Below are 54717 nucleotides of genomic sequence, written 5' to 3'. Positions count from 1 at the left end.
GCCTGGGGCGGCACCGTGTTCCTGGACCGCGACCGACTGCGGGCCCTCCCGGACACGGTGGCGGCGGTGGCCGAGGTGCTGCGCTCCGGGCAACCGGTGATCGTCTTCCCGGAGGGCTCGACCTGGTGCGGTCGGGAGAGTGGCCGGTTCCGGCCCGCGCTGTTCCAGGCCGCAGTGGAGGCGGGCACCTTCGTCCAGCCGGTGACGATCCGCTACCGGCTGGCGGACGGGCGACCGACCAGCGCGCCCGCCTTCATCGGGGACGACGGGCTGCTCACCTCGCTCGCCCGGGTGGTCGCGGTGCGCGGACTGGTCGCGGACGTCACCTTCCTGCCGCCGATCCCGCCGCCCGGGCCGCAGCCCACCCGGGCGGGGGCCCGCCGAGAGCTGGCCCGCGCAGCGCAGGCGGCGGTGGAGCGCAGCCGCTGAGGCTCCGGTACGACGTGGTGCGCCGCTCAGGCGGCCCGGGCCCCGGCCAGTTCCTCCGGCTGCGGTCGGCCGGGGCCGGTCGGGGCGAGCGAACGGACCCGGCCGAGCAGGACGGCGACCAGGACGGCGGTGACGGCCAGCGCGCCCGCTCCGCACAGCACGGCGAGGTGGATGCCGTCGATGAAGGCGTCGTCCACCGCCGCCTGAACCGGCCCGGGCAGCGCCGCCGCCGTACCGCCGGTGCCGTGCACCGCGCCGGCCGGGGCGTCCGCGATCGAGCCGACGGCCTCCGGCGGGACGCCGAGCCGGTGCAGGGTCGAGGTCAGCGAGTCCGTCATCCGGTTGGTCAGGACCGCGCCCAGCACGGCGATGCCGAGTACACCGCCGAGTTCGCGCAGGGTGTTGATGGTCGCCGAGGCCATCCCGGTCTGTGCCGGGGCGACCCGCTGCATCACCGCGATCGAGACCGGGGTGAAGGTCAGCCCCATCCCGAGGCCCATGGCGAACAGCGTCCACAGGTAGGCCGGGTAGTGCGCGTGGTCGCCGTACAGCGACAGCCCGCCGAGGCCCACCGCGCACAGCGCGACTCCGAGCACCAGTGGCAGCCGCGGGCCGTACCCGGCGGTCAGCCGGCCGGAGAGCGGCGCGGCGACCACCAGCATCGCGGTCATCGGCAGCCCGGCGTAGCCGGCCGCGGCCGGGGACCAGCCGAGCACGCCCTGCATCAGCAGCGGCAGGAAGAACAGCGCGCCGAACATCCCGAAGCTGACCATGAAGCCGCTGAGCAGTGCGCCGCCGAGCGCCCCGTCTCGGAACAGGCGCAGCTCCAGCATCGGTTCGGCGAGGCGCAGTTCGAGCACCAGGAAGGCCAGCAGCAGGACGGCAGCCGCAGCGCCGCAGCCGAGCACCCGGGCGTCCGTCCAACCCCGGGACGGGCCCTCGATCAGCGCGTAGACCAGCAAGGCCAGGCCGACCGCGGACAGGGTGAGGCCTGCGAGGTCGATCCGACGCGGGCGCGGGGCGATGTCCGGCAGGACGCGGGCGGCGAGCATGAGCCCGGCCACGCCGATCGGCACGTTGATCCAGAACACGCTCGCCCAGCCGAGGTGTTCGACCATCGGACCGCCGGCCACCGGGCCGATCGACAGGCCGAGCGCGGAGACCCCGGACCAGGTGCCGATCGCCTTGGCGCGCTCGCGCTCGTCGGTGAAGACGTGGCGCAGCAGGGCGAGGCTGCCGGGGGTGAGCAGCGCGGCGCCGACGCCTTGGAGCATCCGGGCGCCGACCAGCACGCCGATCGACCCGGCGAGGGCGGCCACGGCGGAGCCGGCCGTGAACAGGGCGAGGCCGAGGCGGAACACCCGGGTGCGGCCGTAGCGGTCGCCGAGCGCGCCGCCGGTCAGCACCAGGGCCGCGTAGACGAGGCTGTAACCCTCGGCGACCCACTGCAGACCGCTGATCCCGGCGTCCAGGTCCTGCCCGATCCGGGGCAGGGCGTTGTTGACGATGACGTTGTCCAGCATGGACATGAACATGGTGACGCAGAGCGTGAGCAGCGCGAGCCGTTGGCGGCGGGCGCTCGACTCCTCCATAGAATCCCTCCCGATCTCAAGTCCCCTAACGGCGTTAGGGGCGGTTTGGCAGCCACAGCGTGCCCCTAACGGTGTTAGATTGCAAGCAGGATTTTCACGACACCGCTGGGAGGCGTCCGCACAGCCATGCCGGAGAACGACAGCGCCACGCCGGGGCACAACACCGGGACACCCGCCCTGACCAGGGAAGCCCTCGCCCAGGCGGCGCTTCGCGTACTGGAACGGGACGGCCTGGCCGGACTGTCGATGCGCAAGGTCGCCGCCGAGGTCGGTGTCAAGGCCGCCTCGCTCTACTGGCACGTCCGCAACAAGGAGGAGCTGCTCGACCTGCTCAACGATGCGATCATGGCCTCGGCCGAACCCCCGCCGCGCGAGGGCGACTGGCGGGTGCAGATGCGCGGGTACTGCTGGCGCTACCGCCGAGTGCTGCACGACAACCGCGACGCCGCCAAGGTCGTCGCCGGCCGCCTCGCCCCGGGGCCGCACCTCTTCGGACTGCTCGACGACCAGCTGGACCGCTTGCGCGAGGCCGGATTCTCCGACGCGCACGCCGCCCTGACCACCTACCTGCTGAGCTCCTTCGTCCAGGGCTTCGTCCTGCAGGAGCAGTCGCCGATGTCGGCCGCCCAGGCCGACGGCGCCAGCCGCCTGGACGTCGTCACCGAGGTCCGGGAGCGCTTCCGCGCCCTGCCCGTCGAGGACTTCCCCAACCTGGTGGCACTGGCGGGCGACCTCACCGAGCCGAACCTCGACGCCCGCTTCGAGTTCTGCGTGGAGCGCATCCTCGACGGACTGGCGGCCCTACTGCCGCCGGAGCAGCGGTGACCGGGCATCTGCCAGCAGGTAGGCTCGCTCGGCACCCCGTCCGAACGTCCACGGAGGAGTTACCGATGCCCGAGCCGTATGCCCACGACGAGCCGTACGCACAGGGCCTGTTGGACGTCGGCGACGGGCAGCGGATCCACTGGAACACCTCCGGCAACCCGGCGGGCAAGCCGGCCGTCGTGGTGCACGGCGGACCGGGCTCCGGCCACCATCCCGGCTCCCGGCGGTACTTCGACCCCGAGCGCTACCGCGTCGTCCAGTACGACCAGCGCGGTTGCGGACGCAGCCTGCCGCACGCCGCCGACCCGTCGACCGGGCTGGAGCACAACACCACCGCGCACCTGGTCGCCGACCTGGAGCGGCTGCGCGAGCACCTGGGCGTCGACACGTGGCTACTGTATGGCGGTTCGTGGGGCTCCACCCTGATCCTGGCGTACGCGCAAGCCCACCCTGAGCGGGTCTCCGCGATCGTGATCTGCGGGGTGACCATGACCCGCCCCGAGGAGACCGAGTGGCTCTACCAGGGCGTCGGCCGCTTCCTGCCGGGCCCCTGGGAGGAGTTCCGTGACTTCCTGCCCGCCGCCGACCGTGACGGCGACGTGTTCGACCTGCTCGCCGCCTACAGCCGGCTGCTCAACAGCCCGCAGGAGAGCACCCGTCGGGCCGCCGCCCAGGCCTGGGCCACCTGGGAGGACGCGGTCATCGCACACGAGGCGCTGGGCAAGCCGAACGCCTACACCGACCGCCCGTCAGATGCCCTGATGGCCTTCACCCGCATCACGGCGCACTACTTCTCGCACCGGGCCTTCCTGACGAACGGCCAACTGCTGCGCGACGCCGGACGGCTTGCCGGCATCCCTGGCGAACTGATCCACGGACGGCTCGATCTCGGCGGGCCGCTGCACACCGCCTGGCAGCTGGCCAAGGCCTGGCCGGACGCCAACCTGACGGTCGTCGACGAAGCCGGACACACTGGCAGCCCGCGGATGGCGGAGGCGGTCCTCACGGCCGTCGAACGCTTCGCCTGAGAGCGAATGCCCCTGGGGCTACCGGTCCGGTTGGGCATCCTGACGGGCACCGCCGTGCTGGTGGTCGGCTACATCTCCTTCCTGTTCGTCTGCTTCGCCGGCTACGCCTTCCTCTACGGCCGCCACCGACCGCGCCGGGGCGTGGACTTCGCAGTGGTCCTCGGCTCCGGACTGATCGGCTGCGAGCGCGTCCCGCCACTGCTGGCCAGCCAGCTCCCCCGGGGCCGCGCGGTGTACGAGAAGCAGGCCGCGCGCGGCAACCCGCCGGTGCTGATCACCTCGGGCGGCCAGGGGCCGGACGAGAAGCTGCCGGAGTCCCATGCGATGGCGAACTACCTGGTCGAGCGCGGCTTCCCGGAGGGGCACATAGAGCGGGAGGACCCCTCGCGCACCATCGAGGAGAACCTGCTCTTCAGCAAGGCCATCATGGAGCGGGCCAAGCCCGACTACCACTGCGTCGTGGCAACAACTTGCACGCCTTCCGGGCGGCTCTGATCGCTCGCAAGACGGGCGCCAACGGGCATGTGTTCGACTCGCCCACCGCCCGGTACTACTGGCCGAGCGCGACCATCCGCGAGTTCGCGGCGGTGTCCTCTCGCACAAGCTGATCAGCTTCGGGATCTACGGCCTCCTTGCGCTCTGCGGGGTGCTGGCGGCGCTCTGAGCGCCTCAGGTGTCGGGGCCCTCGGCGCTCGACGGGCTCCGGCTCGACGGGCCTGAGCCTGGGCTGGGCTGGGCTATTCGGTTCGGGCCCCGGTCGTTGCGGCAGTCGCCGCGGCGGTCGGGGCCCAACGGCTCAGCGGAGGGCTCGCCGGCCGGTCAGGCCGCCGGGCGGGGTGCCAGGATCGCGCAGGTGGTAGTGGCGTGGGCGTAGAGCTTGCCGCTCTCCGCGCCGACCACCCTGGCCTCCGCAGTCGCAATCGTCCGGCCCAGGTGGAGCGCCACGCCCTCGCAGCGCAGCAGCCCCGAGCCGGCGAACAGCGGGCGCAGCATGTGGACGTTCAACTGCGTGGTGGTGTAGCCGATCCCGGCCGGCAGCTTGCTCAGTACGGCGCAGCCGAGCGCCGAGTCGAGCAGGGCCGCCAGGTATCCGCCGTGCACGGTGTTCATCGGGTTGAACAGATGATCGCCCAGTTCCCCTTCGAACACCGCCGTGCCCGGCTTCACCTCGACCAGATGGAAACCCATGGTGCTGCAGATCGAGGGCTCAGGGATTCGCCCGGCGATCCACTCCACCAGGAACTCCTCCCCGCTCAGATGCGGATACTCGGAGATCGGCGGGCCGGCTGTCCAGCTGTGGGTACGGGTGCGCAGCTCCTGACCGACGACGGGGGGCTGCTGCTCTCCGCCAGCAGGCTGATGATTCGTCATGAGATCAACCTGCCCTGTTCGAAGCCCCGACTCAAGTCCTGTCCGACGCAAGGCCGTCGACCTCCGGTTTCGCTCCTCGCTCAATCCCTCCCCTCCACCCCTCCTGCCCACAGCCCCGCGAACAGGTCGGTCTCGACCCCGGCCGACTCGCTCCCGGCCGCTGCGGCTCCGCCCGTCCCGGCTCCGCCGACGAAGCTCCGAGCCAGGTGGTAGTCCTCCGTCGGCCAGACCTCACTCTCGACGTCCCGGGGGTGAGCCATGAACGCGACGCCCGGCTCGACCTGGGTGGCGTGCGCCAGCATCGCCGCGTCCCGTATGGCGAACTGCTCGGAGCACGTGATTCGGGTGGTGGTCACGAGAGCGGGCGGGGTGTCGGGCCAGCCGGCGAGCAGTTCGCCCATGGCCGACGGGACTCCGCGTTCCGTCATGGCCTCGTGGAGGGTCTGGAACCAGGCTCGGGAGAGCGCCAGGTGGTAGTAGAGCTTGGCGGCCTGCCAGGGCTCGCCCGCCTCGGGGCAGCGCTTCGGGTTGGCGGCGGCCTCGAAGGCTTCGACGGTGACCTGGTGGGTCATCACATGGTCCGGGTGCGGGTACCCGCCGGTCTCGTCGTAGGTGATCACCACATGCGGGCGGAACTCCCGGATCAGGGCGACCAGTGGGGCCGCGGCGACCTCCACCGGCTGGGCGGCGAAGCAACCCTCCGGCAGCGGCTCGTCCGGGCCCGGCATCCCCGAGTCGACGAAGCCGAGGAACTGCTGCCGCACGCCGAGGATTTCACGGGCCGCAGCCATCTCCTCGCGCCGGATCCGGGCGAGGTCGTCCCGGACCTCGGGCCGGTCCATCGCAGGGTTGAGCACCGAGCCGCGCTCGCCGCCGGTACAGGTGGCGACCAGGACGTCCACGCCCTCGGCGACGTACCGGGCGAGGGTGGCCGCGCCCTTGCTGGACTCGTCGTCGGGGTGCGCGTGCACGGCGAGTAGGCGCAGGCCGCCGGGGTGCTTGGTGAACATGAGTACCTTCGTGGTCGATAGCACCCGATGGGAGCTTGGGCGCTGATGAGAGCCGACGGGATCGGCGGGAACTGGTCGATGATCACTGGCCGACGGCCGGTCAGTCTGCCTTACGGGCGGCACCCGGGTAGAGCAGGGCCGGTGCGATAGCGAGCGCCGACAGCGCCAGCACCCACCAGAAGGTCGCGCCGAAGGCCGCACCCGGGTGCCCGGGGTGCCCGGCCTGCGCCTGCTGGAGGGCCAGCGTCAGCACCGCCGTACCGAGCGCCCCGCCGAGCCGGTTGAGCACGTTGACCGCGCCGGCGGCCGCCGGCGCCTGGGCCTTGTCAACGCTCCCGTACACCGCCGCCATACCGGGGATCAGGATGATCCCCATACCCGCCCCGCGCAGGGCCAGCGAGCCGACGAGCAGCCAGTCGGCCGGGCCGGAGCCCGCACCCAGTTGGGTGAAGGCAAGGGTGCCGAGCAGCGAGCAGCCGATGCCGAGCAGGGTCAGCGGGCGTGGCGCGAGGCGGTCGGCTATTCGGCCGGCCAGCAGCGAGGTGACCGCCGTGCCGAGTGCCTGCGGGGAGAGCAGCAACCCGGCCTCCACCGCCCCGGCGTGCTCGACCTGCTGGTAGTAGAGCGGGACCAGGAACATCGAGCTGTACAGCGCGGCGCCCTGCAGGAAGCTGTTCGCCGTCGCCACCGCGAAGCCGCGCCGAACGAACAACCTCAGGTCGATCAGCGGTGTTCGGACTCCGTGACGCCCCACCCGCAGCGCGTGCCGGCCGTAGGCCACCAGCAGCACCGCACCCACCGCGACCGCCACCGGGCCGACCGCACCGCCCTCGCCGATCGTGGGGAGCCCGTAGACCAGCCCCGTCAGACCCGGCGACAGCAGCACCAGACCGGTGACGTCCAGCCGGGGCTTCGGAAGTTCGGACGGAGCCTCAGCCGGGAGCCACCGGGCCGCCAGCAGCAGGGTGAGCAGCCCGACCGGCACGTTCAGCAGGAACATCCAGCGCCAGTCCAGGTGCTCAAGCACCAGCCCGCCGAGGATCGGCCCGAGGACCGGGGCCAGGCTGCTCGGGAGAAGCATGGTGCCCATCACCCGCGCGAGCCGGGACCGCCCGGCCGCCTGCACCATGATCGTCTGCCCTAGTGGCTGAATCATCGCGCCGCCGATGCCCTGCAGCACCCGGAAGGCGATCAGGCTGGCCGTCGACCAGGCCAGGCCGCACAGCGCGGATCCCAGCACGAACAGGACGACCGAGCCGAGCCAGGCCCGCCGGGCTCCGAACCGGCTGGCGGCCCAGCCGGAGAGCGGCATGGTCAGCGATATCGCCAGGAGGTACCCCGTGGCCACCCACTGGACCGCGGCCATCGAGCTGTGCAGATCACGGGCGACGGAGTCGATGCCGACGTTGACGATCGTGGTGTCGAGCAGAGCCAGGATCGGGCCCAGCGCGAGCACCGCGCCCATCTTCAACAGGCCCGGCGGCAACGGCTCCGGCCACTGCGCCCCAGCCGCCCCGCGCCTGCCCTCCGCCATGCCCTTTGTCCCGCCCCTTGCCGTGACCTGTGTGGTGACCGACGTGGTCATGAGCCCTCCCCTGGGTCGCCCCTCCGTCAACCCATCCGGCCGACGGGAAGAACTTAGGGCGAACCCAGAGATTAGGTCAAGCCTAATTTCTGGGCTCGACCCAGCGAACTGCGCTAGGCTCCCACCATGACCGACACCGGGACCACGCCGAACCTGCGCGAGCTCAACAAGCGCCGCACCCGCGAGGCGATCTCGCACGCCGCGACCAGGCTCTTCCTCGAGCAGGGCTTCGACCGGACGACCATCGCCGAGGTCGCGACCGCCGCGGGCGTCGCCAAGATGACCGTCACCAACCACTTCCCGCGCAAGGAGGACCTCTTCTTCGACCTGCACGAGGAGCTCGTCCTCCGACTCGCCCGCACCGTCGCCGGGCGCGCCCCCAGCGAGTCCGCCCTCGCCGCGCTGCGCCGCGACTGCCTGGCCGCGCTCGACCGGCACGACCCGCGGCTCGGCTTCTCCGGCCAGGACTTCGCCCGCACGATCACCGAAAGCCCGGCCCTGGGTGCCCGGCTGCGCGAGCTGAACGAGCAGGGCGAGGCCGCGCTCGCCGCGGCACTGGCCGAGGCCGTACACGCGATACCCGTCGACTTCGAGAGTCGGGTCGCCGCCGCCCTGCTCGCCGCCGTCGACCGGGCGGTGTTCACCGAGGTGTTCCGCCGCACCCTGGCCGGCGAGGAACACGCCGCCATCGCCGTCGCCGTACGCCCCTGGGCCGCCCGCGCCTTCGACCGATTGGAGGGCGCCCTCGGCAGCTACGCCGTCCGTGCAGACTAGGCCCCCACGCCGTTCACCGGGAGGTCGCGACGCGGCGATGAAGACCCCGCACCAACACCGCACTTGACGAAAGGTTGACCTGTTCACGGCAGAAGGTTGACGGCCGCCGCCCCTATGGTCGGCCCATGCCCTCACAGCCCATCAGGCCCACCGCCCTGCCGGTCCTGCCTTATCGCAAGCCCACTCGCGGCCGGGACTACTGGGTCCTGGACAACGTCCTGCCCGACCCGGACGCCGTCCGTGAGCGCGTCCTGGCCCGCGGTGACTGGACCGAGGGCTACCCGTACCGCCCCGAGACCTGGCCGGGCGTGCGCACCATGCCGGGCCTGGAGCCCGACGAGCTGGCGCGGGTCGAGGGCCTGGTCCGCAAGGCCACCGGAGTCTCCCGGCTGTGGGTGCAGAGCACCCCTGGCGGCGGCACGCTCAACCACAACTGCGTCCAGGTCGTCGGCGCCGGGGAGTCGGAGTCCCGCCCGCACACCGACTCCCGCGCGCTCTGCCACTACGCCGCCGTGCTCTACCTCAGCCCGGACGCGCCCAAGGACGCCGGCACCAGCTTCTACCGCCAGCAATTCCCCGGCGGCCGCCTCGGCGGGAACCTGGTCGACGCCCCGCACAACAACCTGGTCGAGGCGCTCGGCACCCGCCATGTGCCCGCCGACCACTTCACCGAGGACGTCCGCGTTCCCAACCGCTACAACCAGCTGCTCCTCTACCACGCCAACCTGATCCACAGCGCCACGAGTTACTACGGCAACGAGCTGGCGGACCGCCGTATGACCGCGGTGTTCTTCTGGATGGCCTGACGGACGGCCTGACGGACGGCCTGACAGATGAACCTGGCGGGTGGCCTGTCGGGCGACCCGACGGAGGCCCGGTCAGGCGCCCGCTGCCCCGACGTGCGCCAGGCTCGCCCGCGTCAGCGCCGCCGCCAGCCGGGCCAGCTCCTCCGGCGCGACCAGCGCCGCCAAGCCCTCCGGACTCCCCGGCAGGCCGAGCACCTGCGCCTCCCCCAGCGCTCGTTCGTCGAAGTACGGCCGCAGGGAGGGCCAGACCGCTTGGACCTCGCGCCGGAAGATCTCGGACCCGACCGGCCCGATCCGCGGGAACTCCCGTAGCAGTTCGCCGATCCGCCCGGCCTCGCCCCCGGCTTCCTCGCGGAGCCGCCGGAGATCCCCGTGCCAGCGGTCGAGCAGCAACTCCGCACCCCGCCCCAGCGCCGTGGCGGTGCTCTCGTCGTACCGCACGTAGTGGGCCCGGCCGAGAGCCTCGATCAGCGTGCGCCGCCGGGCACCGAGCATCGCCACAGGCGTCCGCAGGCCAGCAGCCGACAGCTCCCGCGCCGCCGCCGTGGCCGTTCCGGCACTGATCCGCACCGAGCACAGCACGGTCAGCACCAGCAGCCGGTACAGCCGCGAGGGCTCGTCGCGCAGGGTGATCCCGGCTTCCTCCGCATAGGTGCGGCCGTACCGGGCGAGCAGCTCCGGGACACCGAGCGTCATCGCCGCCACCTCCTCCCCTCCACGCTGGCCCGGGTTGAGGCCGCGCGCACCTGGGGACGCTCGCCGCATGAACCCCGACGCCGTGCCCCCGACCGAGACGGTCCGCCCCGAGTGGGCCGCGATCGACCAGCTGTCCACCCTCGGCCTGCTCCGCCTGATGAACGCCGAGGACCGGACCGTCCCCACCGCCGTCGCCGGGGAGTTGACGCGGATCGCCGCCGTGGTGGACGCCGTGGCCGCCCGGATGGCGCGCGGCGGACGGCTGGTCTACGCCGGGGCGGGGACGGCCGGGCGGCTCGGGGTGCTGGACGCCGCCGAGTGCCCACCCACCTTCGGCACCGATCCGGCCCTGGTCATCGGCCTGATCGCGGGCGGCCGGACGGCCGTGACGAAGGCCGCAGAGGGCGCCGAGGACCGTAGCGACCTCGCCGAGGCCGACGTGACCGCGCTCGATCTCGCCCCCGTCGACACCCTGGTCGGCGTCTCCGCCTCGGGCCGTACGCCCTACCCGCTGACGGCGGTCCGCACCGCTCGGGCGGCCGGGGCGCTGACCGTCGGGCTAGCCTGCAACCGGGGCTCAGCGCTGGTGGCCGCAGCCGAGCTGGGGATCGAGGTGGAGGTCGGCCCCGAGGTACTGGCCGGGTCCACCCGGCTGAAGGCGGGAACGGCGCAGAAGCTGGTGCTCAACCTGCTGTCCACCGCCGTGATGGTGCGCCTCGGCCGGACGTACGGAAATCTGATGGTCGACCTCCGGGCCACCAACGCCAAGCTGCGCGAGCGCGCCCGACGGATCGTCGCCGAGGCCACCGGCGCCGACCAGGACGCGGTCCGTCAGGCTCTGACGGCAACCGACGGCCGGACCAAGGACGCGATCCTGGTCCTGCTCGCCGACGTAGACGCGCCCACCGCTGCCCGACTGCTCACTTCCTCGGACGGACGGTTGCGCGGCGCCCTGAACCTGGCGCGCAGCTAGTGTCCTACGCCGGAGATTCGTCGGCAGGATCGAGCGAGGGCGTTGCGGATCTTCTTCGGGGTCTCCTCCAACCCGGCCGGGGTTCGTCCACCAGCCCGTCCAGCCCTCGGCGAGGAACCGGCGACGCCACTTGCGGACCGTGTCCGCGGTAATGCCCAACTCCCCTGCCACGCCGATGATCGACGGCACATCCGGGCCGTCGCAGGCAAGCACGATCCGGGCCCGCAGAGCCAACGCCTGGGCGGACGATGCTCTGCGGGTCCACCGCGTCAGCGCGGCCCGCTCCTCGTCGGACAGCAGCAACGGTTCCACCTCCGGGCCTCGACGGCGCACCGGGAGATCAGGAGAAGAGCTCACACGCAACCAACGACGGATCTCCGGCGCAGGACGCCAGCCGATGCCCGGCACCGGGCACATCCTCATGAGAACCCGCGCGGGCACCCTCAGCCGCACCCGACGCCTCACGCGCGATCTCGGCCCGGAACCCCTCGATCAGCACTCGCAGCCCGTACTCGAAGTCGGCGTCGTGGTCGGTCATCCGCAGTACGTCCACCGCCTCGCTCAGCAGCGGCAGTTCGCGCAGCGCCTCGTCCGGGAATGGCGGCCGGGCGCGCTCTGCGGCGTCCTGCCGCCAGGCCTGCTCCTCGGTGACCCAGCCCATGATGTACCGGTCGACGGTCAGCAGCAGCCTCAGCGCGGTGCGCGGGCACAGTCCGGCCCGGCACAGGGCGCTCAACTGGGCCTCGACCGCCGGAAGTTCGTCTTCGGTTGGCAGGGTGCCGGCGTGCACCCGGGCGCCGTCGCGGTAGGCGAGCAGGGCGTTACGCTTGGCCCGGGCGTCGGCGGCGATCCACTCGGGCCAGTGCTCCGGGTCCGGCTCACGGTCGGGCGGGAGCGCCTCGGCGAGCATCGCCTCCGCCATCAGGTCGAGCAGTTCCCGCTTGTTCTTGAAGTGCCAGTACAGCGCCGGTGACTGCACGCCGAGCTCCCGGGCGAGCCGCCGGGTGCTGAGCCCGTCGATGCCCTCCTCGTTGAGCACGCGCAGCGCGGTGCGCACCACCTCGTCGCGTTGCAGTGCCATCCGATCGGCCTCCCGGTTATCCGCTTGCGAGACCCACCTTATCGCCGCTAAGTTCCGAGCCGGGCTTTATCAGTGATAAGGAGGATCCGGCGATCACACTCAGTGACAGGTCCGTGCGCCATCACCAAGGACGCCGTCACGAGAACGACGGCCACGAAGGGACCAGCCCCTCATGACCTCAGGAACGGACCGCTCCTGGTCCCGACTGCTGCCGAACACCGCCCCTTGGCGGTCCTCCCGGGACTTCCGGCTGACCTGGACCTCCGGCACGGTCACCCTGCTCGGCTCGATCTTCACCATGACCGCGATCCCACTGCAGATCGCCCACCTCACCGACTCCCCGCTCGCCGTGGGCGCGGTCGGCGCGGTCGAACTCGCGCCCACCATCCTGTTCGGCCTCTACGGCGGCGTGCTCGCCGACCGCGCCGACCGCCGCACCGTCGCCCTGGTCACCGAGGTCGCGCTGGCCGCACTCAGCGCCCTGCTGCTGGCCAACGCGCTCCTCGGCACACCCGCCGTCTGGCCGCTCTACCTCGCCGCCGCACTGGCGGCGGCCATCCAGGGCCTGCAGCAGCCCTCGGTCGAGGCGATGACCCCCCGACTGGTGCCGCACGATCAGCTGGTGGCGGCCGGGGCGCTGCTCTCGCTGCGCTGGAGCATCGGCGGTGTGGCCGGCCCGGCCGCCGCCGGGCTGCTGGTCGCGACCGCCGGGGTTCCGGCGGCCTACCTGGTCGACCTCGCAACCTTCCTGCTGTCGCTCGCCCTGCTCGCCCAGGTCCGGCCGATCCCCTCAGAGCGCGACGCCGAGGCGCCCCGGCTGCGCGAGTTCACCGAGGGCGCCCGCTACGCGGCGCGCCGGCCCGATCTGATCGGCACCTACCTGGCCGACCTCGCGGCCACCGTCTTCGCCCTACCCACCGCACTGTTCCCGTTCCTGGCCGAGGAATTGGACGCGGTCTGGGCGCTCGGCCTGCTCTACTCGGCGTCCGCGGCCGGCAGCCTGATCGCGGCTGTCACCGGCGGCTGGACCGAGCGGGTGCACCGGCACGGGCGGCTGGTCCTGCTCTCCGCTTCCCTGGTCGGCGCGGCCACCGCCGCGGCCGCCTTCGCCCCGGGCCTGTGGGCCGTACTGCTCTGCCTGATCGTCGCGGGCGGCGGCCACTGGATCGGCGACACCTTCCGCAGCGCCATCTGGAACCAGTCCATTCCGGACGAACTCCGAGGCCGCGCCGCCGGCCTGGAGATGCTGATCGGCTCCGCCGGACCCGCCCTGGGCGACCTGCGAGCCGGCGGCCTCGCCGCCCGCCAGGGCATCCGGGCCGCGCTGCGCACCGGCGGCCTGCTCTGCCTGGGCAGCGGCGCCGTCCTGTCGGCTGCGCTCCCCGCGCTCTGGCGCTACGACCAGCGCGAGCACCAGCGGCACCAGCAGCAGCCAGCCCCGGAGCCCAGCGCGTGACCGCCGATTCAGCCCACCGGGAGCAGGAAGCGGTGCCGCGCGACCAACCCGCCGAGCCGGCGCGGATCGCCGGTACCGCACCGGGCGGCACGGTCAACGTCCACCAAGGCGGCGATCCGGTACGCCCTCCCCCGGACATCGCGCCCCGCCGACCAGCCCCGTCACCCCGCTACCGGCGCCCGGGCCGCGCAGGCCACCCGGGCCCGATTCGGCCGACAAGCCGCCTGACGCGAATGCGCCCCTCCCGCCCCACCGCCGTTGACCATCCACCCCGCCCGGCGCTTGGCTCACCCCGAGCCGACCGCCGGGGAGTTCGATGCAACCAGTCCTCGACGCAACCAGTCCACAACGCGACCAGTCCTCGACGCCGCCCGGCGTCGCCGTCGACGCGGCCGGCCGTTCCCAGGGGAGGGACCAGATGACCCGCACACGCACCACCGCCCGCCCGTCGCGGCGCCCGCTGCGCGCCGCCTGCGCACTCGGCGCGGCCGCCGCCCTCGCGCTCACCACCACGCAGGCCGCCCAGGCAGACCCGCACCGGAAGTCCGACACCGAGCGGGTGTCCGCCGGCCTCGGCCAGGCGCAGCCCGACGGCGCCTCACTCGCCGCCGGTCTGAGCGCCGACGGCCGGTACGCCGTCCTCACCTCGAACGCCACCAACCTGGTGCCCGGCGACACCAACGGCAAGTCCGACGTCTTCGTCCGCGACCTGCGGACCGGCAGCACCGAGCGGGTCAACACCGGCCCGGACGGCGCCCAGGCCAACGGGGCCTCCTTCGAGGCCACCATCAGCGGCAACGGTCGCTACGTCGCCTTCAGCTCCGACGCCACCAACCTGGTGCCCGGCGCCAACCTCGGCTTCGACGACGTCTACGTCCACGACCGCTGGACCGGCGAGACCACCCTGGTCTCCGTCGGCGAGGAGCCGGGCAAGCCGCAGCCCGACAAGTTCTCCGGCCATCCGTCGCTCAGCTGGGACGGCCGCTACCTCGCCTTCCAGTCCAACCGAACCGACCTGGCCCCGGACACGGTCACCTGGCAGGGTGCCAACATCTACGTCCACGACCTGTGGACCGGCGAGAACCGCCTGGTCAGCATAGGTGCGGACGGCAAGGAGGCGAACGGTTCCTCCGCCGCCCCCGTGATCAGCGCCGACGGCGGCAGCGTCGCCTTCATCTCCAAGGCGACCAACATCACCGGCCCGGACAAGTCCGGGGCCCTCTCCCCGGACGCCGCCGCCAAGCTCACCGCCGAGGCCGCCCAGGAGTCCGACGAGCAGTTCGTCCGCGACGCCTTCAGGACCGACGACCGCCCGGGGATCCTCAAGCCGCACCTCTACCCGGTGTACGTCCGCGACCTGCGCGCCGAGGAGACCACCATGGCCAGCGCGGACGAGAAGGGCGGCTGGCGCGGGGCGGACTCCCCCTCGCTCAGCCCGGACGGCCGGTACGCGACCTACTCGACCTGGGTCCAGCACGGCGACAAGTGGTGGGAGCGGCACTTCGAGGTGTACGTCCGCGACCTGGAGGAGGGCACCGAGACCCTGGTCAGCGTCGGCCTGCCCGGGACGAAGACCGCCGGGGACTCCTACAACGGCCGGATGACCGCGGACGACCGCTGGGTGTACTTCGACTCCACGGCCGCCAACCTGGTGCCGGGCGACACCAACGGCGTCTCCGACGTCTTCCGGCGCGACCTGTGGACCGGCCGCACCGAGCGGGTCAGCGTCGCGGGCGACGGCGCGCAGAGCGCCGGCGCCTCGTTCGGCCCGTACGTCGACGCCCACGGGGCCACGGTGGTGTTCAGCGCGGACGACGGCAGCCTCGTCCAGGGCGACACCAACAAGGTCCCGGACGTGTTCGTCCGCCACCTGCCGCGCCACTGACACCGAGCCCCCGGCGTCGAACCCGACGCCGGGGGTCGGCAGGACCCGCACACCCACCTGTTGGGAGCGCGTCAAGCGAACACTTGCCCCGACCTCGTTGACTGACACTTTGTCAACTATTCACCATTCCCTGTCTACCCGCATAGACCCGCAGGTGGTGGCATGAACACACCGCCCGGCACACCCGTGCCGAGCCCGTGTCAGGGAGCTCCCCACATGCTTCGCGCCCACCGCATCGCCCCCGCCGTCGCGACCGTCGTGCTCGCCGCGGCCGCCCTCGCCACCGCCGGCACCGCGCACGCCGCCGCCCCCGCCCCCGCCTCGCACACCCGCGCCGCCCTGGACGTGACCTGCTCGCAGGCCTACCTCCCGCTGCCCGACCCGGCCTGCACCCCCGGCGCCACCAACCCGGACGTCACCCAGGACACCATCGACTCCACCATCTGCGTCCCGGGCTACAGCACCTCGATCCGCCCTTCCAGCACGTACACCAACCGCCTGAAGGTCCAGCAGATCGCCCAGTACGGCTACGACGACACCAACACGGCGGACTACGAGGAGGACCACTTCATCCCGCTGTCGCTCGGCGGCAACCCCACCGACCCGAACAACCTGTGGCCGGAGCCGCGCTACGCCACCGGCTCGAACAGCCAGTCCTCCACCGACAAGGACACCGTGGAGTACAAGCTCTACCGCGCCGTCTGCAACCACCAGGTGGACCTGGTGCCCGCCCAGCAGGCCATCGCCACCGACTGGACCACCGCGCTCTCCGTCCTCGGCCTCGGCTGATCGGAAAGCCGATCAGAAAACCGTCCGGCGCCGGCGCCCACGCCCTCACAGCGTGAGCGCCCGCGCCGAGGCGCTGATCGGCGACGGGAGTTCGGTACGACCGCGCAGATAGCGGTCCACCGCCGCGGCCGTCGCCCGCCCCTCGGCGATCGCCCAGACGATCAGCGACTGGCCGCGCCCGGCGTCCCCCGCGACGAACACGCCGTCGACGCCCGTGCCGAACCCGTCGTCCCGCTCCAGCGCGCCGTCCGGCCCGACGACCAGCCCGAGTTGGGCGAACAGCGGCTGGCCCGGCTCCGGCCCGGTGAAGCCCAGGGCGAGCAGCGCGAGCTGCGCCGGAAGGATCCGCTCGGTGCCCGCCCGGGCGCTGCGGTCGCCCGGCTCGGCCTCGGCGAAGCGCACGCCCGTCAGCCGTCCGTCCGGCCCCGGCTCGAAGCCGACCGTGGCCGCCGCGAACACCCGGGCACCCGATTCCGACTCCTCGTGCGAGGTGGTCTCCCGGTACACCTTGGGGTGGACCGGCCAGGGCTGCCCGGCCGCGCGGCGCTCCGGCGGGCGCGGGTTGATGTCCAGCTGGGTGACCGCGGCCGCGCGCTGGCGCAGCGCCGTCCCCAGGCAGTCGGCCGCGGTGTCCCCGCCGCCGACGATCACCACCTGCCGCCCCTCCGCGGACAGCGGCGAGACCGCACAGTCCCCCTCGTCCACCCGGTTCGCCCAGGTCAGGTACTCCATCGCCGGGTGCACCCCGGGCAGCCCGTGCCCGGGCACCGCCAGCTCCCGGCAGGCCGCGGCACCCACCGCGACCACCACCGCGTCGTACCCGGCCCGCAGTTGCTCGCCGGTGACGTCCCGCCCCACCCGCACCCCTGTGCGGAAGGCCGTGCCCTCGGCCCGCAACTGGTCGAGCCGCCGCTCCAATCGGTGCTTCTCCAGCCGGAACGGCGGTATCCCGTAGCGCAGCAGGCCGCCCGGGCGGTCGGCCCGCTCGTACACCGTGGTCGCGTGCCCGGCCCGGGTCAGCTGCTGGGCGGCGGCCAGCCCGGCCGGCCCCGAACCGACCACCGCGACCCGCCGGTGCGGGCCCCGCCGCTCGGGCGGCTGCGGGCGGTCCCAGCCCTGCTCCCAGGCCCGGTCGGCGATCGCCAGCTCGACGTTCTTGATCGTCACCGCGGCCCCGTCGATCGCCAGCACGCAGGCGCTCTCGCACGGCGCCGGACACAGCCGCCCGGTGAACTCCGGGAAGTTGTTGGTCGCCAACAGCCGCGCGGCCGCCGCCCGCCAGTCGTCCTCGGCCACCAGCCGGTTCCACTCCGGCACCAGGTTCCCCAGCGGGCAGGCGGCGTGGCAGAACGGCAGCCCGCAGTCCATGCACCGCGCCGCCTGTCCGCCGACCACCGGCAGCAGCGCCCCCGGCCGGTACACCTCCCGCCAGTCCCCCAGCCGCTCCTGCGCGTCCCGCCGCGCCCGCTCCGCTCGCGGGGTGGTGAGGAAGGCCATCCGGTCTGCCATCGCGGCCTCCCGCAGGGCGTGCCGACACGGACCCGGCGGCCCACCCGGCGGCGCGCCACCGTGTGGCCACCGTACGCCCACGAAGCAGCACGCGAAAGCCGTCAGCCGAAGAACCCCGCGACCCGCCCGCAACTGCCGTGAGCACGCCAGGGAGAATCTCCCCATGACCCACACCGTGCTGATCGCCGAGGACGACCGCGCCATCCGCGACTCGCTCACCCGCGCCCTGACGCTGGAGGGCTACCGGGTGCGGATAGCGGCGGACGGCACCCAGACCCTCGCCGTCCTCGCCGAGCAGCGCCCGGACGTCCTGGTTCTCGACGTGATGATGCCCGAGCCCGACGGCCTGGAAGTCTGCCGCCGGCTGCGCGCGGCCGGCGACCGCACCCCGGTGCTGATGCTCACCGCCCGGGTCGAGGTCCCGGACCGGATCGCCGGACTGGACGCCGGGGCCGACGACTACCTGGTCAAACCCTTTGACGTGGACGAGCTGTTCGCCCGGCTGCGGGCCCTGCTGCGCCGCCAGCCGCCCGGTCCCGTCGAGGACGTGCTGACCGTGGCCGACCTCCGGGTCGATCCCCCCGCCCGCCGGGCGTGGCGCGCCGGGGAGGAGCTGGAGCTGTCCCGCACCGAGTTCGACCTGCTGGAGCTGCTGACCCGGCACGCCGGCGCCGTGCTCGACCAGACCACCCTGTACGAGCGGATCTGGGGCTACGACTTCGGCCCCGGCTCCAAGAACCTCGCGGTGTTCATCGGCTACCTGCGCCGCAAGCTCGACCGCCCCGGTCTGGCCCCGCTGATCCACACCGTCCGCGGCGTCGGCTACACGCTGCGCGAGCCGTGACCGGCCCCGCGCGCCCGCGCCCCCAGCTGCCGCGCCCGGGCCTGCGCACCACCCTCGCACTGGCCTTCGCCGCGATGGCCGCCCTGGTCGCAGTGGTGATCGGCACGCTCGGCTACCGCGCCGCCGCCCACCTGATCCGCAACGACGAGACGGACGACTTCACCTCGGCCGTCCGGGCGGTGAGCGGCCAGGTCGAACGCGAGAAGCTGCACCCGGGGGACTTCAACGGTCCGAGCGGGCTGAGCGAGCAGCTGCTGCACCCGATCCGGGTCACCGCTCGGGCGCTGAACGCCGACGGGACCGTCCTCCCGGGCACCGCCCGCCTCGACCTCCCGACCACGGCCGCCGACCGCGAACTCGCTCGCGCCGACGCCCCCGCCCGGACGCTGACCGACGTACGCCACCTCGGCGGCAACACCTGCCGGGTGGGCGTGGTCTCGCTCGGCGGCGGCCGGGGCGCGGTCCAGATCGTGCAGCAACTCGGCGACATCGAGGCGCTGTTGGCAAAACTGCGCAAGCAGATGGTGGCCGTGGTGGCCGCCGTCGTGCTGATCGCCGGGGCGGCCGGCTGGCTGCTCGCCCGGCGGATCACCGGTCGGCTGGTTCGGCTCACCGACGCGGCCGAACTGGTCGCCGCCAGCGGTCGGTTGGACGTCGCGGTGCCCGCCGCCGGGACGGACGAGGTGGGCCGGCTCGGCCGCGCCTTCGACCGGATGCTGGTCCGGCTCGCCACCGCCAAGGAGAACCAGCGCCGACTGGTCCAGGACGCCGGGCACGAGCTGCGCACCCCGCTGACCAGCCTGCGCACCAACCTCTCGGTGCTGCCCGCCCTGGACCGGCTGCCGCCCGCGGAACGAGCCGCACTGATGGCCGATCTGGCCGAGGAGGCGCGGGAGTTGACCCTGCTGGTGGAGGAGCTGGTGGCGCTCGCCGCGGACCGCAAGGCGGACGAGGAGCCGGTCGAGGTGGTGTTGGCGGAGCTGGCCCATGCGGCCGCCGTGCAGGCGCGGCGGCGCAGCGACCGGGAGATCACCGTGGACGCGGACGACACCACCGTCACCGCCCGCCCGGACGCGCTGGCCCGCGCGGTGGGCAATCTGCTGGACAACGCCGCCAAGTTCGACCCGGCCGGGACGTCCCCGATCGAGCTGGTGGTGTGCGGCCCGCGGGTCGAGGTGCGCGACCGGGGCCCGGGCATCGACGCGGCCGACCTCGACCGGGTCTTCGACCGCTTCTACCGGGCCACCGCCGCGCGCAGCCTGCCCGGTTCGGGCCTCGGCCTGGCCATCGTGGCCGAGGTGGCCCAGTCTCACGGCGGCACCGCCTTCGCCGCCAACCGCGAGGGCGGCGGCGCGGTGATCGGCTTCACCATAGGCGGCTGACCACGCGAACGGGCCCGGTGCCTCGGAGCACCGGGCCCGCAGCTACGTCGGGATCAGACGGCGGCCAGCAGCCCCCGCCCGAGCCAGTCGGCGTTGTCCTTCACGCCCGGCAGGACGAAGAAGTACCCGCCGCCGGTCGGCGATATGTAGTCCACCAGCGGCTCGTCGATCAGCCGGGTCTGGGTGGCCTCGAACTGCCGCACCACGTCCTGCTGGTAGCAGCAGAACACCAGGCCCATGTCCAGGTTGCCGGCCCTGTCGATGCCGCGGTCGTAGTTGAAGCCGCGGCGCAGGATGCGCGAGGTGTCGGTGTCGGCGGTGCGCGGGTTGGCGAGGCGGATGTGCGCGTTGAGCGGTATCGCCTTGCCGTCCGGGTCCTTGCCGTAGTCTGGCGCGTCGGTCTCCTGGTGGCCGTCCAGCGGCGCGCCGGTGTCACGGCGGCGGCCGAACATCTTCTCCTGCTCGGTGAGCGTGACGCGGTCCCAGAACTCGATCAGCATCCGGATGATCCGGATCACCTGGTAGCTGCCGCCGGTCGCCCAGGCGGGCTCGCCCATCCCGTCGGTGACCCAGATCAGCCGGTCCATCTCCCGGGAGGAGGTGGCGTCCGGGTTGACGATGCCGTCCTTGAAGCCGAGCAGGTTGCGCTGGGCGCCGTCCGGGCGGGACTGGTTCTGGAAGCCGTCGATCCGCCAGAGGATCTGCAGCGCGCCGCGGGTGTGCCGGGTGATGTCGCGCAGCGCGTGCAGCACGGTGTCCTGCTGGTCCGCGCAGATCTGCAGCGAGAGGTCGCCGTGCAGTTCGGCGGCCTGCAGGTTGTCGTTGGGGAAGGTCTTCATCGGCGTCAGCTTGACCGGCTTGGCCTTGGCCAGCCCGTAGCGGTCGTCGAACAGCGAGGCGCCGACGCCGACCGTGACGGTCAGGTTGTCGGTGGGCACCGTCGGGCCGAGGATGCCGCTGTCGGACGGCGGCGCGCCGACGCCGAGGTCCGGCGGGGTGCCGCCAGCGGTGAGGAAGCGGATCCGCTCGGTCAGGGTCTTGAACAGGTCCTCCAGGCCCTTGCGGTCCTGGGCGATCACCTGGCAGGAGATGAAGGCGGCGTAGCCCGGGGTCGGGGTGGTGATGCCGGCCTGGTGGTCGCCGTGGAACGGGACGGCACCGGTCTTCGACAGGTGGCTGTCCCCCGCGACGGCCTGGCCAGCGCCGAGGGTGAAGCCCCCGCCGGCGAGCACGGCGGCCCCGGCACTCGCGCCGAGCGCGGCCCGCACGAAGCTGCGCCGGGCCGGTCCGGCCGGGCAGCCGCCCTGCTCGGCGCCCTGGGCGGCCGCGGCGGCGTGCGGGAAGGGGCAGGACCCGGTGGCTGCGGTCTGGTCGGTCATCAGGCGGCCTTCCGGATCTCAAGGAGCGCGGGGATGGGCGAGAGGTCTTCGAGCAGCTGGCCGGTGGCACCGTTCAGCTGGCGTCGGCTGTCGGCGGGCAGCTTGTCCAGCGGGGTCCAGCCGTCGGCGGTGCGGGCGGCGGCGACCAGGTCGCCGATCCGCTTCATCCCGGCGTTGACCCGGACCAGCACCTGCGGGTCGCGCTCGTCGAGCAGCGGCTGCAGCAGGGTCAGCAGCTCCTGGGTGCCGGCCAGGTTGGCCTGGGCGGTGGCCAGGTTGGTGCCGCTGCCCATGTCGGTGTCGCCGGTCAGCTCGAACTGCAGGGTGTTCTCCAGGATCTCGTGGGCGCGCAGCGGCAGGTCGCCCGGGTCGAAGTCCTGGGTGGGGAAGTCGTGCACCAGCTTGGCGACGTTCTGGGCGAGCTCGTCGGCGACCGGTGTCAGGTCGGCGGCGGACTGGCCGTGCCAGAGGCCGTACTCCAGGCGCAGGAAGCCGGTGAAGTCCTTGTCCCCGGCCTTGTCGGCGAAGCCGTCGGCGCGGCCGTCGATCTTCTTGTCGAGGTCGGCGAAGGTGCCGTAGGCGGCGCCGAGCGAGGCGTACTGCAGGTGGGCGGTGAGCCAGTCGGCCTTGGCGGCGTTGAGGTCGCCGGCGTGCACGTCGGTCTGGATCTTCTGGGTCTGCGTCATCAGGGTCGCGAGGCCCTTGACGACGTAGTCCTTGTAGCTGTCCAGCGGGGCCTTGAGGTCGTCCTCGGTGACCGGCTTGACCGCCTTGACCTCGGTGCCGCCGCTGACGTGGACGGCGGCGGAGGTGACGGTCTTCCCGCCGGTGGGCACGCAGCGCCAGGCGTAGTCGCCGGAGCCGATGGTGGCGGTCAGCGCGCGGGTGGTGCCGGGGGCCAGGCCCTCGATCTCGCCGTAAACGGCGCCGGTGCCCGGGTTGACCAGGTAGACCTCGGAGACCTTGTCGCCGGTGTTGTGCATCTGGAACACCTGCTGGCCCGGCTGCGGGTCGGCGAAGCCCTTGCCGCACTCCTGCTCGGAGACCGAGACGGTGGCGGTGCTGTCCTGCTTGCCGTCGCTGGCGGCGATCACGACGCCGGCCACCACGGCCGGGACGGCGACCAGCGCGGTGGGCACCACCCAGCGCGGACGGCCCGCGCGCACCTGCTCGGCCCGCTCCGCGTCCGCCTCGGCCTCGGCACTCGGGGCCTTCTCGGCGGCCGCCGGGGCCGGGGTCGCCTTGCCGCCGCGGATGCCCTCGACGAACAGGGTCATCACGATGCTCAGGTACGCGATGTAGCCGACGACCTGGAGGACCGTCATGGTGACGGTCAGGTTGAGGATGCCCTGGACCAACGTGGCGTACCAGGAGGAGGCGTCCAGGTGGCCGCTCAGGTCGAAGGCGTAGCTGCCGGCACCGCCGACCAGCCCGGACTCCTGCAGGTCGCGCAGGCCGTAGCCGAGCACGCCCGCCGCGACGATGATCAGGCCGACGCCGGTGATGGTGAAGAACCGGGTGAGGTTCATCTTCAGCGCCCGGCGGTACAGGCCCCAGCACAGGCCGGTGGAGAGCAGCAGACCGACAGCGGCGCCGATCAGCGGGCCGGTGGACTCCCCGGCGGTGCGGACGTTGGTCCACAGGAAGAGCGAGGTCTCCAGGCCCTCGCGGGCGACCGCGAGGAAGCTGGTGAGCACCAGCGCGCCGGCACCCATCGCCAGCGAGGCCTGGACCTTCTCCTTCAGGTCGGCGGAGAGGGTGCGCGCCGAGCGGCGCATCCAGAACACCATGGCGGTGACGAAGCCGACCGCGATCAGGCTCAGCACCCCGCCGAACGCCTCCTGGGCGTGGCCGGAGAGGTTGGCGGCGGTGAAGGTGAGCACCGCACCGAAGCTGAGACTGAGCGCGACGGCGGCCGCGACGCCCGTCCACACCTGGGGCAGTCGGCCCTTCTGACCGGCCCGTACCAGAGTGGCGACCAGGATCGACACGATCAGGCCCGCTTCCAGGCCTTCGCGTAGCCCGATCAGAAAGCTGGGAAACGCCTCATCCCACATGCAGCGGGCTCCTCCCCCGGGCCGCCCCGGGTTGTACCTGTCCTCGGCGCGCCGCCGCGGTGACGGCGGAACGGCACGGCGAACGCCCCGGACACCGAGGTCCGGGGCGCTTCGCTTAGCTTAGGCAAACCTTAGAGCCGCTGTGGTCAACTGCACCCCTGCTTCAGGTAAGGGTTCGGTATGGGAACGCCCATGCGGCCGTCAACTCGGCGGGTCACAGGGCCGGGGGGAGACCGACATCACCCCCACCACTGCTCGGGCGCCTCCGGCTCCGGAGGAACCGTCACCGGTTCGGCGCAGCGCACCAGCAGTTCCCCCTCCCCCGCCTCGGTGACCAGGAAGCCGTGCTCGCGCAGGACGAGCGCGGCCGCGCCGCTCACCGCTGCTCGCGCCTCCCCGGAGGGCGGCCCGTCCGGCGCGACACCCGGCGACCAGCCGAGCACCACGCCCTCGGGGTGGTGGCCGATCGACAGCGGCGAGGGGCCCGACCCGGTGTCGAACCCGGCGCGGGCCAGGGCCTCGGTGACGTCCTCGAAGAGTTCACGGTGATCCGCCATTGGCGCAGCGTAGGCCCCGGCCCGCGCGACTCCCGGACGCGGCGCGCGCCGAACGGTTCAGCTGCACCCGGGCGCAGCATCGACGCCCGTTGGGCCGACCGGGGCCAGCCGATCGGGCGTCAGGAACCCCCGTCCGGCCCGACACGAGCGGCCGGACGGGCCGATGGACGTGCACAGTCGGCCCCCTGCCGACAGCATGACAGAGTAAGCGCTCCATCACCCTGAGCAACGGGTCCAGCGGAACACCTGGTCCGCGCGCCGGTCCGACCGGCGGGCCCGTATCGAGAGGTCCCATGATCACAACACTTCGCCGGCCGGGGTTCCCGCCGGCGGGCCTCCACCACGGCACGCCGAGAATGCCGGGGAGCCCGTCGTGAGAGCCGACCAGCAGTCGCAGCCGGGACCGGTGACCAGCACGCGCGCCAAGCCCGCCAACAAGGCCGAGGCCCTGGCCGACTGGACCGACGGCCGGCTCGGCATCTACTCCCTGGCCAAGTCCAACCTGCGCAAGATCTTCCCCGACCACTGGTCCTTCATGCTGGGCGAGATCGCGCTCTACACCTTCGTCATCATCATCCTGACCGGCGTCTGGCTGACCTTGTTCTTCCAGCCGAGCATGGGCGAGGTCGTCTACGAGGGCTCCTACGTCCCGCTCAGGGGCATCGAGATGTCCCAGGCCTACGCCTCGACCATCGACATCAGCTTCGACATCCGCGGCGGCCTGCTGATCCGCCAGATCCACCACTGGTCGGCGATCGTGTTCGTCGCCGCAATGCTGACGCACATGATGCGCGTCTTCTTCACCGGCGCGTTCCGCAAGCCGCGCGAGATCAACTGGGTCTTCGGCGCACTGCTGCTGTTCCTCGGCATGTTCGACGGCTTCATGGGCTACTCGCTGCCGGACGACCTGCTCTCCGGCACCGGCATCCGGTTCATGGAGGGCGCGATCCTGGCCGTGCCGATCGTCGGCACGTACATCCAGATGTTCATGTTCGGCGGGCAGTTCCCGGGCGTCCTCATCGTGCCGCGACTGTTCACCGTGCACATCCTGCTGATCCCGGGAATCATGGTGGGCCTGCTCGCGGCGCACCTGATCCTGGTCTTCTACCACAAGCACACCCAGTTCGCCGGACCCGGCCGCACCAACAAGAACGTGGTCGGCATGCCGCTGATGCCCGTCTACATGGCCAAGGCGGGCGGCTTCTTCTTCCTGGTCTTCGGCGTGGTCGCGGTCATGGCGGCGATCGCCACGGTCAACCCGATCTGGGCGTACGGCCCGTACCGGCCCGACCAGGTGTCCACGGACGCCCAGCCGGACTGGTACATGGGCTTCTCCGAGGGCCTGATCCGAGTCATGCCCGGCTGGGAGATCAGCGTCTGGGGCGGCCACACCCTGAACCTCGGGGTGTTCATCCCGCTGGTCATCTTCCCGACCGTGCTGGTGCTCCTCTGGGGCTACCCGTTCATCGAAGCATGGATCACCGGGGACCGCGGCGAGCACCACATCGCCGACCGCCCGCGCAACGCCCCGGTCCGCACGGCTTACGGCGCGGCCTGGATGGGCCTGTACCTGGTCCTGCTGGTCGGTGGCGGCAACGATCTGCTCGCCACCCACTTCCGCCTGTCGATCAACACGATCACCTACTTCGTGCGGGCCGGCTTCTTCGCCGTACCGGTGGTCGTCTTCGTGATCACCAAGCGGTGGTGCCTGGGCCTGCAGCGGCGGGACAAGGAGAAGGTGCTGCACGGCCGGGAGACCGGTGTCATCCAGCGGCTGCAGCACGGCGAGTACATCGAGGTGCACGCACCGCTGCCGCAGGGCCGGATGTACACCCTCACCGCGCACGACCAGCCCGAGCCGGTCGTGCTGGAGCCCGAGGTGGACGAGAACGGCGTGGCCCGCAAGGCCGGACTGTGGACCCGCACCCGCGCCAAGCTGTCCCGCGGCTTCTTCGGCGAGGGCAGCCAGATCCCCAAGCCGACCGTCGAGGAGCACGAGGAGGTCAGCAGCGGCCACGGCCACCACTGATCCCCGCATCGAAGTCAGCGAGGGCCCGCTGCGCCGGAAACGGCACAGCGGGCCCTCGGCGCATCCGGGCGCTCAGCCCCGCAGAACGGCGGGAACGACCGCGAACAGTGCGGCAGCCAGGGTGACGGTGAGGCAGAGCGCCGCCCAGCGGGCGCAGATCCGGCGGCACTCGGCGCGGTAGCGGGCGGCCAGCCGGCGGCAGCGATCGACGGCGCGGTCCACGACCTCCTCGGCGTAGCGCAGCCGGTCGGCGGCGTAGGCCTGTTCGAGGCTCTCCCGTTCCGCGTCCGGCAGCCAGGGGAACTGCGCGGCGAAGGCCTGGGCGTCGCGTCCGGCCGCCGCAACCTCCGCCTCCCAGGCGAGGAAGCCCTCGATGCGGGCGATCTCCACCCGGGGGTTCACCCGGCCGCCGGCGTCGTCGGCGGGCCTGCCCTGGCGAGGGCTCCGCGCTCTCGGCGGACGCTGTCTGCCACCCATGGCCGCTCCTCAAGTCCTGTCGAGTCGTCCCGCCGGGAAACCTGCGGGAATGGGCTCCCGGTTGGGATCGCTCCGCAACCAGGAAACTACTATCAGCGACGAACCGCAGGTGGCGGGCGGCTCGCCATGACCCGTCCGGAGGGGAAAAACTTGCGTGTCGCGCACTATTGCGTGACGCGCAGTTTTTACGGGACAGTGGAGCCCATGACGAACGGGCAACCCGGTCTGCGGGAACGGAAGAAGGCCGCGACGAGGGAGGCACTGAGCTGGGCGGCGCTGTGCCTGGCGGTGGAACGGGGGCTGGAGAACGTCCGGGTGGAGGACATCGCGGCCGCGGCCGGGGTGTCCCCGCGCACCTACAACAACTACTTCTCCAGCAAGGCCGAGGCGATCGTCTTCCGGCACCGCGACCGGATCCTGCAGGCCGCCGGGGCACTGCGGACCCGCCCGGCGGAGGAGCCGTTGTGGGAGGCGCTGACCCACGCCCTCGTCGCACCGTACGGCGGCGCGGCCGAGGAGCCCGACCCGCACTGGGTCGCCGCCGTGCGACTGCTGCTGCGCGAGCCGTCGCTCCAGGCCGAGCTGCTCCGCGGCGGCGGGGCGATCCGGGCCGAGCTGGCGGCAGCGGTGGCCGCCCGCACCGGGACCGACGCCGACCGGGACCTCTACCCGAAGCTGGTCGCCTCGGCCGCGCTCTCCGCGCTGCAGGTCGCCAACGAGCACTACCTGGCCGCCGACCCGGTGGTGCCGTTCCAACCGCTGTTCGCCGAGGCGCTGCGACAGCTGGCGGCCGGGCTGCCCGATCCGTCATCCCGGTGAACTCACCGCATCTGAGGGGGATTTGAAATGATCAACGATGTCGTCATCGTCGGGGCCGGCCCGGCCGGGCTGTTCCTGGCCGGCGAACTGGCGCTGGCCGGGGTCCGGCCGGTGGTGCTGGACCGGCTGCCCGCGCGCTCGGGCGAGCAGAAGGCCAACGGCCTGGTCGGCCAGGTGCTCCGGCTGCTCGACCACCGCGGCCTGTACCAGCAGCTCAGCGGCGTCCCGGGCGCACCGCAGCCCGTGCCGCGCTTCGTGTTCGGCGCCTTCCCGCTGGAACTGCACCGGCTCGACCACAACCCGCTGCACGCCGTGCCCGTGCCCCAGCACCGGATCGAGGAGGTGCTGGAGGAGCACGCCCACGTACTGGGCGTCACCGTGCGCCGCGGCTGCGAGGTCACCGGCTTCAGCCAGGACTCGACCGGGGTGACCGTCGACGTCCACGGCCCCGACGGCGCCGGGCAGTTGCGCACCCGCTACCTGGTCGGCGCGGACGGCGGCCGCAGCACCGTCCGCAAGCTCGCCGGGATCGGGTTCCCCGGCGTCACCTCGCCCGACCCGGTCTCCCGCGTCGCGCACGTGCTGCCTCCCGAGGGGCTCCGCACCACCGACAGCGGCGAGGTCCTGCTGCCCGGCTGCCCGACCCCGTTCCGCACGTACACCCACACCCGCACCGACCACGGCGTGTTCGTCATCTCCCCCTTCAGCCCGGACGCCGTCATGATCGCGACCATGGAGTGGGGCGGCCCGCCGGTGGACGAGCAGACCCCGCTCACCCTGGACGAGCTGCGCGCCAGCGTCCACCGGGTGACCGGCGCCGACCTCCCGCTCGCCCCGGCCCGTACCGCAGGACCCTTCACCCCGCGCCGCACCGTCGGCCACAACACCCGGCTCGCCGAGCGCTACCGCGACGGCCGCGTCCTACTGGTCGGCGACGCCGCCCACGTGCACGCCGCGACCGGCGGACCCGGCCTCAACCTCGGCCTGCAGGACGCCGCCAACCTCGCCTGGAAGGTGGCCGCCGAACTCCAGGGCTGGGCCCCGCCCGGCCTGCTGGACAGCTACCACCGCGAGCGCCATCCGATCGGCGAGCGGGTGTTCATGCACTCCCAGGCCCAGATCGCGCTGATGGCCCCCGGCCACGGCACCACCGCGCTGCGCGCCCTGGTCGGCGAACTGCTCTCGCACGAGGACAACCTCGCCCGGATCGCCGCCCTGATGGCGGGCAGCGACATCCGCTACGACACCGGCTGCCCGCACCCCTCGGCCGGCGGCTTCGCCCCGGAACTCGCGCTGACCACCGCCGACGGCCCGGTCCGGCTCGCCGAACTCACCCGCGGCGGAGGGGCATTGCTGCTCGACCTCACCGGCGGGTCGCTCGGCCTGGCGGACCGGGCGGCCGGGTGGAAGGACCGGGTGGACGTGGTGGCGGTGGAGTGCGCCGAACCGCCGGCCGGGGCGCTGCTGCTGCGCCCGGACGGGTACGTCGCCTGGGCCTCGGAGGTCGACGACGCCCCGGCAGGGCTGGAGCGGGCGCTGCGCACCTGGTTCGGCGAGCCGCGCGTCTGAGTACCCGTACCCGGGCGGACTGAGTATCCCACCTCTGCCCGGGCAGGTCGGTGCGGCCGGAGCACGGAGGGCGTGAGCGAGCGCAGCGAGTTCATCATCAAGAGGTGCGCATGGGCGAATGCCCCTGCCGAGCGAAGCGAGGTGGGTGCGTGAGCCGATTCGCACCCACCACCGGCCGCCCGACCGCTGCTGCCCGCGGCGAGTGGTGGACGGTGCCGCAGAACGCCACCGCGGTGTACCTGGTCCTGCTGTTGCCGGTCGGGGTCCTCCGGGGCCTCGCCGAGATGATGACCGACTCCTGCAGGACCGCCGGGCCCGCTCCCTCGTCCGGCGAGGGGCGGGCCCGGCGAAAGCCTTCCGGCGGTGGGGGACAATGGACCGCATGTCCCGACGTCGTTCCGCGCCCCGCACCGCCGCTCCCCGGCTGCTGCCCTCCTCCCCGTGCCCGTGCGGCCTGCCCGCCGCCTACGGCGACTGCTGCGGCCGACTGCACCGCGGCCAGGCGGCGGCCGCCACCGCCGAGTCGCTGATGCGATCCCGGTTCAGCGCCTTCGCCGCCCACGACGAGGCCCACCTGCTGCGCACCTGGCACCCGGACACCCGGCCCGCCGAGGTGGACTTCGACCCGGCGCTGCGCTGGACCCGGCTGGAGGTGGTCTCCACCACCGAGGGCGGCGCCTTCCACGCCGAGGGCACGGTCGCCTTCCGGGCGCACTGGACCGAGGGCGGCGAGGAGGGCGTGCTCACCGAGCACAGCCGGTTCGTCCGGCACGAGGGCGCCTGGGTGTACCTGGACGCCCTCTCGCTCGGCTGAGGCTCCACCGACGGGTGCCGCCTACAGGTAGTCGTCCAGGCGGCCCAGCGAGAAGCCGGCCGCGGTGACGTCGTTGACCACCTTGCGCAGCAGGTCCGGCATGGTGGCCTTCCAGTCGGCGGTGCCCCGGAAGTGGGTGAGGATGATGTCGCCCGGGTGCAGCTTCCGGTCGTCGTAGCGCCACTCCATGTGGTCCGGGAAGGCCTCCTCGTTCCACATCGGCACCGCCTGCACGCCGCAGGACGCGGCCGCGCGCAGGGTGTCGTCGTTGTACTCGCCGTACGGGGGCCGGAAGAGCCGGGGGCGGACGCCGATCTGCTGCTCCAGCTGGTCCTGCTGGTCGCAAATCTCCTGGCGCTGGGTCTCGTAGTCGAGGACCTTGAGGTTGCGGTGGTTGATCGTGTGGTTGTTGATCTCCACGCCCTGCTTGTGCAGGTCCCGGTAGTAGCCGTAGTTGTCGCGGACGAGGTAGTCGGAGAGGAAGGCGCTGAGCGGGATCCCCAGTTCCCCGGCCATCCTGGAGAACTCCGGGTCCTTCTCGAAGCCGTCGTCGACGGTCAGGAAGACCACCTTGTCGTTGGTCGGCACCCGGAACACCACGGGCGGGCGGCCGTCCTTCAGCTTGACGCCCTGCACCGGGGTGAGCGCGGCCCTGGTCGCCGGGCGCGGCGGTGCCTTCAGCGGAGGGCGGTCCAGGCCCCAGCGCTGTGCGGTCTCCAGCGCGGCGCGGGCGACCGACTCCTGGCGGGCCACCGCCTCGCCACTGGTGTCCTCCTCCTGGCGGGCCAGTCCCGGCAGCATCTGCGGTGCGGCGGGCGGGCGGGCCGGCCCGCGGTCCGCTGCGGCGACCCCGGCAGCGGGTGCCGGGGCCGCCTTCGGGTGGGCGGGGGCGGCCGGCCCGGCGCAGCCGGCGACCACGGCGGAGAGGCAGACGGTGGCCAACAGGCCTACCCGTGCACCGCCCCGCTGCTTCTGACTTCCCCTCAGGCCCGCGCCGGTGCGACAAACTGATGGTCCGTTCATAGCTGCCAGTGCTCCCCCGTCGCGCACCGCCGCCAATCCCCCCATCACCCGCCCGGGGCAACGGCGCGCCGCTCGCCTTGCCGTTCCTTTGCCGAAGCAGCCGGAACCGGGGCGAAAACCCTTTGCGGCGCCGGCACCGGGGAATGGATCATGCGCGCATGACGAACAACGCGCCCCGCCGCCCCGACCTCTGGGCCGTCACCACTGCCGACGTGACCACCCCCGAGGCCCTGGAGCTGCTGCGCGAGTACTACTACGACGTGGCCAACCGCTACTACCGCCTCCACCTCGGCCGGGAGGGCGCCCCGGAGGAGCTGGAGACCGGCCTCGCCGACTCCCCCAGCGACGACCTCGCCGCGCCGACCGGACTCTTCCTGCTCGGCCACTACGACGGCACCGCCCACTCCTGCGCCGGCCTGCGCCGCTACGACGCCACCACGGTGGAGCTCACCCGCGTCTTCGTCCGCCCCACCGTCCGCGGCACCGGCGGCGGCGCCCGCCTCCTGGCCGCCGTCGACGAGGCCGCCCGCACCATGGGCGCCGACCGGATCATCCTGGACACCCGCCTCGACCTGGTCGAAGCCCGCGCGCTGTACCTGCGGAACGGCTACCGGGAGATCCCCGCCTACAACAGCGGGCCGTACGCCCAGGTCTGGTACGGCAAGGACCTCACCGTGGCTGTGCAGTAGCCGAGTTGACTCCTCACCGACGACCGGGTCTACCTCGCGCCCGCGTCCGAGTAGCGGTCCAGGGCCGCCGCCAGTTCGGCGGCCGAGGGCGGGTTGGCGCCGGGGCGGGAGACGGTGAGAGCGGCAGCCGTTACGGCCTGGGTGAGGCAGCCGGCCAGGCCGGTGCCGGAGGCGCGGGCGTGCAGGAGGGCGGCCATGAAGGAGTCCCCGGCGCCGACGGTGTCCGCGACCGGGACCGGGACGGCCGGCGCCTGCTCGCGGCCGCCGTCCAAGCCGACGGCGAAGGCGCCCTCGGCGCCGAGGGTGACGGCTACCAGGGTGGGGCCGAGGGTGAGCCAGCGCTCGGCGACGGCCTCCGCGGGCTCGCCCGGGTAGAGCCAGGCCAGGTCCTCGTCACTGGCCTTGACCAGGTCGCTCAGCGCCACGCAGCGCTCGACCCGGCGGACGGCCTCCGCCCGCTCGCCCATCAGTGCGGGGCGCACGTTCGGGTCGTAGCTGACCTGCGCCCGGCCACACCACCGTTCCACCAGGGCCAGCACCGAGGCCGCGCCCGGTTCGGTGACCGCGCCGATCGAGCCGAGGTGGATCGCCCCGGGAGCGGAGGCGAGGTCGGTCGGCGGGAGGGTCCAGCCGATGTCGAAGGTGTACTGCGCCCGCCCCCGCCCGTCCAGCCGGACCACCGCCGAGGGCGTCCGCGACACCTCGGCGACCCGGACCTCCACCCCGGCGGACTCCAGGTGTTCGCGGATCAGCCGCCCGTTGTCGTCCGCCCCCAGTTCGGTGAGCAGCGCGGCGGGCCGGCCCAGCCGGGCCAGGCCGTAGGCGAGGTTCGCGGGGCTGCCGCCGGGGTGCACGACGTCCGGGGCCCCGTCCGTGCGGACGACGTCGGCGACGCACTCGCCGATCACCAGGACGTGTGAATCGGGGCTGGTCACTGCGGCTCCTGGCATCCGGTACGCGGGCGTCGTCTCGGGCGTCAGCCTACGGGGTGCTGCCGGGAGCCGTCAGGGCATGAAGTACGGCCGCCGGACCTGGCCAGGTTCTCCGACGGCCGTGGCCCCGTCCGTCAGGGGACGGAGCACTTCGAACGCTAGACCCCGTCCGGGCGCCCCACCATCGCGGTGAGCCGTCCGGGGGATGTCCGGGTGTCGTCACGATCCGGGCCGGTCCCGGCCGCGCGGGCCTGACGGTCCACTAGCATCCGTGCCGGTGCGTCGCGCGCGTACCGCGGCACGGCCCCGATCGTTTGGCTCCCGAAGTGCGGTGATCACCCTGCTCAGGCCCCGTGCCGGTCTCGCCCTGACGCTCGCGCTCAGCGCGGCGCTGCTGTCCGCCAGTGTCCCGTCGGCCACCGCCGCGGACGGGCTGGGCGATCCGGTCTTCCCCTCGCTCGGCAACACCGGCTACCGGGCGCTCGCGTACGACCTCGCCTTCGAGTACCGGGCCGACACCCGCACGGTGGACGCCACCGCGGTGATCACCGCCCGGACGTCCCGGACGCTCGCCGGCCTGTCGCTGGACGCGCTCGGCCTGAAGGTGCGGGCCGTCCGGGTCGACGGGCGGCCGGCCGAGTTCACCATCCACGACGAGAAGCTGACCGTCACCCCGGCGAAGCGGCTGCCCCGCGGCACCACCGTGCGGCTGACCGTCGAGTACACGGCCGACCCGCGCGCCAAGCTGCCGCACACCGGCTGGGTCCCGACCCCGGACGGCTTCGCGGTGGCCGGCCAGCCGGACAGCGCCCACACCGTGTTCCCGTGCAACGACCACCCCGGCGACAAGGCCCGCTTCTCCATCGCGGTGACCGCGCCGGACAGCCTGCTGGGCGTCGCCAACGGGGAGTTGGCGGATACCGAGCGGCTGGGCGACGGCCGCACCACCCGGCGGTACGTCTCCCGCGAGCCGATGGCCACCGAGCTGGTCCAGGTCTCAGTCGGCTACTACACCGTCCGGGAGCGCACCGGCCCGCACGGGCTGCCGCTGCGCGACGTCGTCCCAACCGCCCGAGCCGCCGGGCTGGAACCGGCCCTGAACCTCACTGCCGACCAACTCAGCTGGGCTGAACAGCACTTGGGCCCGTTCCCGTTCGAGTCCTACGGCCTGATGCCCGCCAACACCGACGACCCGGCAGCCTTTGCCTTCACCGGCCTGGAGACCCAGACCCTCACCCTCTACAAGCCGAACTTCCTGCGCCAGAGCGAGTCGGAGATCGGCTCGCACATGATGCACGAGCTGGTGCACTCCTGGTTCGGCGACAGCGTCTCCCCCGCGACCTGGGCCGACCTGTGGCTCAATGAGGGGCACGCCGACTTCTACGGCCTCACCTACCGCTACGAGCGCGGCTGGCCGGACGCCTGGGGCTACACCACCCTGGCGGACCGGATGCGCTACCTGTACGGCCTCGGAGACCAGTGGCGGCACGACGCCGGGGCGGTCGCCTCCCCCACCGCCGGCCACCTCTTCGACAACCAGCGCTACACCGGCGGCGCGCTGGTGCTGTTCGCGCTGCGGGAGAAGGTCGGCGCGGACACCTTCGACCGGATCGAGCGCACCTTCCTGCGCGAGCACCGGTACGGCACCGCGACCACCGAGGACTACGTCCGCACGGCCTCCGCGGTGTCGGGGCAGGACCTCGGCGGGTTCCTCACCGACTGGCTGTACGGGCTGCGTACGCCGCCGATGCCGGGGCACCCGGACTGGGCGGTGGGACCGGTGTCCTCGGCGCCGCCCGCCGCCGCCCGGCGGCTCGAAACCGAGGCGGTGCAGGGGTCGGGGACGCTCTGATCTCCTTTCGTATGGTCTGGTGCCTTTCGCCCGCCCGGTCACGCGGGGAAGTGCGTCCGGGCGCTCCCCGCGCGCCCCTGACCGGTCGGGGCCGGGCGGGCCATGGTGGTCCCCACGGCCCGCCCGCCGCCCGGCCGAGTCCCGGCCGGCTCGCGGGCCGTCCAAGGTCCGCGGCCCGCCCGCCCTCCTGCGTGCCTGCCCGCCTACCCGCCGTGAGAAGATTTCCGCCGTAGGCGGCAACCCGCCCCGCCGCCCACCGCGTTCAGCAACCGTGAGAACAACACCATCGAGGACGCGGCCCGACCGGCCGCCACGGCTGACAGGAACGGTGCGGAGACCATGGCGGGGACGGCAGCAGGATGAGGGACGCAACACCGGACTTCGCGGAGTTCGTCGCCGCCTGCAGTCCGAAACTGTTGCGCACGGCCTGGCTGCTGACCGGCGACCCGCACCAGGCCGAGGACCTGCTGCAGACCGCGCTGGCCAAGGTCTGGCCCCGCTGGGAGCGGATCGCGCCCGACCGGCCCGAGGCCTATCTGCGGAAGGTGATGGTCAACTGTCACGTCTCCTGGTGGCGGCGACGCTGGACCGGGGAACTGCCGCACGGCGAACTGCCGGAGCCGCCGCCGGCGGCCGCCGACCCCTTCGAGGGGGTGGTGCTCGGCCAGGTGGTCGCCGAGGCGGTCAGGGCGCTGCCGCCGCGCCAGCGCGCCGTGGTGGTGCTGCGCTTCTTCGAGGACCTCAGCGTGGAGGAGACCGCCGAGGTGCTGCGGTGCACCACCGGCACGGTGAAGAGCCAGACGCACCGGGCGCTGGCCGCCCTGCGCGGACGGCTCCCGGCCCGGGAACTGCTGCTGGACGGGGGAAGCCTTGAGCGGGTCTGACCCGACGCGCGACAACGCGGAGGCCGAGGAGGAGGAGCTGCGCGTCCTGCTGCGCCGGGCCGTCCCCGCCCTGGCCACGCCGGAGGACCGGATGGAGCGGGTGCTCGCACGCGCCGACCGGAGCAGGCGACGGCGGCGGGCCACCGGGATCGGACTCGGCCTCAGCGGCGGGCTGCTCGCCGCTGTGCTGGCCGCCGCGCCGGCGATCGCCCCGGCACCGGACCGGGACGCGGTCGGGCCGGCGGCGGAGCGCCCGGCGGGCACCTCTTCGCCCTCGCACGCGCCGACGCCGTCCGTCTCGCCCCCGCAGTCCGGGAACCTCGTGCGCTTCCCGCAGGCCGACGGTCTCACCGCGGCCCTGCCGCCGGGCTGGTACGCACAGGTCTCGGGCGTGGACGGCCCGGGCGACCACCTCGGCTACCTGGCCAACCGGCAGTTCGACACGAAGGTCCCCTGTCCCCAGACGGCCGTTTTCTGCCCGCCGATCGGAGCGCTGACCTCGGACCGGGCCCTCCTCACCGTGAAGGTGGTCGGGATTGCGGACTCGGCCGGGGCGACCGGCGGGGAGACCACCGGCATGGTCGGCATCGCGGTCGACAAGGACTGCGCCAGCCAGAACGGCAATCAGGAACTCGTCGGGCACCGGAGCGTCATCCTCTGGAACACCAGTGTGCGGATCGAGCTGACGGCCTGTGTCCGGGCGCCCTCGGACCAGACGCTGCAGCAGGTGCAGCAGGTGCTCGACTCGCTCCGGGTCGCCCGCTGACCTTCCGCCCGTCCTCCTGACCACTCGTTTGACGAAACCGATTCGCCATGTCCCTACCCCGTCACGCCTTCGTGGGGTTGACGGCGCTGCTCCTGACGGGCTGCGCGTCCGCAGGCCCGCCGTCCGGCCCGGTCCTCGATGCCCGGGCCGCACCCTCCACCGCCGCGCCGTCGGCCCCCCACCCCGCCACCTGTCCCGGCGGCACGGCCGGCGCCACCCGAACTGCCGCGCCGGCTCCCGGGTGTCGGGCCGCAATTGGCTGCCGCTCTGCCGGCCGGGGCGCGGCAGGCGCTGGTGGTCACCGGTGACGGTCCCGACTCCTCTACCGGTCATGCCGTCCTCTACCGCAACGACGGTGACGGCTGGCGCGCCGGGCCCACCTGGCCGACCCGCAACGCTCTGCGCGGCTGGACCACCGACCACCACGTGAACGACCTGCGCAGCCCCGTCGGGGTGTTCACGCTCAGCGACGCGGGCGGCATCCGGCCCGACCCCGGCAGCCGGCTGCCGTACAGCCGCTCCGGCGCCTTCACGATCTCCGGCACCGGGTTCGAGGACGAGCCGCTCGCCGGGTCCTTCGACTACGTCGTCGCCGTCGACTACAACCGTGTCCCCGGCTCCTCCCCGCTCGACCCGCGCCGCCCGCGCGGTGGCGCGTACGGCGGCGGCATCTGGCTGCACGTCGACCACGGCGGGCCGACCCACGGCTGCGTGAGCATGAGCGAGGACCTGATGCGCGAACTGCTGCTGGCACTGGATCCGGCGCTGCACCCGGTGGTGGTGATGGGGGACGGCGAGGCGCTGGCGCGCTGAGGGTGCTGCGCTGTGCGAGTCGGGTGACCCGGTGGATCCGGAACCACCCGTAACCCTTGTGGCGCAGTGTCGTTGGACCGGCCATGAAGAAGCGCAGCATGCTCGCCGTCGCCTCGCTCGCCGTGGGTGTCGTGGCCTCCCTCACCGCGCCGAGTGCGCACGCCAGTGCCATCGGCGGTCAGGAGGGCCTGCCCGGTCCGCTGACCAGCGCGCCGGACGCGCTGCCCGGGCAGGTCGGGGACGCGGGCGGCGTGGTCGGGCACGCCACCGGGTTCGTGACCGGGTCGGCCGATGGGCTCGTCCCGGTCACGCCCGCGTAGTAGTCGGGGCCGGTCAGGCAAGAGGTGGGTCAGGACAGCAGGGCGCCGAGGTCCTGGGTCCACAGGGTGCCGGCGGGACTGGTGGCCACGCCGACGCCGACGTCCTTGAAGCCGCAGTCGAGCATGTTGGACTGGTGGATGCCGCCGTCCATCCAGCGGGAGAAGACGCTCGCCGGCATGGTCGGGCCCCGGTCGAGGTTCTCGCCCCACTGGGACCAGCGGTAGCCGGCGGCGGTGATCCGGGCGTCCGCGTGGACACCGTCGGGGTTGACGTGGTCGAAGAAGTTGCGGGCGGCCATGTCGTCGGCGTGCTTCTGGGCCGCGCTGTGCAGCCGGGGGTCGATCCGCAGCGGGGCGCAACCCGCCTTGGCGCGTTCGGCGTTGACCAGGTCCACGAGCTGCCGCTCCGGGTTGGGTGACGGCGCGGCGGTGGTCGGCCGGGTCGCGGTCGGCGTGGGTGTCGGGGTCTCGGTGGGTGTCGGGGTCGGCGTCGGGGTGGGCGTGGGCGTCGGGGCAGCCGTCGGCGTCGCGACCAGGGAAGGCAGGGCCGCCAGCGCGGCGGCCGGGGTGCTGGGCTCGGGTGCGGCGATGCTCGGCGGCTCGCTGTGGTTCGGCCAGACCAGGGCGAGAGTGGTGACGGCCACCGCGGCGGCCGCGCCGCTCGCCAGGACGGCCTTGCGGGCGGCGGAACCGGTCCAACCGCCGTGCGTGCCGGAGCCGCCGGCCGTACCGCCGCCCGCTCCCGCGCCCCCGCCGGCTCCCGCACCGCCGCTTCCGGCGGCGGTCGAGTGCGCGGCAGCCGGCGCGACGGTGGCCGCCGTGTGCTGGAAGTGCAGCAGGGCGGGCGAGTCCAGCGGAATCGGGACCAGGACGAGGCCAGCCAGCAGCCCCTCCGCGGGGAAGAGGTCGCGACCGAGGCCGTCACAGGAGGCGCAGCTGCGGATGTGCCGGGCGATGCGCTTGCGCCAGACCGAGTTCGGGGTGCCGTCGAACCCGATGGTGGTCTCGGCGAGTCCCGGGCAGCGCGGGTAGGCGCTGAGGGCGCGGACCACCATCCGGCCGACTTCGAGCTGCTTCTTCATCCGCTGGACGCGGACGGCGGCGTGCTGCGCGGGCAGGTCGAGGGCTTCGGCGAGCTCGGCGCGGGTGAGTTCACCGCCGGCCTCCAGCCACCACAGGGAGAGCAGCTCGCGGTCGTCCGGGTCCAGCCAGCGGGTGGCCTCGGCCACCTCGCGGCGCTGTCCGGAGAGGCCGAGGCGCAGGATGGTCAGATCGGTGAAGTCGGCCCTGGGGTCCGGGACTTCCCAGGTCTCGTCCAGGCCGCCGACGGTGGGCTGCTGCTGCCCGGCAGCATGGCGTCGGCGCACCTGGTTCATGGTGATCGCGACCAGCCAGGACCGGAAGGACTCCGGGTCGCGGAGCCCGTCCAGGCCGTCGAGGGCACGGATCATCGTCTCCTGGGCGACGTCATCCACGTCGGCGTGGCCGCCGAGGGCACGACCGGCGACGTTGTAGACGAGCGGCAACCAGGCGGCGACCAGCGCCTCCTGGGCCTGCCGGTCGCCTGCCTGCGCCGCGACTACCAGGGTCGTCCCGGCCCTGTTCTGCACATCAGCGTTCATGGTCCGCACTCCGTCTTGCCGTGTTTCCGTCCGCCGCTGCCTCCTCGGAGACCTGTGGGGAGTGATCAGATAACAACAATGTGCGCGGAATAGGAAAATCGGCCCGGTCGGGGGTCGGTGCCGGAGCCTCTCCCGGCGGCGGTGCCGGGGCCGTCGCGGGGGCCGTCGCGGGGCCGTCTCCGGGGGCGATCAGGCCGGGGTGGCGAACACCTGGGTCCACCACGGGCCGCCGGAGCCGGTTCGCACACCCACCCCGAGCTGCTTGAACGCGCAGTTCAGGATGTTGGCGCGGTGGCCGGGGCTGTTCATCCAGGCGTCCATCACGGCCGCCGGGTCCTTCTGGCCGCGGGCTATGTTCTCGCCCCAGGTGCTCCAGCGGTAGCCGGTGGCCTCGATCCGGTGGTCGGCGTGGTAGCCCTCCGGGCTGGCATGGTCGAAGTAGTTGCGGTCGGCCATGTCGTCGCTGTGCGACTGGGCCGCGCTGGCCAGCCGCGGCTCCGCAGTGACCGGGTCGCAGCCGGCCTTGGCCCGCTCGGCGTTGACCAGGTCCACGACCTGCTGGGCGTAGGAGGAGGACGGGCCGCCGCCGACCGGGGTGGGCGCCGAACTGGCGAGGGTCCGCTGGGCGGTGGCCGCGGCCGCGGCTCCGGCGGTGCTCGCGGCGGTGCGGGTCGCGGTCGGGCTGGCCTTGGCGGTGGTGGGCTGGGCGGTCGCGGTGGGCTGGGCGGTCGGGGAGGCCGTGGCGGTGGCTGTCGGGCTGGCTGTCGGGCTGGCCGTCGCGCTCGCGGAGGCCGACGCGTCGGTGGCCGACGAGCTGCCCGGCACGCCGCCCCCGGGCGCGGGGACCGCGCCCCCGGCGCCCGGCACCTGGATGCCCTCGTGCGTACCGAGTTCGGCCGCGATCAGCGAGTCGGCGGCGGCCGCCTGCCCGGCGAGGTCCCGGTCACTCTGCTTGCCGCCGTAGGCCGCGTACCCCGCTCCGGCCAGCGCGGCGAGCAGCCCCGTCCCGGCCACGGCGGCGACGACCGCGGTGAGCGGCACCAGCCCGCCCCGCCTTCGCGCCCGACGGCCGCGACCATGGTGTCGCTGGGCGGCCCGCCGAGCGGCGGCCCGACCGCTGGGGCGGCCCTTGGCGCCGCCGTTCGCCGGGGTGATCGTCGTCCTGTCGTCGCTGTTCACGCGGCCACTGCTTTCTGTCCAGGTCGGCGGGGTCGGGTGCCGACACCTGGGAGACCTCCCGGCGGAGCGCCGATAACAGAAAGTCCGAACGAATGTCCGTCAACCCGGCCACGGCCTCAGCGGGCCGTGACCTCCGGGGCCATGTCGTAGGTGACGAACACGGCCCGGACGGCGACCTGGTCGCCACTCCGGCGGCTCCCCCGCAGCCGGACGGGCTGCCACGGACGAGTGACGCGCCTTCCCCGGTCCGTGCCCATCGCCTACGGTGGGTCACCCCTAAGGCGACGACCGGAGGTTCACCGTGGCGGAGGAGCCGACGACGCAGTACCGCAGCTACGCATGGGAGGACGGTGAGGGCGGCCGGTACGTGGTGCTCTACCCGGGCACCGAGGAAGCCGACGAGGAGCGCAAGGCCCGGTTCCGTGCGATGGGCGCCCGGGAGGCGGAACTCCTCCGGGCCGAGGAGGAGGCGGAAGCGGAGCGGGGGATCGGGAGGCCCGCCCTGCGGCTGGTGCGCGACGAGGACTTCTGATGGGGACCGCCGAAAGGGCATCCGGTCGGCGGCGGCCGGGGTGATGGCGGGAATCGTCATATCCGTGCCCTTGCCGCCATCGATGAGGGCGGCCACGCTGGACGAGTAACCCGCCGACGCGTCGTCTTCGCGATCTTTCCGGACTTCCAGATCCTCGACCTGACCGGGCCCCACGAGGTCTTCACCCAGGCGGGGCGTCTGACCGGGGGCGTCGTCATCGGCACCGTGGCGGCCGCACCCGGCCCGGTGACCTCCAGCAGCGGCCTCGCGGTCTCCCCGACCCTGACGATCGAATAGGCAGACGGACCGGTGGACACGCTCGTCGCCGTGGGCGGCGGAGGCGTCCACCGGGCCTGCGAGGACCGGGCGTTCGTCGACTGGTTCGCCCGGACCGCGCACCGGGCCCGCCGCACCGCCTCGGTGTGCAGCGGAGCCTTCCTGCTCGGCGCGGCCGGGCTCCTCGACGGACGGCGCGCGGTCACCCACTGGGCCAGCTGTGGCCAGCTGGCCGGACGGTACCCGCAGGCCACCGTCGACCCGGACCCGCTCTTCATCCGCGACGGCGAGCTGTGGGTCCTCGGCCGGCATCACCGTCGTCGTACCGGAAGGCGCCCCAGGGGGGCGAAGGACTACCTGGCGACCGGACGGGACGCCTCGGCGGCGGATCCGGGATCCGCACGGTGATGCTGGGCGTGGGCAGCGGGCGAGTGGGGAGCCGGGCCCGGATGCGGGGACCGGTGGGCCCACGGATGCTGGACGCAATGGTGGGTGTCCGGGCCGGGTGAGGAGTGGGTGGATGGGGCTGCGGAGGTTGGCGGAGGTGTCGGGGGCGGTGGCGGCGGAGGGTGGGCGTCGGGCGAAGGTGGGGTTGTTGGCGGGGTGTCTGCGGGAGTTGGGGCCAGCAGAGGGGGTGGCGGCCGTGGTGTTGCTCTCGGGGGAGGCTCAGCGGTTGCGGACGGGGGTGGGGTGGGCCTCACTGCGGGATCTGCCGGAGCCGGCGGGCGAGCCGTCGTTGGGGGTGCGGGAGGCGGTGCGGGAGCTGGAGCGGATCGCCGGGGTGCACGGGGCGGGGGCACAGGCGGAGCGGCGGCGGTTGTTGGCGGGGTTGTTCGGGCGGGCGACGGAGGTGGAGCAACGGTTCCTGCGGGCGGTGCTGGTCGGGGATCTGCGGCAGGGGGCGTTGGACGCGCTGGTGGGGGACGCGGTGGCGCAAGCGGCCGGGGTTCCGGTGGCGGCGGTGCGGCGGGCACTGATGTTCCGGGGGTCGGCGCGGGCGGTGGCGGAGGCGGCGCTGACCGGCGGGGCGGAGGCACTGGCGGCGTTCCGCCTGGAGGTGGGACGGGCCGTGCGGCCGATGTTGGCGGCCTCGGCGCCGGATGTGGCTTCGGCGTTGGAGCGCACCGGTGTGGCGGGGGTGGAGTGGAAGTTGGACGGGATCCGGGTGCAGGTGCACCGGGACGGCGGGGAGGTCGCGGTGTTCACCCGCGGCCTGGACGATCTCACCGCGCGGGTCCCCGAGGTGGTCGAGGCGGCGCTCGCGCTGCCGTTGCGGACGGCGGTGCTGGACGGCGAGGCGATCGCGCTCGGTGCGGACGGGCGGCCGCGCCCGTTCCAGGAGACCGCCGCGCGCACGGCCTCCCGGCGGGATCCGGACCGGCTGCGGGCCGAGGTCCCGCTCAGCGTCTACTTCTTCGACCTGCTGCACCGGGACGGCGAGGACCTGGTGGACCGTCCGGGCCGGGAGCGCTGGGCGGCGCTGGCCGGGGCGGCGCCGGAGGGTCTGCGGGTGGCTCGCACCGAGACCGGGGACCGCGAGGTGGCCTTGGCGTTCTTCCGCGAGACGCTGGCGCTCGGCCATGAGGGCGTGCTGGTGAAGGACCCGGCGGCGGGGTACGCGGCCGGGCGGCGCGGGGCGGGCTGGATCAAGGTGAAGCCCCGGCACACCCTGGACCTGGTGGTGCTGGCCGCCGAGTGGGGAAGCGGCCGGCGGCGCGGCTTCCTGAGCAATCTGCACCTGGGCGCCCGGGCCGCGGGTGAGCCGGGCCTGGGTGAGTGGGTGATGCTCGGCAAGACCTTCAAGGGCCTGACCGACGAGACGCTCGCCTGGCAGACGGGCGAGCTGCTGGCCCGGGAGACGGAGCGGGACGACTGGACGGTGCGGGTCCGTCCGGAACTGGTCGTCGAGATCGCCTTCGACGGTCTCCAGCGCAGCCCCCGTTACCCCGCCGGCCTGGCGCTTCGGTTCGCCCGGGTGGTGCGCTACCGGCCGGACAAGCGCGCCGCCGAGGCCGATACCGTGGCCACCGTCCGAGGACTCGCCGCCGCCGAGGGGCTGTGACGCACGCCGTTTGGCGGAGTAACGTCAATTTCGAACCTGCCGCGCGGCAAGGAAGCCGGGACGGGGGCGAATCGGCCGTTTTCGGCGATCCGGCCACCGCACCCTCCATGGACGGAGCAGTGGCAGTCAGGTTGGCAATGACAACGAGAGGCGGCCGCCGGGCAGCCGGCGGCGCACTGGCGAGAGGTGCCCGACCATGCAGGTGAAAGTCGACCGGGATCGCTGCTGCAGCTCCGGGATGTGCGTCATGAACGTCCCCGAGGTCTTCGACCAGGACGATCACGACAGTCTGGTGAGGCTCCGTCAGGCCGCCATCCGGCCCGACCAGTTCGCCGACGTCAGGCTGGCCGCCGAACTCTGCCCGGGCGGTGCGATCACCGTCACCGAGGAAGAGCCCGCCGACGGCTGACAATTCCCTTACCGATAGTTCGACCTGACGAAGAGTCGCCACTACCCCCACTCGAGGACACCGCGACGTAAGGAGACCCCGCCTTGACCAGCACGCCCACCACCCAGGCCGTCCCCGTCCCGGCCCCGCACTCCAGCGGCTGCCCGTTCGGCCCGCCGCCCGCGTACACCGACGCCGCCGCCACCGCCCCGCTCACCCGTGCCGACCTGCCCGGCGGCGAGTCCTGCTGGCTGGCCACCGGCTACCCCGAGGTCCGCACCATCCTGTCCGACCGCCGGTTCAGCTCGGACGCGCGCCACCCGTCGTTCCCACTGCTGGTCCCCGGCCGCCGGGAACTGCTCGCCGCCAACCCGAGCTTCCTGCGGCTCGACGACCCCGAGCACGCCCGGCTGCGCCGGATGGTCACCGGGGACTTCCTGGTCAAGCGGGTGGCGGCGCTGCGCCCGGGCATCCAGCGGATCGTGGACGAGGCGCTGGACGCGATGACCGCGGGCCGGACCGAGGCCGACCTGGTCGCCGAGTTCGCGCTGCCGGTGCCCTCGCTGGTGATCTGCCTGCTGCTCGGCGTGCCGTACGACGACCGCGACCGCTTCCAGGGGCTGAGCCGGACCCTGCTGAACAACAAGAGCACCCTGGAGCAGCTCACCGCGGCCCAGGACGAGATCCTGGACTACCTGAACGATCTGGCGGCCCGCAAGCGGGAACGGCCGGAGGACGACATCCTCAGCCGGCTCGTCGTCCGGGACGACCTGACCCTGGACGACGTCGCCAGCACCGGGGTCCTGCTGCTGGTCGCCGGGCACGAGACGACCGCGAACATGATCTCGCTCTCCACCGCCCTGCTGCTGGAGCAGCCCGAGCAGATCGCCAGGCTGGCCGACCCGGCCGCGCTGCCCGGCGCGGTGGAGGAGCTGCTGCGCCTGCTGACCATCGTGCACACCGGGCTGCCCCGGGTGGCGCTGGAGGACGTGGAGCTGGGCGGCGAGACGATCAGGGCCGGGGAGGGCGTGATCGCGATGCTCTCCACCGCCAACCGGGACGAGGAGGTGTTCGGCGGCGCCGACCGGCGGCCGACGGACGAACTGGACCTGGACCGGGACGCCCGGCGGCACATGGCCTTCGGCTTCGGCGTGCACCAGTGCCTGGGCCAGCCGCTGGCCCGCGCCGAGCTCCAGATCGCTCTGGAGAGCCTGTTCCGCCGACTGCCCGGGCTGCGGCTGGCCGGCACCGAGGGCGCGCGGGAGTTCCGCACCGACTCGTTCATCTACGGGATGCAGTCACTGTCCGTGACCTGGTGAGACCGTGCCGTTGAGGTCCGGACGGCCCGGCGGGTCACCCGGCTGGCCCCGGCGCCGGGGTGGGGGCAGGCTGGAAGGGCGAAGACAGACCCGGCCCTGCCGCGCCTCCGGTTTGGCGCACGCCCGGACCGGCCGAGGAGACGGAGCCCGCGATGACGGACATGAGCGAACGCTCCGAAGTGAGCAGCGACCGTGAGGAGGACGTCCGCGCCGCCGACCCCGAGGAGGGCATCACCTCGATGCAGAACCTGCACGCGCAGGACACCTCCCAGGCGGAGGGCGACGCCATGCTGGACGAACCCGGCTCCACTGGCTGACCGTCCGCCACACCGATCCGACCGCCCGGCGGGACCGGGCGGTCTCTGCGACCGCAGGTGTCGCTGCCCGGGCGGCGGTCCACCGGCGGGGGAGGACAAGCGCATGACCGAACACGATCAAACCGGTCGGCAGGCCCAGCCGGGCCTGGATCCGCGCACCTCGTGGGCGACCTGGACCACCCAGTCGATCATCAGCGGCCCCGGCGGGGTCTCCACGGCCGAGGTCGGCCCGATCTCCGGCGACCTCACCGTGCACACCACGTGGGTGGACGGCGAGGCGCGGCTGACCGTCCAGTACACCGGCGCGCTGGACTGGTACACGGTCTCCGGCAGCCCGGTGCCCGCGGCGGACGAGACCACCGCGCGGGCGATCCACCAGGCGATGGTGAACGGCGTCAAGGCGGGGCGCGGGGCGATGGCCCCGCCGTCGCCCACCGGCTAGCACGTCCGCCAGGGGCCCGCTAGCGGATGACCGCGCCCTCGACCGCCGGCCCGGCCGCGGCCCAGTAGCCGCGGTCGGTCGGCGGACGTGTGCGCAGGTCCGCGCGGACCTTCCCGGCCAGCCGCCGGGTGTCGCGCCGGTTGACGGTCGCGCCGATGCCCGCGCCGAACAGCAGCGGGACCACCGACGGCAGTCGGCGCAGCGAGCTGCGGGTGAGCCGGCGGCGCACCCGCTGGCGCACCTCCGCACCCACCGCGAGCGCCGCGAAGCCGGCGGGCCGCACCCGCAGCGGCTGGATCCCCCGGCGGTTGGCCCAGGCGGCCAGGTATGCGCCGGCCCGCTGGGCGGTGCTGCCCTGCGCCGGGACGCCGTAGACCTCGTGAAGCTCCGCGATCAGCTTGACCTCCACGGCCGCCACCGCGAGCGTCTCGGCCGCGATCTCCACCGGCAGCGCGGGCGGCACCGGCAACATCGCCACGGCGCCGACGCCCGCGCCGAGCGCGCCCGAAGCACGGGTGGCGCCGGCGACCAGCAGGTCGGCCAGTTGCTCCGGGTCGGCCGCGCCCGGGTGCTGGGCACGCAGAGCGGCGAGGTCACGGACCGGGATCCTGGGCGCGATCCGCACCATCTGCTCGGTGAGGGCCTTGCCGCCGAGCGCCGCTCCCCTGGCGGCGACCAGGCCGCCCTCGGCGAGCCGCCGCGCCGCCTTCGCCACCACCGCCCGACCCCGGCCGCGCTCGGCGTGGTACTCGGCGACCCGCCAGTCCTCGACGGGCCGCTCGGCCTGCTCGATCAGCTCGGCGAGTTCCTCGGCCAAGCCGGCCCCGGGGGCCGCCGGGCCGGCGGCGGGGACGGTCCCGGGGGCGGGCTTCGAACGGCCCGGCTGCCTCGAACGGCCCGGCTTGCGGAAGACTGTCATGCAGTTCCGGTACCCCCTCCGCCAGCCGGTACGCGCTACTCGGTGATCTCCACGCCGCGCCAGAACGCCACCCGGCCGCGCACGTGCTCGGCCTCGGGCTCGGGGTCGGTGTAGAACCAGGCGGCGTCCGGGTTGGTCCGCCCGGCCACCTCCAGGGTGTAGTAACCGGCGGTGCCCTTCCACCCGCACACCGTGGTCGTCCCGGAGGGCCGGAGGAACCCGGCCCTCACCGACTCGGCCGGAAAGTAGTGGTTGCCCTCGACGACGATGGTGTCCTCGCTCTCGGCGACGACGACCCCCTGCCAACTCGCTGTGGTCATACCGCGATTGTGCCCCACGGCAGATCACGCACCGGGTGGTTCGGGGAAACCTACGGCAGCGGCTCGGCGTGGACCGGCTGGTGGTGGCTCTGGTGGCCGCCGCTGGCGAGCATCCGGACCTCGGCCGCGTCGCTGATCTCGGCCCGGACGATCCCGCTGGCATCCTCGTAGACGGGATGGCCGCCCGGGCCCTTCGCGTCGGTCCTGGTGACCTCGACCACGTCCTGCGGGGTGTGGGTGCCCGGGGTCCCGGGGAAGGTGAGGGCGTAACGGTTGGCGGGGTTCATCACCGGCTCCTGCTCCCTGTCGACCCCCCGTGGGCTGCTAGGCGGTGGCCTCGACGGCCCGGGCGTGCCCGCGGACCTCCAGCTCGGCGAGCAGCCGGGCGGTGGCCTCGGCCACCGCGTCCACGGCCCGGTCGAAGGCCTCGCGGTTGTGCGCCGCCGGGGCGCGGAACCCGGACACCTTGCGGACGTACTGCAGCGCGGCGGCGCGGAAGTCGTCCTCGTCGGCGTCGGGCGTCACGGGCGGTCGCAGCGTCTTGATGTTGCGGCACATGTCCCCAGTCTCGCGCGCGGGCGCCGCGTCGGCGACCCCCCTTTCGTCACATCCGCCGCACAGGGGGCGTCATCCGACCGGATTAGGATGCCGGACGAACGAACCACCCCGCCGCGCGCCCGTACCCGGGTCCTAGACTCCTGCTGCCCGTTACCAGGTGTCGTGGCCCTCGACGAAGTCGTGCACCGACGTCGACCCGGCCGACTACGTCGCCCTGGTCATCCCCAGGCCCTCGCCCACCAGGGTCGTACCGTCCGCCTCCCGGAGGAGCCCATGCGCACCACCTACCTCGTTCTGCCCGGCTACCAGAACTCGGGTCCCGAGCACTGGCAGACCCGCTGGGAGGCCGCCGAGCCGGAGGCCTTCCGGCGGGTCGAGCAGGCGGACTGGGACCACCCGGAGCGGACGGACTGGGTGGCCCGGGTGGACGCGGCGGTGGCTGCGGCCGCCGCCGAGGGGCCGGTGGTGCTGGTCGCGCACAGCCTGGGCTGCGTCACGGCGGCCTGCTGGGTGGCCGAGGCCTCCGCCGAGCGGACCGCCGCCGTCCGGGGCGCGCTGCTGGTCGCCCCGGCCGACATCGACACCGCCGAGGTGCCGGCGCTGATCGACTTCCGCCCGGTGGCGCTGGAGCCGTTCCCGTTCCCGACCGTGGTGGTCTCCTCCACCGACGACCCCTGGGTGAGCCCCGAGCGGGCCCGGGAGTTCGCCCGGGCCTGGGGCGCCCGGTACGTCGAGTCGGGCGCACACGGACACCTCAATTCGGACTCCGGGCTGGGCGACTGGCCGGAGGGCCGCAAACTTCTCGCGGAGCTGTGACCACATGACCGGGGGGACGATGAACGAGCGTTGGAACAACCGGACACCGCGGACCAGGCGCACCCTGGTCCGGCTGCTGGCGGCCTGCGGGGTGGCGGCCGTCCTGCTGTACACCGAAGGCCAGTGGGAGAGCCGCTCGGGCGGGCGGATGCTGGTCGCCGACCTGCTCAACCGGCCGGAGCTGCTCCTCGGCTCGGCGCTGGCCGCGCTGATCGCGGCCGCCTGGCTGGGTGACCGCCGCACCGCCGTGCGGACGGCCACCCGGGCGGTCACGGTGACCGCCGGGGTGGTGTTCGTGCTCGGGGTGCTGACCGCGCACAAGGTGTCGGCTGCCGAGACCCGCAGCCGGGAGGACGCCCCGGCCGGGGCCGAGCGGACCCTCGTGGTGGTGCACCGCTCGTACGCCTCCGGGGAGCACGCCGGCGATCACTGGCAGGTGCTGCTGGAGAGCGGGGAGGGCTGGTCGGCCCGGCGCTGGCTGCTCGCGGACGTCGGCGGCAACCCGGACGAAGCCCGGCTGGTGGAGGCGAGCTGGACCGGACGGGCGCAGGTCACCGTGGTGACCGACTCCTACCGACGGGTTTTCAACCTCGACCAGGACAGCGGCGAGCCGGTCGAGGCGCGCTGACTCCGGCAGAACTGCGGCCCCGCCTGAGTACGGGTACTCAGGCGGGGCCGCGGTTCTGCCGGTGACTCACTGGTCCTCGGAGTCCGGCGGGGTGGTCGGGGCGGAGCGCCCGGTCGGGTTGCCGCCCGACGGGTTGCCGCCTGCCGGGTTGTTGGCGCGCGGCCGGCCGGTCGACGTGCCGGTCGAACCCGGGTTGGGGGTGCCGGTGCAGGTGGCCGAGCCCGGCGTGCCGCTGGAGGTGCTGCAGCCGGGGTCGCGCTTGATCGGATCCGGGATGTAGACGGTGGTGAACTCCTTCTCCGGCATGGACCGGACGGCGTCGCTCATGGCCTTCTGCCAGATCGGCCCCGGGCCGGTCGCGCCGAACACCTCCGCCTGGTACTGGCCGCCGATCCGGATGTTGCGCATCGGCACCTTGGTGCCCGGGCTGCCCAACCAGACCGAGGCGGCCAGGTTGCCGGTGTAGCCGGTGAACCACGCCGACTTCTTCTCGTCGGTGGTGCCGGTCTTGCCCGCGATCTGGCGGTCGTCGTCCAGCCGGAGGTCGCGCGCGGTGCCGCCCTTCTCGGTCACCCCGAGCAGCACGGTGTTGATCACGTCGGCGGTGTCCGGGGACATCACCTGGTCGCAGTGGACCGGGTTCACCGGGACGTCCTTGCCGTCCACCGTGGTGATCCGGTTGATCGCCAGCGGCGCACAGTAGTTGCCCCGGGCGGCGAAGGTCGCGTACACGTTGGCCATGGTCAGCGGGCTGACCTCCTGGGTGCCGAGGCCCAGGGCCGGCACCTCCTGCAGCGGATCGCCGCTCGCCTTCGCGGTCACGCCCAGCTTGTTGGCCATCTGCTTGACGGCACAGAGCCCGATCTCCTGCTCCATCTGCACGAAGTAGGTGTTGACCGAGAGGGCCATCGCCTCCTTGAGCTCGTACGGGCCGACCTCGCGCGTGCTCTCGTTGGGGATGATGCCGTCCTTCTTGCCCTTGCTCAGGTTCTTCCAGGTGCCGTCGCAGGTCTTCATCGTCGGCCAGTCCATCCGGTTCGGCGAGTCGTACCGCTGGGTGGGCGGCAGACCGGCCTCCAGGGCGGCGGCGGCCACGATCGGCTTGAAGTTGGAGCCGGGCTGGAAGCCGATTCCGCCACCCATCCCCGAGTCCACGTTGAGGTTGACGACGGTCTGGTTCTTCTCCTTCTCCAGGCCGTACGGGCGGGTCTGGGCCATCGCCAGGATCTTGCCGGTGCCGGGCTCGACCATGGTCATCGCCGCCGAGACCGGGTCGGTGACGTACACCTTGGTGGAGACGGCGTTCTGCGCGGCGGCCTGCTTGTCCGGGTCCAGGGTGGTGTAGATGTTCAGGCCGCCGGTGTCCCAGAGCTTCTTGCGCTCGGCGGCGCTCTTGCCGAAGGTCGGGTCCTGCTTGACCACGTGGCGGACGTAGTCGCAGAAGAAGCCCATGCCGGCCTGGGCGGTGATGCAACCGTTCTGCGGGTCCTTGTAGTTGAGGCCGAGCGGCGCCGCCTTGGCCTCCTTGGCCTGGTCGGCGGTGATGTGCTTGTTCTCCACCATCTTGTCGATGACGGTGTCCCTGCGCTTCTGGGCGGCCACCGGGTGCAGCTTGGGGTCGTACTGGGACGGGTTCTGCACCAGCCCGGCGAGCATCGCCGCCTCGGGCAGGGTGAGGTCCTTGGCGGACTTGCTGAAGTAGCGCTGGGCGGCGGCCTCGATGCCGTAGGCCTGGTGGCCGTAGAAGGTGATGTTCAGGTAGTTGGTGAGGATCTGCTCCTTGGTCAGGTCCTCCTCCAGCTTGATGGCGTACCGGAGTTCCTGGATCTTGCGGCCGAGGGTCTTGCGCTGGGCCTCGCGCACCGCGACCGGATCGTCCCCGGCCATCTCGACGTTGACGTTCTTCACGTACTGCTGGGTCAGGGTGGAGGCGCCCTGAACGGCGGCGCCGCTCTCGGCGTTCTTGGTGACCGCCCGCAGGATGCCCTTGAGGTCCACCGCGCCGTGCTCGTAGAAACGGGCGTCCTCGATGTCCACCTGGGCCCGGCGGATCAGCGGGGACATCTGCTCGGCCGTCAGCACGGTGCGGTCGCGCTCGTAGACCTTGGCGATCAGGCCGCCCTTGGCGTCGAAGATCTGGGTCGCCTGGGTCAGCGGCGGGGTCTTGAAGTCGTCTGGGATGCTCTCGAAGCTCTCGGCACCGCTCTTCGCGCCCAACCCGACCGCGCCGGCCGCCGGGAGGATCAGGCCCGCCAGCAGCACGCCGCCGAGCACACTGGAGCCGAGGAAGGTGGCCGCATGGCGCAGGATTCCGAGCGGGGTCTCACGGCGCCTCGGGCGGGGCACCCAGGTGTCGCCCGGGTCCGGGGCAGGTATGCGGCTCTTCGGTGACATAGTTCGAACATTAGGGCCGCGAAACCCCCGTGTGGGCAGGGTGTTGGCGAAGTATTGTCACAAAATCGCGACAGCTTCGACTCATTTGCGAGGGCCGCACGGGGGTTCACGCGGGGGCAAGGACCGTTCGTCCACGGCCGGCTGCCCCCGCGCACGAGGTCGTCGACCTCAGCTCGCCGGGCAGAACACGTCCTCGGCCGGACGACGGCCCGTCACCAGGAAGTCCGTCACCGCCGCGTCGCCGCAGGCGTTTCCGTTCGCCAGGTAGACGTCGTGACCGCCGGAGTCCACGGTGACCATCCGGGCGCGGTCGCCGAAGGCCTCGCGCAGCTTGAGCGCACCGCGGTAGGGGGTGGCGGGGTCGCGCAGGTTCTGGGCCAGCAGGACGTTCGCCGGGCCGCGGCCGGTCACCCGGACCGGCGGCTCGGCCGGGGCGAACGGCCAGAACGCACAGGGCATCGCGTTCACCGGCATGCCCGCGGTGAGCGGACGGGCGGCGCGGTCGGCGGTGACGTCCTTGGTGTAGGCGGCCGAATCGGTGGGCCAGTTGACGTCGTTGCACAGGGTGCCGGCCGAGGCCGCGATGTGGTTCTGCAGTACCTCGTCGGGCGCCGTCACCGGGGCGGGCAGCGGGCGGCGGCCCTGGGCGGCCAGCATCAGCCGGGCGAGGTCGGGGAACTTGGCGTCCGCGTACAGGCTCTCCAGCATGGTCTCGCGCAGCCCGTTGCCGTCCAGTTCGGCCGGGTTGGCTCCAGGCCAGGGCAGCGGCTCGTGGTCTAGGCGGGCGGCGAGGTCCAGGAAGAGCGGGCGGACCTGCTCGGGGGTGTCGGCGACCCGGTCCGGATTGCCGGGCGCCGAGGCCCACTTGGCGAAGTCGGGGAAACGGTCCTCGGCGCCCTGGCCGAAGGCGGCGAGCCAGCCCCGGCCGACCCGCGACGGGTCCGGGTCGTCGTTGCTGTCCAGCACGATCCGGTCGGTGTGGTTGGCGAACTTGGTGGCGTAGACGGCGCCCGCGTAGGTGCCGTACGAGGTGCCCCAGGCGGAGAGCCGGCGCTCCCCCAGGGCGCGCCGGATGCTGTCGATGTCGCGGGCCTCGTTGGCGGTGGAGATGCTGCGCAGCACCGGGCCGCCGTTGCGGGCGCAGGCCTCGGCGAAGCGGCGGCCGGTGGCGAGGTTCCCGTCGATCGAGCCGTCGGCGGCGGGCCAGGGGCGGAGTTTGACCATCGCCAGGTCGGAGTGGTCCAGGCCGCAGCTGACCGGGGTGGAGCGGCCGACGCCGCGCGGGTCGAAGCCGACCAGGTCGAAGCGGTCCAGCACGGACTGCGGCAGCCGTTTGACCACGCTGCTCGGGCGGTCCAGGCCGTTGTCGCCGGGGCCGCCGGGGATGATCAGCAGCACGCCGTGGCGCATGCCGGGCTTGGCGGTGGCGATCCGGGAGACGGCGACCGTGATCTGCTGGCCGTCCGGGTCGTTGTAGTCCAGGGGGACGGCGAGGTCTGCGCACTCCTGGCGGGGGTCGCTCTGGCTCTGACAGGCGGACCAGTCGAGCCGGTCGCGGCCGGCGTGCTCCGGGTCGGCGGCGGCGGGAAATGCGGTGAGCGCGGTGACGGCGATGGCGGCGGCAGCGGCGGTGGCGGCGGCGGGGCGTCGGATGGGGTTCGTCATGGCCAAGAGTCTGCCGGGGCAGGGGACTTGGGCCCATGCGGGAAGCTGGCCGGTTGGAGGTGGGGCAATCCCCCGGTTCCTGCGGGGGCCCGCACCCGCCTGCGGCGCGCCCACGGTTCGCGCCCTGCGGGGCATCGGCCCGCCGGACCCCGATGATGCGGTGGTCACGGCGGATCCGGCGCGGTGGCAGGAGAACTGAGGAGGCGTGAGGTGACGACAGGAACGCTGGAGGACGAACGCGCGAGCGGCGACGGTGCGGCGGTGGGGCACTCACACGCCCACGGTCCGGCGGCGCCGGTCTCCGCGCGACTGCGCAAGGTGATCGCGGCCGTGCTGATCCCGTTCGCGGTGGCGGTGGTGGTCGGGCTGGTGGTGCTCTGGCCGAGCGGGGTCCCTGCCCACCCGCACACCGGGACCGGGACCGGCTTCGACCAGCACCTGCGGTCCTCCGCGGTGGACGCGAACCGCAGACTGCCGATGGGCGTGCTGGCCGGGCTGTTCGCGGTGATCGTGGTGGTGGTCGGGCGCTGGCGCGGGGTGGCCGCGCTGATCGCACTGGCGATCAGCTTCGCGGTGCTGTCGCTGTTCATCCTGCCCGCCATCCTGCGCGGTTCGGACCCGCTGCTGGTGGCGATCGTCGGCGCCGGCGCCATCATGCTGATCGCCCTCTACCTGTGCCACGGGCTCTCCGCCCGGACATCGGTGGCGGTGCTCGGAACCCTGGTGTCACTGGTGCTGATCGGGGTGCTGAGCCTGGTGTTCGCCTCCTGGGCGCACCTGACCGGGAACACCTCGGAGGAGACCGCACTGGTCCACGACCTCTACCCCGGGATCGAGATCCGCGGCCTGCTGCTCGCCGGGTACGTGATCGGCTCGCTGGGCGTGCTGTTCGACGTGACGGTCACCCAGACCTCGTCGATCTGGGAGCTGCACCAGGCCGACCCGACGATGGGCGCCGGCAGGCTCTACCGGACGGGCATGCGGATCGGGCGCGACCACATCGCCTCGACCGTCAACACCCTGGTGCTGGCCTACGCGGGCGCCGCACTGCCGTTGCTGCTGCTGTTCTCGATCGCGCACCGGGACGTGGTGTCGGTGGCCACCAGCGAGCTGGTGGCGGAGGAGGTCGCGCGCGCCCTGGTCGGCAGCATCGGGCTGGTCGCCTCGGTGCCGGTCACCACCGGACTGGCCGCCCTGATCGCCGCCGCCGACCATCCTCGGACGGCGGCGGTGGGCTCCGGGCGGCACCGGCACGGTTAGTACTGCAATCACAGTTATGGGGTGTGGCCTCGGCGTTTGTAGTGGCTGAGGCGGGCTCGGGTCCGGCTGCGGCGTCGCCACCATGACCAGTGCAGATGATGCGTCGGAGTGAGGTGGTGGGGGTGGAGGATCAGGCCTATGAGGCGGCGAATCTCCGCGACGGACAGGGGTATCAGGATGGTTTGTCCTAACCGGTAGCCCCTTTTTCCAGCTCGTGGGCGCGGATCGCGGTCAGCGCGGCGAGCGTGGCCATGGACAGGGTGATGTGCCGGTACCAGGCGTCGTAGCGGCGGACCTGGTAGTGGTGCAGGCCGCGCTCATTCTTCGCGACCTGGAACGACTCCTCTATCGCCCACCTCGCCGCGGCGACCTTGACCAGGTCTTTCAATCGGGTGGCTGCGGGTCCGTAGCACACGTAATGGGCGATCTCGGTAGGGTCGCTGACCGAGCGGCGGGCCAGGACCCAGTGCCCGACGCCGTCCTCCCACACCGGGCGGATCGCCACCCTGGCCCAGTCGTAGACCCGCTCGCCGTGGGAGCCCTTGCCGCCCGACAGGCGCTTCCAGGTCTGCCGTGGCAGGGCGGCGACCAGCTCATCGACGCGGCTCGGGATCCTCGTCCAGGCCACGGCCGTCGGGCACACCCCAGTGGTGCGCCGGGCCCTCGGCCCGCTGCTCGCAGTCGCAGGACCCGAGGGCGAGCAGCGTCACGTAGACCTCTGCCTGCCGGCGGGTCAGCCCCATGCGGTGCAGGTACGTCTGCGGGTTCTCCTCGGTCATTCAGCGTTCCTCCACTCGATCCCGATCGGGTGCTGGCCGAGCCGCCTCGCGGCCACGCCCAGCCCGCCCGGCCCGCCCGGCCCGCCGGACAGATCCACCACGTTCACGCTGTCCGGGGGCGTTCACTCGGTGCCCCCGTTCAAGCCGGCGCCGACTCCCCCCGCCGCCACGAAACACGAGTCGGAAACCTGCGTGCGGGGCCCGTCAGACGCGTCTGACGGGCCCC

The 54717-nt window shown here is 73.1% G+C and carries 53 protein-coding genes and 2 pseudogenes (1 of these 55 only partly in view); 32 read left to right on the top strand and 23 right to left on the bottom strand.

The features are described 5' to 3' along the window. Positions 1-429, top strand: the 3' portion of a protein-coding gene (locus ACWC9T_RS15255; protein WP_449821519.1) for a lysophospholipid acyltransferase family protein. Its footprint begins 399 nt before the window's first position; the window shows 429 of its 828 coding nt (coding positions 400-828); its start codon lies off the left edge, out of view; the stop codon is at positions 427-429. Between the two features lie 26 nt (positions 430-455). On the opposite strand, the gene ACWC9T_RS15250 is transcribed toward ACWC9T_RS15255, so the two are convergent. Continuing rightward, complete coding sequence (locus tag ACWC9T_RS15250) at positions 456-2021, bottom strand: MFS transporter (protein ID WP_449821518.1); 1566 nt, start codon at positions 2019-2021, stop codon at positions 456-458. A gap of 126 nt (positions 2022-2147) precedes the next feature. On the opposite strand from ACWC9T_RS15250, the gene ACWC9T_RS15245 reads away from it, so the two are divergent. The 3 genes and pseudogenes from ACWC9T_RS15245 to ACWC9T_RS15235 all read left to right on the top strand — a co-directional run. Beyond that, a complete protein-coding gene (locus ACWC9T_RS15245) occupies positions 2148-2846 on the top strand; it encodes a TetR/AcrR family transcriptional regulator (RefSeq protein ID WP_449821517.1) in 699 nt (232 codons plus the stop codon). Positions 2847-2911: 65 nt separating this feature from the next. Continuing rightward, a complete protein-coding gene (gene pip, locus ACWC9T_RS15240) occupies positions 2912-3874 on the top strand; it encodes a prolyl aminopeptidase (protein WP_449821516.1) in 963 nt (320 codons plus the stop codon). 21 nt (positions 3875-3895) lie between these two features. Then, positions 3896-4464: pseudogene (locus tag ACWC9T_RS15235) on the top strand (YdcF family protein); the annotation flags it as partial. 229 nt (positions 4465-4693) lie between these two features. Here the strand turns inward: ACWC9T_RS15235 and ACWC9T_RS15230 are convergent. From ACWC9T_RS15230 to ACWC9T_RS15220, 3 genes are all read right to left on the bottom strand, one after another. After that, complete coding sequence (locus ACWC9T_RS15230; RefSeq protein WP_449821515.1) at positions 4694-5245, bottom strand: PaaI family thioesterase; 552 nt, start codon at positions 5243-5245, stop codon at positions 4694-4696. Positions 5246-5325: 80 nt separating this feature from the next. Continuing rightward, positions 5326-6255 (bottom strand): mycothiol conjugate amidase Mca, encoded by a 930-nt coding sequence (mca, locus tag ACWC9T_RS15225; RefSeq protein ID WP_449821514.1) that lies wholly within the window; start codon positions 6253-6255, stop codon positions 5326-5328. Between the two features lie 100 nt (positions 6256-6355). After that, complete coding sequence (locus ACWC9T_RS15220) at positions 6356-7840, bottom strand: MDR family MFS transporter (RefSeq protein WP_449821513.1); 1485 nt, start codon at positions 7838-7840, stop codon at positions 6356-6358. A gap of 126 nt (positions 7841-7966) precedes the next feature. On the opposite strand from ACWC9T_RS15220, the gene ACWC9T_RS15215 reads away from it, so the two are divergent. Together ACWC9T_RS15215 and ACWC9T_RS15210 are read left to right on the top strand one after the other, a co-directional pair. Continuing rightward, positions 7967-8614: a TetR/AcrR family transcriptional regulator gene (locus tag ACWC9T_RS15215; RefSeq protein WP_449821512.1), complete on the top strand. Its 648-nt coding sequence runs from the start codon at positions 7967-7969 to the stop codon at positions 8612-8614. A gap of 125 nt (positions 8615-8739) precedes the next feature. Next, positions 8740-9420 carry a DUF6445 family protein gene (locus tag ACWC9T_RS15210; protein WP_449821511.1) on the top strand — a complete coding sequence of 227 codons (681 nt, stop codon included), beginning with the start codon at positions 8740-8742 and terminating at the stop codon, positions 9418-9420. 72 nt (positions 9421-9492) lie between these two features. Here the strand turns inward: ACWC9T_RS15210 and ACWC9T_RS15205 are convergent, their stop codons facing one another. Next, entirely contained in the window at positions 9493-10116 is a 624-nt protein-coding gene (locus ACWC9T_RS15205) for an endonuclease (protein ID WP_449821510.1), read from the bottom strand. 67 nt (positions 10117-10183) lie between these two features. Here ACWC9T_RS15205 and murQ point away from each other — a divergent pair, with 67 nt between their 5' ends. Further along, positions 10184-11089: an N-acetylmuramic acid 6-phosphate etherase gene (gene murQ, locus ACWC9T_RS15200; protein WP_449821509.1), complete on the top strand. Its 906-nt coding sequence runs from the start codon at positions 10184-10186 to the stop codon at positions 11087-11089. Between the two features lie 340 nt (positions 11090-11429). Here murQ and ACWC9T_RS15195 read toward each other — a convergent pair whose 3' ends face one another. After that, positions 11430-12170 (bottom strand): TetR/AcrR family transcriptional regulator C-terminal domain-containing protein, encoded by a 741-nt coding sequence (locus ACWC9T_RS15195; RefSeq protein ID WP_449821508.1) that lies wholly within the window; start codon positions 12168-12170, stop codon positions 11430-11432. Between the two features lie 172 nt (positions 12171-12342). Between ACWC9T_RS15195 and ACWC9T_RS15190 the strand changes: the two genes are divergently transcribed. The 3 genes from ACWC9T_RS15190 (at position 12343) to ACWC9T_RS15180 (ending at position 16300) form a co-directional block, all read left to right on the top strand. Continuing rightward, complete coding sequence (locus ACWC9T_RS15190; RefSeq protein ID WP_449821507.1) at positions 12343-13626, top strand: MFS transporter; 1284 nt, start codon at positions 12343-12345, stop codon at positions 13624-13626. 418 nt (positions 13627-14044) lie between these two features. Next, a complete protein-coding gene (locus ACWC9T_RS15185) occupies positions 14045-15511 on the top strand; it encodes a hypothetical protein (RefSeq protein WP_449821506.1) in 1467 nt (488 codons plus the stop codon). A 216-nt stretch (positions 15512-15727) separates the two neighbouring features. Continuing rightward, the gene (locus ACWC9T_RS15180) at positions 15728-16300 is read left to right on the top strand and encodes a hypothetical protein (RefSeq protein WP_449821505.1); all 573 of its coding nucleotides are present in this window, start codon (positions 15728-15730) and stop codon (positions 16298-16300) included. Between the two features lie 45 nt (positions 16301-16345). Here the strand turns inward: ACWC9T_RS15180 and ACWC9T_RS15175 are convergent, their stop codons facing one another. Further along, entirely contained in the window at positions 16346-17809 is a 1464-nt protein-coding gene (locus ACWC9T_RS15175; RefSeq protein ID WP_449821504.1) for a glutamate synthase subunit beta, read from the bottom strand. A 163-nt stretch (positions 17810-17972) separates the two neighbouring features. Here ACWC9T_RS15175 and ACWC9T_RS15170 point away from each other — a divergent pair, with 163 nt between their 5' ends. Next, a complete protein-coding gene (locus ACWC9T_RS15170; protein ID WP_449821503.1) occupies positions 17973-18653 on the top strand; it encodes a response regulator transcription factor in 681 nt (226 codons plus the stop codon). Beyond that, complete coding sequence (locus tag ACWC9T_RS15165; protein ID WP_449821502.1) at positions 18650-20035, top strand: sensor histidine kinase; 1386 nt, start codon at positions 18650-18652, stop codon at positions 20033-20035. Before ACWC9T_RS15170 ends, ACWC9T_RS15165 begins: the two co-directional genes overlap by 4 nt. A gap of 53 nt (positions 20036-20088) precedes the next feature. Here the strand turns inward: ACWC9T_RS15165 and efeB are convergent, their stop codons facing one another. The 3 genes from efeB to ACWC9T_RS15150 all read right to left on the bottom strand — a co-directional run bounded on the left by efeB (position 20089) and on the right by ACWC9T_RS15150 (position 24028). Next, positions 20089-21414 carry an iron uptake transporter deferrochelatase/peroxidase subunit gene (gene efeB / locus ACWC9T_RS15160; protein WP_449821501.1) on the bottom strand — a complete coding sequence of 442 codons (1326 nt, stop codon included), beginning with the start codon at positions 21412-21414 and terminating at the stop codon, positions 20089-20091. Further along, a complete protein-coding gene (gene efeU / locus ACWC9T_RS15155; RefSeq protein ID WP_449821500.1) occupies positions 21414-23471 on the bottom strand; it encodes an iron uptake transporter permease EfeU in 2058 nt (685 codons plus the stop codon). Before efeU ends, efeB begins: the two co-directional genes overlap by 1 nt. A gap of 239 nt (positions 23472-23710) precedes the next feature. Further along, positions 23711-24028 carry a hypothetical protein gene (locus tag ACWC9T_RS15150; protein ID WP_449821499.1) on the bottom strand — a complete coding sequence of 106 codons (318 nt, stop codon included), beginning with the start codon at positions 24026-24028 and terminating at the stop codon, positions 23711-23713. Positions 24029-24434: 406 nt separating this feature from the next. Here ACWC9T_RS15150 and qcrB point away from each other — a divergent pair, with 406 nt between their 5' ends. Beyond that, positions 24435-26057: a cytochrome bc1 complex cytochrome b subunit gene (gene qcrB, locus ACWC9T_RS15145; RefSeq protein ID WP_449821553.1), complete on the top strand. Its 1623-nt coding sequence runs from the start codon at positions 24435-24437 to the stop codon at positions 26055-26057. 72 nt (positions 26058-26129) lie between these two features. Here qcrB and ACWC9T_RS15140 read toward each other — a convergent pair whose 3' ends face one another. Further along, positions 26130-26534, bottom strand: a complete 405-nt coding sequence (locus ACWC9T_RS15140; protein WP_449821498.1) for a hypothetical protein — start codon at positions 26532-26534, stop codon at positions 26130-26132. A 204-nt stretch (positions 26535-26738) separates the two neighbouring features. Here ACWC9T_RS15140 and ACWC9T_RS15135 point away from each other — a divergent pair, with 204 nt between their 5' ends. From ACWC9T_RS15135 to ACWC9T_RS15125, 3 genes are all read left to right on the top strand, one after another. Then, complete coding sequence (locus ACWC9T_RS15135; protein ID WP_449821497.1) at positions 26739-27353, top strand: acyl-CoA-like ligand-binding transcription factor; 615 nt, start codon at positions 26739-26741, stop codon at positions 27351-27353. Positions 27354-27380: 27 nt separating this feature from the next. Then, on the top strand, positions 27381-28922 hold the full coding sequence (locus ACWC9T_RS15130; RefSeq protein ID WP_449821496.1) for an FAD-dependent monooxygenase: 1542 nt from the start codon (positions 27381-27383) through the stop codon (positions 28920-28922). Positions 28923-29304: 382 nt separating this feature from the next. Continuing rightward, positions 29305-29736: a YchJ family protein gene (locus ACWC9T_RS15125; protein WP_449821495.1), complete on the top strand. Its 432-nt coding sequence runs from the start codon at positions 29305-29307 to the stop codon at positions 29734-29736. Positions 29737-29757: 21 nt separating this feature from the next. Here the strand turns inward: ACWC9T_RS15125 and ACWC9T_RS15120 are convergent, their stop codons facing one another. Further along, the gene (locus tag ACWC9T_RS15120; RefSeq protein WP_449821494.1) at positions 29758-30678 is read right to left on the bottom strand and encodes a polysaccharide deacetylase family protein; all 921 of its coding nucleotides are present in this window, start codon (positions 30676-30678) and stop codon (positions 29758-29760) included. Between the two features lie 239 nt (positions 30679-30917). Here ACWC9T_RS15120 and ACWC9T_RS15115 point away from each other — a divergent pair, with 239 nt between their 5' ends. Then, on the top strand, positions 30918-31448 hold the full coding sequence (locus ACWC9T_RS15115; protein WP_449821493.1) for a GNAT family N-acetyltransferase: 531 nt from the start codon (positions 30918-30920) through the stop codon (positions 31446-31448). A gap of 29 nt (positions 31449-31477) precedes the next feature. Here the strand turns inward: ACWC9T_RS15115 and ACWC9T_RS15110 are convergent, their stop codons facing one another. Next, the gene (locus ACWC9T_RS15110; RefSeq protein WP_449821492.1) at positions 31478-32383 is read right to left on the bottom strand and encodes a carbohydrate kinase family protein; all 906 of its coding nucleotides are present in this window, start codon (positions 32381-32383) and stop codon (positions 31478-31480) included. 202 nt (positions 32384-32585) lie between these two features. On the opposite strand from ACWC9T_RS15110, the gene ACWC9T_RS15105 reads away from it, so the two are divergent. The 5 genes from ACWC9T_RS15105 (at position 32586) to ACWC9T_RS15085 (ending at position 37015) form a co-directional block, all read left to right on the top strand. Beyond that, positions 32586-34232: a M1 family metallopeptidase gene (locus tag ACWC9T_RS15105; protein WP_449821491.1), complete on the top strand. Its 1647-nt coding sequence runs from the start codon at positions 32586-32588 to the stop codon at positions 34230-34232. 359 nt (positions 34233-34591) lie between these two features. Continuing rightward, positions 34592-35116 (top strand): SigE family RNA polymerase sigma factor, encoded by a 525-nt coding sequence (locus ACWC9T_RS15100; RefSeq protein WP_449821490.1) that lies wholly within the window; start codon positions 34592-34594, stop codon positions 35114-35116. Beyond that, entirely contained in the window at positions 35103-35882 is a 780-nt protein-coding gene (locus tag ACWC9T_RS15095) for a hypothetical protein (RefSeq protein WP_449821489.1), read from the top strand. The genes ACWC9T_RS15100 and ACWC9T_RS15095 overlap by 14 nt, the downstream gene beginning before the upstream one ends. A gap of 255 nt (positions 35883-36137) precedes the next feature. After that, positions 36138-36695: a L,D-transpeptidase family protein gene (locus ACWC9T_RS15090; RefSeq protein ID WP_449821488.1), complete on the top strand. Its 558-nt coding sequence runs from the start codon at positions 36138-36140 to the stop codon at positions 36693-36695. Between the two features lie 83 nt (positions 36696-36778). Continuing rightward, positions 36779-37015, top strand: coding sequence for a hypothetical protein (locus ACWC9T_RS15085; RefSeq protein ID WP_449821487.1), 237 nt, complete (start codon positions 36779-36781; stop codon positions 37013-37015). Positions 37016-37044: 29 nt separating this feature from the next. Here ACWC9T_RS15085 and ACWC9T_RS15080 read toward each other — a convergent pair whose 3' ends face one another. Next, positions 37045-38637, bottom strand: coding sequence for a sigma-70 family RNA polymerase sigma factor (locus tag ACWC9T_RS15080; RefSeq protein WP_449821486.1), 1593 nt, complete (start codon positions 38635-38637; stop codon positions 37045-37047). Between the two features lie 189 nt (positions 38638-38826). Next, positions 38827-39816 (bottom strand): CAP domain-containing protein, encoded by a 990-nt coding sequence (locus ACWC9T_RS15075; RefSeq protein WP_449821485.1) that lies wholly within the window; start codon positions 39814-39816, stop codon positions 38827-38829. A gap of 301 nt (positions 39817-40117) precedes the next feature. On the opposite strand from ACWC9T_RS15075, the gene ACWC9T_RS15070 reads away from it, so the two are divergent. The 7 genes from ACWC9T_RS15070 (at position 40118) to ACWC9T_RS15040 (ending at position 45152) form a co-directional block, all read left to right on the top strand. Beyond that, a complete protein-coding gene (locus ACWC9T_RS15070; RefSeq protein ID WP_449821484.1) occupies positions 40118-40348 on the top strand; it encodes a hypothetical protein in 231 nt (76 codons plus the stop codon). 309 nt (positions 40349-40657) lie between these two features. Further along, positions 40658-41032 (top strand): DJ-1/PfpI family protein, encoded by a 375-nt coding sequence (locus ACWC9T_RS15065; protein WP_449821483.1) that lies wholly within the window; start codon positions 40658-40660, stop codon positions 41030-41032. Between the two features lie 112 nt (positions 41033-41144). Further along, complete coding sequence (locus tag ACWC9T_RS15060) at positions 41145-42686, top strand: ATP-dependent DNA ligase (protein ID WP_449821482.1); 1542 nt, start codon at positions 41145-41147, stop codon at positions 42684-42686. A 196-nt stretch (positions 42687-42882) separates the two neighbouring features. Then, positions 42883-43095 carry a ferredoxin gene (locus ACWC9T_RS15055; protein ID WP_449821481.1) on the top strand — a complete coding sequence of 71 codons (213 nt, stop codon included), beginning with the start codon at positions 42883-42885 and terminating at the stop codon, positions 43093-43095. 83 nt (positions 43096-43178) lie between these two features. Beyond that, positions 43179-44393: a cytochrome P450 gene (locus tag ACWC9T_RS15050; RefSeq protein ID WP_449821480.1), complete on the top strand. Its 1215-nt coding sequence runs from the start codon at positions 43179-43181 to the stop codon at positions 44391-44393. A 152-nt stretch (positions 44394-44545) separates the two neighbouring features. After that, entirely contained in the window at positions 44546-44710 is a 165-nt protein-coding gene (locus ACWC9T_RS15045; RefSeq protein ID WP_449821479.1) for a hypothetical protein, read from the top strand. 103 nt (positions 44711-44813) lie between these two features. Beyond that, positions 44814-45152, top strand: a complete 339-nt coding sequence (locus ACWC9T_RS15040) for a hypothetical protein (RefSeq protein WP_449821478.1) — start codon at positions 44814-44816, stop codon at positions 45150-45152. A gap of 19 nt (positions 45153-45171) precedes the next feature. Here ACWC9T_RS15040 and ACWC9T_RS15035 read toward each other — a convergent pair whose 3' ends face one another. From ACWC9T_RS15035 to ACWC9T_RS15020, 4 genes are read right to left on the bottom strand one after another with little or no spacing between them, the layout of a single operon-like run. Beyond that, complete coding sequence (locus tag ACWC9T_RS15035; RefSeq protein ID WP_449821477.1) at positions 45172-46071, bottom strand: hypothetical protein; 900 nt, start codon at positions 46069-46071, stop codon at positions 45172-45174. Between the two features lie 35 nt (positions 46072-46106). Then, complete coding sequence (locus ACWC9T_RS15030; protein ID WP_449821476.1) at positions 46107-46391, bottom strand: DUF427 domain-containing protein; 285 nt, start codon at positions 46389-46391, stop codon at positions 46107-46109. A 50-nt stretch (positions 46392-46441) separates the two neighbouring features. Next, on the bottom strand, positions 46442-46678 hold the full coding sequence (locus ACWC9T_RS15025; RefSeq protein WP_449821475.1) for a DUF6296 family protein: 237 nt from the start codon (positions 46676-46678) through the stop codon (positions 46442-46444). 37 nt (positions 46679-46715) lie between these two features. After that, positions 46716-46949, bottom strand: a complete 234-nt coding sequence (locus ACWC9T_RS15020; RefSeq protein WP_449821474.1) for a DUF2277 domain-containing protein — start codon at positions 46947-46949, stop codon at positions 46716-46718. Between the two features lie 273 nt (positions 46950-47222). On the opposite strand from ACWC9T_RS15020, the gene ACWC9T_RS15015 reads away from it, so the two are divergent. Then, positions 47223-47765, top strand: a complete 543-nt coding sequence (locus ACWC9T_RS15015) for an RBBP9/YdeN family alpha/beta hydrolase (protein ID WP_449821473.1) — start codon at positions 47223-47225, stop codon at positions 47763-47765. 4 nt (positions 47766-47769) lie between these two features. After that, positions 47770-48393 carry a hypothetical protein gene (locus tag ACWC9T_RS15010; protein WP_449821472.1) on the top strand — a complete coding sequence of 208 codons (624 nt, stop codon included), beginning with the start codon at positions 47770-47772 and terminating at the stop codon, positions 48391-48393. 66 nt (positions 48394-48459) lie between these two features. Here the strand turns inward: ACWC9T_RS15010 and ACWC9T_RS15005 are convergent, their stop codons facing one another. Both ACWC9T_RS15005 and ACWC9T_RS15000 read right to left on the bottom strand, forming a co-directional pair. After that, complete coding sequence (locus ACWC9T_RS15005) at positions 48460-50787, bottom strand: transglycosylase domain-containing protein (RefSeq protein WP_449821471.1); 2328 nt, start codon at positions 50785-50787, stop codon at positions 48460-48462. Positions 50788-50955: 168 nt separating this feature from the next. Then, on the bottom strand, positions 50956-52452 hold the full coding sequence (locus ACWC9T_RS15000) for an alpha/beta hydrolase (protein WP_449821470.1): 1497 nt from the start codon (positions 52450-52452) through the stop codon (positions 50956-50958). A 210-nt stretch (positions 52453-52662) separates the two neighbouring features. On the opposite strand from ACWC9T_RS15000, the gene ACWC9T_RS14995 reads away from it, so the two are divergent. Beyond that, a complete protein-coding gene (locus ACWC9T_RS14995; RefSeq protein ID WP_449821469.1) occupies positions 52663-53712 on the top strand; it encodes a YibE/F family protein in 1050 nt (349 codons plus the stop codon). A 187-nt stretch (positions 53713-53899) separates the two neighbouring features. On the opposite strand, the pseudogene ACWC9T_RS14990 reads toward ACWC9T_RS14995, so the two are convergent. Both ACWC9T_RS14990 and ACWC9T_RS14985 read right to left on the bottom strand, forming a co-directional pair. Further along, positions 53900-54316: pseudogene (locus tag ACWC9T_RS14990) on the bottom strand (IS701 family transposase); the annotation flags it as partial. Further along, the gene (locus ACWC9T_RS14985; RefSeq protein ID WP_449821468.1) at positions 54306-54491 is read right to left on the bottom strand and encodes a hypothetical protein; all 186 of its coding nucleotides are present in this window, start codon (positions 54489-54491) and stop codon (positions 54306-54308) included. The pseudogene ACWC9T_RS14990 and the gene ACWC9T_RS14985, both read right to left, overlap by 11 nt. Positions 54492-54717: the final 226 nt, after the last annotated feature.

The organism is Kitasatospora sp. NPDC001159, assembly GCF_053598235.1.
Note: the sequence above shows the minus strand (reverse complement) of the source record. Positions and strands in the feature narration are given on the sequence as shown.

Bases quoted from the DNA above. Each gene is read 5' to 3' on its own strand.
- ACWC9T_RS15250 (WP_449821518.1), bottom strand. From the start codon at position 2,021: ATGGAGGAGTCGAGCGCCCGCCGCCAACGGCTCGCGCTGCTCACGCTC.
- ACWC9T_RS15245 (WP_449821517.1), top strand. From the start codon at position 2,148: ATGCCGGAGAACGACAGCGCCACGCCGGGGCACAACACCGGGACACCC.
- pip (WP_449821516.1), top strand. From the start codon at position 2,912: ATGCCCGAGCCGTATGCCCACGACGAGCCGTACGCACAGGGCCTGTTG.
- ACWC9T_RS15230 (WP_449821515.1), bottom strand. From the start codon at position 5,245: ATGACGAATCATCAGCCTGCTGGCGGAGAGCAGCAGCCCCCCGTCGTC.
- mca (WP_449821514.1), bottom strand. From the start codon at position 6,255: ATGTTCACCAAGCACCCCGGCGGCCTGCGCCTACTCGCCGTGCACGCG.
- ACWC9T_RS15220 (WP_449821513.1), bottom strand. From the start codon at position 7,840: ATGACCACGTCGGTCACCACACAGGTCACGGCAAGGGGCGGGACAAAG.
- ACWC9T_RS15215 (WP_449821512.1), top strand. From the start codon at position 7,967: ATGACCGACACCGGGACCACGCCGAACCTGCGCGAGCTCAACAAGCGC.
- ACWC9T_RS15210 (WP_449821511.1), top strand. From the start codon at position 8,740: ATGCCCTCACAGCCCATCAGGCCCACCGCCCTGCCGGTCCTGCCTTAT.
- ACWC9T_RS15205 (WP_449821510.1), bottom strand. From the start codon at position 10,116: ATGACGCTCGGTGTCCCGGAGCTGCTCGCCCGGTACGGCCGCACCTAT.
- murQ (WP_449821509.1), top strand. From the start codon at position 10,184: ATGAACCCCGACGCCGTGCCCCCGACCGAGACGGTCCGCCCCGAGTGG.
- ACWC9T_RS15195 (WP_449821508.1), bottom strand. From the start codon at position 12,170: ATGGCACTGCAACGCGACGAGGTGGTGCGCACCGCGCTGCGCGTGCTC.
- ACWC9T_RS15190 (WP_449821507.1), top strand. From the start codon at position 12,343: ATGACCTCAGGAACGGACCGCTCCTGGTCCCGACTGCTGCCGAACACC.
- ACWC9T_RS15185 (WP_449821506.1), top strand. From the start codon at position 14,045: ATGACCCGCACACGCACCACCGCCCGCCCGTCGCGGCGCCCGCTGCGC.
- ACWC9T_RS15180 (WP_449821505.1), top strand. From the start codon at position 15,728: ATGCTTCGCGCCCACCGCATCGCCCCCGCCGTCGCGACCGTCGTGCTC.
- ACWC9T_RS15175 (WP_449821504.1), bottom strand. From the start codon at position 17,809: ATGGCAGACCGGATGGCCTTCCTCACCACCCCGCGAGCGGAGCGGGCG.
- ACWC9T_RS15170 (WP_449821503.1), top strand. From the start codon at position 17,973: ATGACCCACACCGTGCTGATCGCCGAGGACGACCGCGCCATCCGCGAC.
- efeB (WP_449821501.1), bottom strand. From the start codon at position 21,414: ATGACCGACCAGACCGCAGCCACCGGGTCCTGCCCCTTCCCGCACGCC.
- efeU (WP_449821500.1), bottom strand. From the start codon at position 23,471: ATGTGGGATGAGGCGTTTCCCAGCTTTCTGATCGGGCTACGCGAAGGC.
- ACWC9T_RS15150 (WP_449821499.1), bottom strand. From the start codon at position 24,028: ATGGCGGATCACCGTGAACTCTTCGAGGACGTCACCGAGGCCCTGGCC.
- ACWC9T_RS15140 (WP_449821498.1), bottom strand. From the start codon at position 26,534: ATGGGTGGCAGACAGCGTCCGCCGAGAGCGCGGAGCCCTCGCCAGGGC.
- ACWC9T_RS15135 (WP_449821497.1), top strand. From the start codon at position 26,739: ATGACGAACGGGCAACCCGGTCTGCGGGAACGGAAGAAGGCCGCGACG.
- ACWC9T_RS15130 (WP_449821496.1), top strand. From the start codon at position 27,381: ATGATCAACGATGTCGTCATCGTCGGGGCCGGCCCGGCCGGGCTGTTC.
- ACWC9T_RS15125 (WP_449821495.1), top strand. From the start codon at position 29,305: ATGTCCCGACGTCGTTCCGCGCCCCGCACCGCCGCTCCCCGGCTGCTG.
- ACWC9T_RS15115 (WP_449821493.1), top strand. From the start codon at position 30,918: ATGACGAACAACGCGCCCCGCCGCCCCGACCTCTGGGCCGTCACCACT.
- ACWC9T_RS15105 (WP_449821491.1), top strand. From the start codon at position 32,586: ATGTCCGGGTGTCGTCACGATCCGGGCCGGTCCCGGCCGCGCGGGCCT.
- ACWC9T_RS15100 (WP_449821490.1), top strand. From the start codon at position 34,592: ATGAGGGACGCAACACCGGACTTCGCGGAGTTCGTCGCCGCCTGCAGT.
- ACWC9T_RS15085 (WP_449821487.1), top strand. From the start codon at position 36,779: ATGAAGAAGCGCAGCATGCTCGCCGTCGCCTCGCTCGCCGTGGGTGTC.
- ACWC9T_RS15080 (WP_449821486.1), bottom strand. From the start codon at position 38,637: ATGAACGCTGATGTGCAGAACAGGGCCGGGACGACCCTGGTAGTCGCG.
- ACWC9T_RS15060 (WP_449821482.1), top strand. From the start codon at position 41,145: ATGGGGCTGCGGAGGTTGGCGGAGGTGTCGGGGGCGGTGGCGGCGGAG.
- ACWC9T_RS15055 (WP_449821481.1), top strand. From the start codon at position 42,883: ATGCAGGTGAAAGTCGACCGGGATCGCTGCTGCAGCTCCGGGATGTGC.
- ACWC9T_RS15045 (WP_449821479.1), top strand. From the start codon at position 44,546: ATGACGGACATGAGCGAACGCTCCGAAGTGAGCAGCGACCGTGAGGAG.
- ACWC9T_RS15040 (WP_449821478.1), top strand. From the start codon at position 44,814: ATGACCGAACACGATCAAACCGGTCGGCAGGCCCAGCCGGGCCTGGAT.
- ACWC9T_RS15035 (WP_449821477.1), bottom strand. From the start codon at position 46,071: ATGACAGTCTTCCGCAAGCCGGGCCGTTCGAGGCAGCCGGGCCGTTCG.
- ACWC9T_RS15030 (WP_449821476.1), bottom strand. From the start codon at position 46,391: ATGACCACAGCGAGTTGGCAGGGGGTCGTCGTCGCCGAGAGCGAGGAC.
- ACWC9T_RS15025 (WP_449821475.1), bottom strand. From the start codon at position 46,678: ATGAACCCCGCCAACCGTTACGCCCTCACCTTCCCCGGGACCCCGGGC.
- ACWC9T_RS15020 (WP_449821474.1), bottom strand. From the start codon at position 46,949: ATGTGCCGCAACATCAAGACGCTGCGACCGCCCGTGACGCCCGACGCC.
- ACWC9T_RS15015 (WP_449821473.1), top strand. From the start codon at position 47,223: ATGCGCACCACCTACCTCGTTCTGCCCGGCTACCAGAACTCGGGTCCC.
- ACWC9T_RS15010 (WP_449821472.1), top strand. From the start codon at position 47,770: ATGACCGGGGGGACGATGAACGAGCGTTGGAACAACCGGACACCGCGG.
- ACWC9T_RS15005 (WP_449821471.1), bottom strand. From the start codon at position 50,787: ATGTCACCGAAGAGCCGCATACCTGCCCCGGACCCGGGCGACACCTGG.
- ACWC9T_RS15000 (WP_449821470.1), bottom strand. From the start codon at position 52,452: ATGACGAACCCCATCCGACGCCCCGCCGCCGCCACCGCCGCTGCCGCC.
- ACWC9T_RS14985 (WP_449821468.1), bottom strand. From the start codon at position 54,491: ATGACCGAGGAGAACCCGCAGACGTACCTGCACCGCATGGGGCTGACC.